The organism is Nocardia sp. JMUB6875, from assembly GCF_041154655.1.
In the GTDB taxonomy this organism is placed as follows: Bacteria; Actinomycetota; Actinomycetes; order Mycobacteriales; family Mycobacteriaceae; genus Nocardia.
This window is the reverse complement of sequence record NZ_BAAFGR010000003.1, coordinates 57672-112992: the sequence shown is the minus strand read 5'-3', so window position 1 is coordinate 112992 and position 55321 is coordinate 57672. Positions and strand designations below refer to the sequence as shown.

At 67.7% G+C, this 55321-nt stretch carries 60 protein-coding genes, 1 tRNA gene and 1 riboswitch (2 of these 62 only partly in view); of the genes, 30 read left to right on the top strand and 31 right to left on the bottom strand.

Annotation, left to right across the window (positions count from 1 at the left end; translation table 11 throughout):
* The 7 genes from ACAM49_RS01755 to ACAM49_RS01725 all read right to left on the bottom strand — a co-directional run.
* Positions 1–1346 carry the 5' portion of a flavin monoamine oxidase family protein gene (locus ACAM49_RS01755; RefSeq protein ID WP_369633669.1) on the bottom strand. 22 nt of this gene lie to the left of the window's left edge, so only the first 1346 of its 1368 coding nucleotides appear in the window; the start codon lies at positions 1344–1346; its stop codon lies beyond the left edge, outside the window.
* Complete coding sequence (locus tag ACAM49_RS01750) at positions 1343–2275, bottom strand: carbohydrate kinase family protein (RefSeq protein ID WP_369633668.1); 933 nt, start codon at positions 2273–2275, stop codon at positions 1343–1345. The genes ACAM49_RS01755 and ACAM49_RS01750 overlap by 4 nt, the downstream gene beginning before the upstream one ends.
* The gene (locus tag ACAM49_RS01745; RefSeq protein WP_369633667.1) at positions 2275–2946 is read right to left on the bottom strand and encodes a class II aldolase/adducin family protein; all 672 of its coding nucleotides are present in this window, start codon (positions 2944–2946) and stop codon (positions 2275–2277) included. The genes ACAM49_RS01750 and ACAM49_RS01745 overlap by 1 nt, the downstream gene beginning before the upstream one ends.
* 4 nt (positions 2947–2950) lie before the next feature.
* Complete coding sequence (locus ACAM49_RS01740) at positions 2951–4150, bottom strand: sugar MFS transporter (RefSeq protein WP_369633666.1); 1200 nt, start codon at positions 4148–4150, stop codon at positions 2951–2953.
* Between the two features lie 26 nt (positions 4151–4176).
* Complete coding sequence (locus tag ACAM49_RS01735) at positions 4177–4665, bottom strand: hypothetical protein (RefSeq protein WP_369633665.1); 489 nt, start codon at positions 4663–4665, stop codon at positions 4177–4179.
* 139 nt (positions 4666–4804) lie between these two features.
* Positions 4805–5821, bottom strand: coding sequence for an AraC family transcriptional regulator (locus ACAM49_RS01730; protein WP_369633664.1), 1017 nt, complete (start codon positions 5819–5821; stop codon positions 4805–4807).
* 98 nt (positions 5822–5919) lie between these two features.
* Positions 5920–7338 carry a serine/threonine-protein kinase gene (locus tag ACAM49_RS01725; protein ID WP_369633663.1) on the bottom strand — a complete coding sequence of 473 codons (1419 nt, stop codon included), beginning with the start codon at positions 7336–7338 and terminating at the stop codon, positions 5920–5922.
* A 224-nt stretch (positions 7339–7562) separates the two neighbouring features.
* Between ACAM49_RS01725 and ACAM49_RS01720 the strand changes: the two genes are divergently transcribed.
* Positions 7563–8834 carry an MFS transporter gene (locus ACAM49_RS01720; RefSeq protein ID WP_369633662.1) on the top strand — a complete coding sequence of 424 codons (1272 nt, stop codon included), beginning with the start codon at positions 7563–7565 and terminating at the stop codon, positions 8832–8834.
* Between the two features lie 9 nt (positions 8835–8843).
* On the opposite strand, the gene ACAM49_RS01715 is transcribed toward ACAM49_RS01720, so the two are convergent.
* Entirely contained in the window at positions 8844–9962 is a 1119-nt protein-coding gene (locus tag ACAM49_RS01715) for a HoxN/HupN/NixA family nickel/cobalt transporter (RefSeq protein WP_369633661.1), read from the bottom strand.
* A 58-nt stretch (positions 9963–10020) separates the two neighbouring features.
* Positions 10021–10091, bottom strand: a riboswitch (cobalamin riboswitch).
* A 40-nt stretch (positions 10092–10131) separates the two neighbouring features.
* Positions 10132–10482: a DoxX family protein gene (locus ACAM49_RS01710; RefSeq protein ID WP_369633660.1), complete on the bottom strand. Its 351-nt coding sequence runs from the start codon at positions 10480–10482 to the stop codon at positions 10132–10134.
* A 61-nt stretch (positions 10483–10543) separates the two neighbouring features.
* Between ACAM49_RS01710 and ACAM49_RS01705 the strand changes: the two genes are divergently transcribed.
* Entirely contained in the window at positions 10544–11452 is a 909-nt protein-coding gene (locus ACAM49_RS01705; RefSeq protein ID WP_369633659.1) for a LysR family transcriptional regulator, read from the top strand.
* Position 11453: 1 nt separating this feature from the next.
* Here the strand turns inward: ACAM49_RS01705 and ACAM49_RS01700 are convergent, their stop codons facing one another.
* The 4 genes from ACAM49_RS01700 to ACAM49_RS01685 form a co-directional block, all read right to left on the bottom strand.
* Positions 11454–12380 carry an SGNH/GDSL hydrolase family protein gene (locus tag ACAM49_RS01700; RefSeq protein WP_369633658.1) on the bottom strand — a complete coding sequence of 309 codons (927 nt, stop codon included), beginning with the start codon at positions 12378–12380 and terminating at the stop codon, positions 11454–11456.
* A gap of 51 nt (positions 12381–12431) precedes the next feature.
* Positions 12432–12818 carry an avidin/streptavidin family protein gene (locus tag ACAM49_RS01695; RefSeq protein WP_369633657.1) on the bottom strand — a complete coding sequence of 129 codons (387 nt, stop codon included), beginning with the start codon at positions 12816–12818 and terminating at the stop codon, positions 12432–12434.
* 27 nt (positions 12819–12845) lie between these two features.
* The gene (locus tag ACAM49_RS01690) at positions 12846–13676 is read right to left on the bottom strand and encodes an acyl-CoA thioesterase domain-containing protein (RefSeq protein ID WP_369633656.1); all 831 of its coding nucleotides are present in this window, start codon (positions 13674–13676) and stop codon (positions 12846–12848) included.
* 76 nt (positions 13677–13752) lie between these two features.
* Positions 13753–14811 carry an AraC family transcriptional regulator gene (locus ACAM49_RS01685; protein ID WP_369633655.1) on the bottom strand — a complete coding sequence of 353 codons (1059 nt, stop codon included), beginning with the start codon at positions 14809–14811 and terminating at the stop codon, positions 13753–13755.
* Positions 14812–15008: 197 nt separating this feature from the next.
* On the opposite strand from ACAM49_RS01685, the gene ACAM49_RS01680 reads away from it, so the two are divergent.
* Positions 15009–15530, top strand: a complete 522-nt coding sequence (locus ACAM49_RS01680; RefSeq protein ID WP_369633654.1) for a hypothetical protein — start codon at positions 15009–15011, stop codon at positions 15528–15530.
* Between the two features lie 45 nt (positions 15531–15575).
* Here ACAM49_RS01680 and ACAM49_RS01675 read toward each other — a convergent pair whose 3' ends face one another.
* Positions 15576–15950, bottom strand: coding sequence for a cupin domain-containing protein (locus ACAM49_RS01675; protein WP_369633653.1), 375 nt, complete (start codon positions 15948–15950; stop codon positions 15576–15578).
* 78 nt (positions 15951–16028) lie between these two features.
* Here ACAM49_RS01675 and ACAM49_RS01670 point away from each other — a divergent pair, with 78 nt between their 5' ends.
* Both ACAM49_RS01670 and ACAM49_RS01665 read left to right on the top strand, forming a co-directional pair.
* Positions 16029–16475, top strand: a complete 447-nt coding sequence (locus ACAM49_RS01670; protein WP_369633652.1) for a MarR family winged helix-turn-helix transcriptional regulator — start codon at positions 16029–16031, stop codon at positions 16473–16475.
* A 13-nt stretch (positions 16476–16488) separates the two neighbouring features.
* The gene (locus ACAM49_RS01665; protein WP_369633651.1) at positions 16489–17286 is read left to right on the top strand and encodes an SMP-30/gluconolactonase/LRE family protein; all 798 of its coding nucleotides are present in this window, start codon (positions 16489–16491) and stop codon (positions 17284–17286) included.
* Between the two features lie 15 nt (positions 17287–17301).
* Here the strand turns inward: ACAM49_RS01665 and ACAM49_RS01660 are convergent, their stop codons facing one another.
* Positions 17302–18159 carry a GNAT family N-acetyltransferase gene (locus ACAM49_RS01660; RefSeq protein ID WP_369633650.1) on the bottom strand — a complete coding sequence of 286 codons (858 nt, stop codon included), beginning with the start codon at positions 18157–18159 and terminating at the stop codon, positions 17302–17304.
* Between the two features lie 27 nt (positions 18160–18186).
* Positions 18187–18576, bottom strand: coding sequence for a VOC family protein (locus tag ACAM49_RS01655; protein ID WP_040805667.1), 390 nt, complete (start codon positions 18574–18576; stop codon positions 18187–18189).
* A gap of 131 nt (positions 18577–18707) precedes the next feature.
* Here ACAM49_RS01655 and ACAM49_RS01650 point away from each other — a divergent pair, with 131 nt between their 5' ends.
* Both ACAM49_RS01650 and ACAM49_RS01645 read left to right on the top strand, forming a co-directional pair.
* Complete coding sequence (locus tag ACAM49_RS01650; protein WP_369633649.1) at positions 18708–19022, top strand: hypothetical protein; 315 nt, start codon at positions 18708–18710, stop codon at positions 19020–19022.
* 52 nt (positions 19023–19074) lie between these two features.
* Complete coding sequence (locus ACAM49_RS01645) at positions 19075–20127, top strand: crotonase/enoyl-CoA hydratase family protein (RefSeq protein ID WP_369633648.1); 1053 nt, start codon at positions 19075–19077, stop codon at positions 20125–20127.
* Positions 20128–20143: 16 nt separating this feature from the next.
* Here ACAM49_RS01645 and ACAM49_RS01640 read toward each other — a convergent pair whose 3' ends face one another.
* Positions 20144–20608 (bottom strand): MarR family winged helix-turn-helix transcriptional regulator, encoded by a 465-nt coding sequence (locus ACAM49_RS01640; protein WP_369633647.1) that lies wholly within the window; start codon positions 20606–20608, stop codon positions 20144–20146.
* 387 nt (positions 20609–20995) lie between these two features.
* On the opposite strand from ACAM49_RS01640, the gene ACAM49_RS01635 reads away from it, so the two are divergent.
* A complete protein-coding gene (locus ACAM49_RS01635; RefSeq protein ID WP_040805701.1) occupies positions 20996–21301 on the top strand; it encodes an excalibur calcium-binding domain-containing protein in 306 nt (101 codons plus the stop codon).
* Positions 21302–21365: 64 nt separating this feature from the next.
* On the opposite strand, the gene ACAM49_RS01630 is transcribed toward ACAM49_RS01635, so the two are convergent.
* Positions 21366–21590, bottom strand: coding sequence for a DUF3618 domain-containing protein (locus ACAM49_RS01630; RefSeq protein ID WP_369633646.1), 225 nt, complete (start codon positions 21588–21590; stop codon positions 21366–21368).
* A gap of 159 nt (positions 21591–21749) precedes the next feature.
* Here ACAM49_RS01630 and bcp point away from each other — a divergent pair, with 159 nt between their 5' ends.
* Positions 21750–22223: a thioredoxin-dependent thiol peroxidase gene (gene bcp / locus ACAM49_RS01625; RefSeq protein WP_369633645.1), complete on the top strand. Its 474-nt coding sequence runs from the start codon at positions 21750–21752 to the stop codon at positions 22221–22223.
* 76 nt (positions 22224–22299) lie between these two features.
* On the opposite strand, the gene ACAM49_RS01620 is transcribed toward bcp, so the two are convergent.
* Positions 22300–23592 carry a hypothetical protein gene (locus ACAM49_RS01620; protein ID WP_369633644.1) on the bottom strand — a complete coding sequence of 431 codons (1293 nt, stop codon included), beginning with the start codon at positions 23590–23592 and terminating at the stop codon, positions 22300–22302.
* A gap of 293 nt (positions 23593–23885) precedes the next feature.
* On the opposite strand from ACAM49_RS01620, the gene ACAM49_RS01615 reads away from it, so the two are divergent.
* Positions 23886–24524 carry a TetR/AcrR family transcriptional regulator gene (locus tag ACAM49_RS01615; protein WP_245568517.1) on the top strand — a complete coding sequence of 213 codons (639 nt, stop codon included), beginning with the start codon at positions 23886–23888 and terminating at the stop codon, positions 24522–24524.
* Here ACAM49_RS01615 and ACAM49_RS01610 read toward each other — a convergent pair whose 3' ends face one another.
* Positions 24525–24947 (bottom strand): holo-ACP synthase, encoded by a 423-nt coding sequence (locus ACAM49_RS01610; protein WP_369633643.1) that lies wholly within the window; start codon positions 24945–24947, stop codon positions 24525–24527.
* Between the two features lie 131 nt (positions 24948–25078).
* Positions 25079–34426 carry a fatty acid synthase subunit beta domain-containing protein gene (locus tag ACAM49_RS01605; RefSeq protein ID WP_369633642.1) on the bottom strand — a complete coding sequence of 3116 codons (9348 nt, stop codon included), beginning with the start codon at positions 34424–34426 and terminating at the stop codon, positions 25079–25081.
* Positions 34427–34815: 389 nt separating this feature from the next.
* On the opposite strand from ACAM49_RS01605, the gene ACAM49_RS01600 reads away from it, so the two are divergent.
* From ACAM49_RS01600 to ACAM49_RS01590, 3 genes are all read left to right on the top strand, one after another.
* Positions 34816–34897 (top strand) — tRNA-Leu (locus tag ACAM49_RS01600).
* Between the two features lie 519 nt (positions 34898–35416).
* A complete protein-coding gene (locus tag ACAM49_RS01595; protein ID WP_369633641.1) occupies positions 35417–35698 on the top strand; it encodes a hypothetical protein in 282 nt (93 codons plus the stop codon).
* 48 nt (positions 35699–35746) lie between these two features.
* Complete coding sequence (locus ACAM49_RS01590) at positions 35747–36784, top strand: putative zinc-binding metallopeptidase (protein WP_369633640.1); 1038 nt, start codon at positions 35747–35749, stop codon at positions 36782–36784.
* On the opposite strand, the gene ACAM49_RS01585 is transcribed toward ACAM49_RS01590, so the two are convergent.
* Complete coding sequence (locus ACAM49_RS01585; protein ID WP_369633639.1) at positions 36729–38408, bottom strand: phospholipase D family protein; 1680 nt, start codon at positions 38406–38408, stop codon at positions 36729–36731. The two genes, ACAM49_RS01590 and ACAM49_RS01585, sit on opposite strands and share 56 nt — an antisense overlap.
* Positions 38409–38657: 249 nt before the next feature.
* The gene (locus ACAM49_RS01580; protein WP_369633638.1) at positions 38658–38972 is read right to left on the bottom strand and encodes a hypothetical protein; all 315 of its coding nucleotides are present in this window, start codon (positions 38970–38972) and stop codon (positions 38658–38660) included.
* Positions 38973–39188: 216 nt separating this feature from the next.
* Here ACAM49_RS01580 and ACAM49_RS01575 point away from each other — a divergent pair, with 216 nt between their 5' ends.
* The 6 genes from ACAM49_RS01575 (at position 39189) to ACAM49_RS01550 (ending at position 41630) form a co-directional block, all read left to right on the top strand.
* Positions 39189–39575, top strand: a complete 387-nt coding sequence (locus ACAM49_RS01575) for a hypothetical protein (RefSeq protein WP_369633637.1) — start codon at positions 39189–39191, stop codon at positions 39573–39575.
* A 69-nt stretch (positions 39576–39644) separates the two neighbouring features.
* Positions 39645–39800: a DUF6131 family protein gene (locus tag ACAM49_RS01570; RefSeq protein ID WP_369633636.1), complete on the top strand. Its 156-nt coding sequence runs from the start codon at positions 39645–39647 to the stop codon at positions 39798–39800.
* A 79-nt stretch (positions 39801–39879) separates the two neighbouring features.
* Positions 39880–40083 carry a hypothetical protein gene (locus ACAM49_RS01565; protein ID WP_369633635.1) on the top strand — a complete coding sequence of 68 codons (204 nt, stop codon included), beginning with the start codon at positions 39880–39882 and terminating at the stop codon, positions 40081–40083.
* 42 nt (positions 40084–40125) lie between these two features.
* On the top strand, positions 40126–40344 hold the full coding sequence (locus ACAM49_RS01560) for a hypothetical protein (RefSeq protein WP_369633634.1): 219 nt from the start codon (positions 40126–40128) through the stop codon (positions 40342–40344).
* A 114-nt stretch (positions 40345–40458) separates the two neighbouring features.
* Positions 40459–40668, top strand: coding sequence for a hypothetical protein (locus ACAM49_RS01555; protein ID WP_369633676.1), 210 nt, complete (start codon positions 40459–40461; stop codon positions 40666–40668).
* A gap of 188 nt (positions 40669–40856) precedes the next feature.
* Positions 40857–41630 (top strand): DUF1206 domain-containing protein, encoded by a 774-nt coding sequence (locus tag ACAM49_RS01550; RefSeq protein WP_369633675.1) that lies wholly within the window; start codon positions 40857–40859, stop codon positions 41628–41630.
* An 18-nt stretch (positions 41631–41648) separates the two neighbouring features.
* On the opposite strand, the gene ACAM49_RS01545 is transcribed toward ACAM49_RS01550, so the two are convergent.
* The 3 genes from ACAM49_RS01545 to ACAM49_RS01535 all read right to left on the bottom strand — a co-directional run bounded on the left by ACAM49_RS01545 (position 41649) and on the right by ACAM49_RS01535 (position 43424).
* A complete protein-coding gene (locus ACAM49_RS01545) occupies positions 41649–42095 on the bottom strand; it encodes a hypothetical protein (RefSeq protein ID WP_369633633.1) in 447 nt (148 codons plus the stop codon).
* A 194-nt stretch (positions 42096–42289) separates the two neighbouring features.
* Positions 42290–42700 carry a lipopolysaccharide assembly LapA domain-containing protein gene (locus ACAM49_RS01540; protein WP_369633632.1) on the bottom strand — a complete coding sequence of 137 codons (411 nt, stop codon included), beginning with the start codon at positions 42698–42700 and terminating at the stop codon, positions 42290–42292.
* Positions 42701–42860: 160 nt separating this feature from the next.
* Positions 42861–43424 carry a hypothetical protein gene (locus tag ACAM49_RS01535; RefSeq protein WP_369633631.1) on the bottom strand — a complete coding sequence of 188 codons (564 nt, stop codon included), beginning with the start codon at positions 43422–43424 and terminating at the stop codon, positions 42861–42863.
* 114 nt (positions 43425–43538) lie between these two features.
* On the opposite strand from ACAM49_RS01535, the gene ACAM49_RS01530 reads away from it, so the two are divergent.
* Complete coding sequence (locus ACAM49_RS01530) at positions 43539–43730, top strand: heavy-metal-associated domain-containing protein (protein WP_369633630.1); 192 nt, start codon at positions 43539–43541, stop codon at positions 43728–43730.
* A 237-nt stretch (positions 43731–43967) separates the two neighbouring features.
* Here the strand turns inward: ACAM49_RS01530 and ACAM49_RS01525 are convergent, their stop codons facing one another.
* Positions 43968–44327, bottom strand: coding sequence for a chemotaxis protein CheB (locus ACAM49_RS01525; RefSeq protein ID WP_369633674.1), 360 nt, complete (start codon positions 44325–44327; stop codon positions 43968–43970).
* A gap of 255 nt (positions 44328–44582) precedes the next feature.
* Between ACAM49_RS01525 and ACAM49_RS01520 the strand changes: the two genes are divergently transcribed.
* Positions 44583–44879 (top strand): hypothetical protein, encoded by a 297-nt coding sequence (locus ACAM49_RS01520; protein WP_369633629.1) that lies wholly within the window; start codon positions 44583–44585, stop codon positions 44877–44879.
* 90 nt (positions 44880–44969) lie between these two features.
* Positions 44970–46175, top strand: a complete 1206-nt coding sequence (locus ACAM49_RS01515; RefSeq protein ID WP_369633628.1) for an AI-2E family transporter — start codon at positions 44970–44972, stop codon at positions 46173–46175.
* A 4-nt stretch (positions 46176–46179) separates the two neighbouring features.
* Here ACAM49_RS01515 and ACAM49_RS01510 read toward each other — a convergent pair whose 3' ends face one another.
* The 3 genes from ACAM49_RS01510 to ACAM49_RS01500 all read right to left on the bottom strand — a co-directional run bounded on the left by ACAM49_RS01510 (position 46180) and on the right by ACAM49_RS01500 (position 48731).
* Positions 46180–46782, bottom strand: coding sequence for a DUF899 family protein (locus tag ACAM49_RS01510; RefSeq protein ID WP_369633627.1), 603 nt, complete (start codon positions 46780–46782; stop codon positions 46180–46182).
* A gap of 177 nt (positions 46783–46959) precedes the next feature.
* Positions 46960–47154, bottom strand: coding sequence for a hypothetical protein (locus ACAM49_RS01505; RefSeq protein ID WP_369633677.1), 195 nt, complete (start codon positions 47152–47154; stop codon positions 46960–46962).
* 764 nt (positions 47155–47918) lie between these two features.
* Positions 47919–48731, bottom strand: coding sequence for an RNA polymerase sigma factor SigF (locus ACAM49_RS01500; protein WP_369633626.1), 813 nt, complete (start codon positions 48729–48731; stop codon positions 47919–47921).
* 317 nt (positions 48732–49048) lie between these two features.
* On the opposite strand from ACAM49_RS01500, the gene ACAM49_RS01495 reads away from it, so the two are divergent.
* The 3 genes from ACAM49_RS01495 (at position 49049) to ACAM49_RS01485 (ending at position 50513) form a co-directional block, all read left to right on the top strand.
* On the top strand, positions 49049–49714 hold the full coding sequence (locus ACAM49_RS01495; protein WP_369633625.1) for a DUF998 domain-containing protein: 666 nt from the start codon (positions 49049–49051) through the stop codon (positions 49712–49714).
* A gap of 104 nt (positions 49715–49818) precedes the next feature.
* On the top strand, positions 49819–50115 hold the full coding sequence (locus ACAM49_RS01490) for a hypothetical protein (RefSeq protein ID WP_369633624.1): 297 nt from the start codon (positions 49819–49821) through the stop codon (positions 50113–50115).
* 32 nt (positions 50116–50147) lie between these two features.
* Positions 50148–50513: a class I SAM-dependent methyltransferase gene (locus tag ACAM49_RS01485; RefSeq protein WP_369633623.1), complete on the top strand. Its 366-nt coding sequence runs from the start codon at positions 50148–50150 to the stop codon at positions 50511–50513.
* Positions 50514–50713: 200 nt separating this feature from the next.
* On the opposite strand, the gene ACAM49_RS01480 is transcribed toward ACAM49_RS01485, so the two are convergent.
* Positions 50714–51391 (bottom strand): hypothetical protein, encoded by a 678-nt coding sequence (locus ACAM49_RS01480; protein WP_369633622.1) that lies wholly within the window; start codon positions 51389–51391, stop codon positions 50714–50716.
* Positions 51392–51924: 533 nt separating this feature from the next.
* Here ACAM49_RS01480 and ACAM49_RS01475 point away from each other — a divergent pair.
* The 5 genes from ACAM49_RS01475 to ACAM49_RS01455 all read left to right on the top strand — a co-directional run.
* Positions 51925–52098 (top strand): CsbD family protein, encoded by a 174-nt coding sequence (locus ACAM49_RS01475; RefSeq protein WP_369633621.1) that lies wholly within the window; start codon positions 51925–51927, stop codon positions 52096–52098.
* Positions 52099–52194: 96 nt separating this feature from the next.
* Positions 52195–52905 (top strand): TetR/AcrR family transcriptional regulator C-terminal domain-containing protein, encoded by a 711-nt coding sequence (locus tag ACAM49_RS01470; RefSeq protein ID WP_369633620.1) that lies wholly within the window; start codon positions 52195–52197, stop codon positions 52903–52905.
* A gap of 33 nt (positions 52906–52938) precedes the next feature.
* Complete coding sequence (locus ACAM49_RS01465) at positions 52939–53400, top strand: DUF5994 family protein (RefSeq protein WP_369633619.1); 462 nt, start codon at positions 52939–52941, stop codon at positions 53398–53400.
* Between the two features lie 643 nt (positions 53401–54043).
* Positions 54044–54571 (top strand): UPF0158 family protein, encoded by a 528-nt coding sequence (locus ACAM49_RS01460; protein ID WP_369633618.1) that lies wholly within the window; start codon positions 54044–54046, stop codon positions 54569–54571.
* Between the two features lie 71 nt (positions 54572–54642).
* Positions 54643–55321: the 5' end (the start) of a plasmid pRiA4b ORF-3 family protein gene (locus ACAM49_RS01455; protein WP_369633617.1), read on the top strand. 776 nt of this gene lie beyond the right edge of the window; only the first 679 of its 1455 coding nucleotides appear in the window; the start codon lies at positions 54643–54645; its stop codon lies off the right edge, out of view.

The window sequence follows — 55321 nt, the reverse complement described above, 5'->3', positions numbered from 1 at the left end:
CGGGCGGTGTCGCGGCCGGAGCGGACCGCGCCGTCCATGAAGCCGTTCCAGTGGTCGGCGTGCTCGGCGCCCGCCCAGTGCACCAGGCCGAAGGGGGTGTCACGCCAGGAGCCGAGGGTGGACAGGACGCCGGGGCCCGGGACCGAGGTGGGGCCGCCCCGGGTCCATTCCTCTGCGGTCCAATCCATTTCGAAATAGTCGAGCGGGCGCAGCGCGTCCTTGCCGACGACCTTCGCGAACTGGCGCAGCACCGCGCCGCGGCGCTCCCGGGGCGGGCGGTGCGCCCACTTGCGCCACTCCGCGCCGCCGACAAAACCCATCAGGACACCGGGGCCGCCGTCGGGCGGGGTGTTGTCGAACATGGAGCAGACGGGGGAATCGGCGCGGAAGACGCCCTGGCCGTTGAGTCCGTCGGCGCGCCAGAACGGTTCCTTGTACACCGCTTCGCATTTCATCAAGGTGCCGAAGGCCAGGCGGGAGAACAGGGCATCCTGCTGCGGCGGCAGGAGTGGACGCCAGGCGATGCGGGCGGCGAGGGCGGGCGGGATGGCCACGATCACCCGGGACGCCCGGTAAATGCCGGAATCGGCGATCACCATCACTCCGTTGGCGTCCTGCTCGATCATTCGCACCGGGGAATCCAGCACCACCCGACCGTCGAGCTGCTCGGATAGGAGCTCCGAAATGCGTTGGGAGCCACCGACGAATCGGGATTCCTGCGCGCCGCCGGTGACGCCGATGCCGCGGTCGATGGTGCCGGGTGTGGTCTCGTTGCCGAAACCGGCGATGTACCAGAGGCTGAACAGCAGCGAGGCGTCGGCGGCGGACCCGCCGTAGGCCGAACCGAGGAAGACGTTCACCAGATCCAGCGCGCCGTCGGTGAGCGTGGTGCCGCGCAGCCAGCTCTCGAAGGTCATGCCGTCCCACTTGTGGGCGTGGTCGGCGCGCCAGGGCTTGTCGAGCGGGATGGTGCGGGCCAGGGTGTTGATGCGATGCATGGCGACGCCCAGATCCGGCAGCGCCAGCACGTCCGGTGGGATCTCGCCGGTGAATCGACGCGCGGAGTCACCGCGCACGTAGACGCTGGCGCCCTCGTTGTAGGCGGGGAAGGTCCGCACGCCGAGGTCGCGGGCCAGCCCGAGAATCTGATCCTGCGTGGGACCGACGAACTGGCCGCCCGCCTCGACCACCCGGCCGTCGCCGAGGTCGTGGTTCAATGTCCGGCCGCCGACACGCGAACGTGCCTCCAGGACAGTGACATTCAGCCCTGCGGCCACCAGTTCGCGGGCGGCGGTCAGACCCGCCAGCCCCGCGCCGACGACGATGACGTCCGTCTTCTCGCTCACAGCGTGGCGGTCCCTTCCGCGAAGGCGTCGGCGGCGGCCAGATCGAAGTCGCCGTGATCGCTGCCCAGCCCCTGCGCCACGAGTGCCGCTGCCGCGCAACCCAATACGGCGGCGGCACGCAGATCCCGGCCCAGGGCGATACCGCGCAGGAACCCCGCCGAGAACGCGTCACCGCACCCGGTGGTGTCCACGACGTCGGTGGCGAAGGCCGGTACCGCGAACGTCTCGGCGGCGGTGACCACCAGCGCGCCCTCGGCGCCACGCGTGGCCACCACGCAGCCGACGCCGCGGTCCACCAGTTCGCGGCAGCCCTGCTCGAGGGTGTCGGCGCCGGTGCAGCCGAGCACCTGATCGTCGTTGGGCAGCAGGTAATCCAGGTGCGGCAGCGCCGGGGCGATCCAGGCCAGCACGCCCGGATCGCCCGAGGCGAGCAGATCCGCCGACGTGACGACGCCCGCGGCGCGCGCGGGTTCGAGAATCCGCGCCGCGGCCTCCCCGCCGATCAGCTCCGGCCCGCCCAGATGCAGGTGGGTGGCGCGGGCGATCTCCTCGTGCGGGGCGTCGTCCGGCCCGTAGGTCAGGTTGGCCCCGGGCACGTGGAAGGCGGGGCGGCTGCCGTCCGGCCGGATGGGCAGCACCGATGCCGAGGTCTGCACTTCCTTGCGCCGCAACAGCAGCGAGGTGTCGATGCCGCGCGCGTCGAGCATGGCCAGCAGCAGGTCACCGATCGGGTCGGTGCCGATCGCGCCCGCGCAGCGCACGGCCGCACCGAGTTTCGCCAGCGTCAAAGCTGTGCCACCCGCGGTGCCCGCCGGGCTGAACCGGATCTGCTCGACCAGGGTCGCGCCCTGCCCCTCGGGGATCTGTTGCACCGGCCGCACCTGCACGTCGAATACGTGCGCTCCCAGGCAGATAATCGATTGCTCCACTACGTGTCCTGTTCTTCCAAACGATGGGTGGTGCCGTAGCCGCGGCGCAGCGCCGCCTCGATGACGGCCAGCTGCTGCTCCTCGCTCAGCGTGCGCACCGGCCCCGAAACCGTTGCCTTGCGGTAGATCTCGCACAGCCACTCCAGCAGCAGCGTGTTCTCCACCGCGTCGTCCAGGCTGGAGCCGAGGGCAACCGCACCGTGGTTGGCCATCAGCGCGGCCCGCTTGCCGTCCAGCGCGGCGAGCACGTGCGCGGCCAGTTCGGGGGTGCCGAAGGTGGCGAACGGCGCCACCCGGATCACGCCGCCGAGCAGCAACTGCTGATAGTGCAGGCACGGGATCTCATCCACGACCAGCGACAGCGCGGTGGACTCGACCGCGTGGGTGTGCACCACCGCGGCGGCATCGAAGCGCGCGTACACGCCCAGATGCAGTTCCAGCTCCGAGGTGGGCGCGAGCTCACCGGCGACCACCCGTCCGGCCGGATCCACGACGGTGACGTGCTCGGGTCCGGCCTCGGCGAGCCGGACCCCGGTCGCGGTCACCGCCACGTGCTCACCCACCGCGAGGCTCACATTGCCCGCCGTGCCGATCAGCAGCCCGGCCGCGGCCAGCTTCCGGGCCGCCGCGGCCACCGCCTCGCGCGCCTCGTCGAATTCCTTGTGCGACATCGGATCACCGCGCCCTTTCCGGTCGGCCGCCGACCGCGGCCGGGCGGCGGATCGCGTTCTCGTCTCCGTCATCATGGCGCAGCCGCCGCAGCGCGGGCGCCGCGACGAGCAGCACCACGGCCGGGATAGCGAACGCGTAGCCGAGCGCCGGACCGGCCGCGACCAATCCGAGCGCCACCGCACCCGCGACGGCTCCGGCGTAGTTGAACAGGTTGACCCGGGCGATCACCTCGTCACTCCGGTCGGGTCGCAACTCCCCCGCCGCACCGAACGCGATCGGCACCAGGATCCCGGTGCACACACCGGCGGCGGCGAACCCGGCGACCGCTCCGATCAATGTCGGAACGGCCGCGACGACACCGCATCCCGCCACCCCGATAGCCGTGGCCGCGGTGGCCAGCCGCGGGCGGCCGAAGCGCCGCACCGCCGGATCGACGGCGAGCCGGGCCAGGAACACCGCCGCCTGATAGGCGGCATACCCCAGCGGCGCGGCCGCGCTCGCGACCCGCAGACCATCGGCGAGATACACCGTGCCCCAGGCGGAAACCGCCGAATCGACGGTGAACGCCGCCAGCACCAGCAACCCGACAAACCAGATTCCGCTGCGCGGCAATGGATCTCGCCGCGCGGCGTCGTCATGGGGCCGATGCGCGGCCCGCGCCCGATCGAACACGCGGACACCGGCGCATGCGACGGCCAGCTGCACGGTCGCGGTCAGCAGCAGCGGCAGCCGCGACGAGGTGGTCGCGAGGCAGGCCGACACCAGCAACGCCCCACCCACCGCCGCGGCGGTATAGGAGGCGTACAACCGCCCGAACAGGGAAGTGCCGCTGCGCTTCTGCGCGAGCACGCCCTGCATATTGGACGCGGCGTCGACCATGCCCAGCCCGATTCCGTAGGCGGCCAGGGCGAGGACGAAGACGCCGAAGTCGGTGAGCCACGCGATCGCGCCCAGCGCGACGGCTTCCAGCACGAACCCCGAGCACAGCGCCTGCCGGCTGCCCCAGCGCACCGCCACCAGGTCGGCCAGCGCCGACCCCGCGGCCGCCGCGACGCACACACCCAGCAGCAACAGCGACACCGTCGCCTCGCTGATCCGCAGCCGCGTCTCGAGCTGCGGCAGCACGGTGACCAGCGTCGCGTACCCGAGCCCCTGAGCGCCGTAAGCGCCTGCCAGCCCGATGAATTCGGCGCGGTTGTTCACGTGACTCCCGATTTCGATCGCTCAGGTCAGGGCATGGCGGGCAGCGGCGCGCTGATCTCGCCCGCCGCGTGCAGGGTGGCGTAGGCCTGTCCGAGCGCGGCCAGCCCGGCCGGAACACCGACGATGACACCGCCGAGGATCGGGCCGACCGCCGCGCCGATCCCCAGCCCGGGGATGCAGCCGCCGATCATGCCGACGACGGCCCCGATCGCGCAGCCCGCGACCAGTCCGACCACACCGCCGGCCATGGTGCCCACGGTGGCGGCCAGCATGAATTCGTTCCCGGCCTGGTTCAGCGCATTGTTGATATCGGTCTGGGCGTCGATGGGCGTCGCGGTCGGGATCGGCGAAACCGCGTCGGCCACAGGCAGAACGAGGGCGGCGGGCGCGGCCGGGGCGGGGGCCGGATCGGCGGCCGCGGGCGCGGCATTGGCCGTCGCGGCCTCCGCGCCGAGCGTGATCAGGGCCGCGGTGGCGACCGCCAGGGTCATCCGGGTACGTGCAGTGTTCCGCATGGTGGATCCTTCGCGATTCTTCGCCGCCTGGCAGGGTGACCAGCGGCTGGCCAGAAATCTAAGGCCGGGTGAACGCGGTCACATCCGCCGGCCGCACGCTGACCGCGCATGCCCCGCACTGGCCGGAAATCCCCCCTCGCTAGCCCGCCAGCCGTTCGGCGCTGGGCGGGTGTCCCGTCCAGCGGATGTAGGCGCGCCGGAAATCCCGGATATCGCTGTAGCCGACCTCGCGCGCGACGAGCGCGACCGGCAGCGTCGATTCCCGCAGCAGCAGGATCGCGTGCCGCTGCCGCACCCGATCCCGGATCGTGCTGAAACTCTGCTCGGCCACGGCCAATTGACGCCGCAGGGTGCGTTCGGACATGTGGAGATGAGCGGCGACATCGGCCGCCGACAGCGGACGGCGCAGATCCTGTTCGAGCACGGCCTCGACCGCGGCCACGACATCGGACTCCCGGCGATCCGCGCCCAGCAGTCGGCGGCACGCGTCGACGGCGAGCGCCCGGGTGGGTTCGTGATGGGTCGGGAAGGCGATATCGAGCACGCTCGCGGGGAAGAAGGCGCGGTCGGCGTCGGCGGAGAATTCCACCCGGCAGCGCAGGAACCGCGCGTACTCGGCGGCGTAGGACGGGGGCGGGTAGGTCAGCTCCACCCGGGACGGCGACCAGTTCGGACCGGCGACCGTGCGCGCGAAAACCATGACGGTGGACAGGGCCTCCTCGATGAGGAACCGGCGCAGCTCGGGCTCGGGCCGCCGCTCCCGGAAGCGCAATGCGACCTCGTCGCCGAAGTATTCGAGATCCACGTCGACGAGGCTGCCCGAGGCCAGATGCAGATCCAGCGCCACCGACACCGCGTCGCCCAGCGTGGCGCAGGAGCGCATGGCGACCCCGAGCATCCCCATCGACAGCAGCATGTCCCGGCCGCCGACCAGCATGCCGAGGGGCTTCCCGGGCAGCTCCCGCACGGCCCGCCGCAGCACGGTCGCGGCCTGGCGGAACGACACCTTGCCCGGGTCGGGGGCCAGCATGTGCGCGGCCTCGAGCCCGGTGCCGACGAACCACGCGTCGACCCCGGCCCCTTCCCGCCGGCCGATCTCCACGATCCCGCTCAGGACGGTGGGCGGGATGATCGGCATATCGATACGGGCGTTCACGGGATCCGATCCCCGCGCGCCCTCAAGCTGGTCACGTGACCAATACTAGGCGGTGCCGGGGCTGGCCTGCCGGTTTCCGGCAGAAATCTCGCGAAGGTCTAGCGCGGGGACAGGCCTTCGAGGGCCGCCTTGGCGGGGGCATAGCCGGCGCGGGCGGATCTGCTGTAGACGCGCTTCGCGGCTTCCGTGCGCCCCAGGGATTTCCACTGATCGCCCAGCGCCTTCAGGGCGACCATGTCACCGTCCCGTTCCACCTCGCGGTAGAGGCGTTCGGCCTTGTCGTCCTCACCCCGGGCCTCGTGAACCGTTGCCAGGTGGACCTTTCCGAGAACGTGGCCATGGTCGACGTAGCGGCGGTACCAGTAGGCGGCCTGGTCGAGATCGCCCGCCTTCATACACATGTGCCCCAGAGTGAGCATCGAGAGCGTCTCACCGCTCTCGGCAGCCTGCCGATACCAGCGTTCGGCCTCGGTACGGGCGCCCCGGTTTTCGAGCAGTCGCGCCAGGAAGGACATGGACAGGGCGTCCTCCATCGCGGCGGCCTTGCGGAGTAGTCGTTCGGCCTCGCCGATATCACCGCGCTTCTGGTGATCGCGGGCGCGGGCCAGCAGCTGGCCGACCTCGCGACGCTTCCGGCCGGACACCGATGGTCGCGAATTCCCGGCGGGTGCTTGCGATTTCGATGCCAACGCCGGTGTCGTCCGGGCCGTGAGCAGTGCCATCGCCTCCGGAATGGAGGGCCGTCGCTCCGGCTGTTTGTCCATCAATTCGGTGATGAGCCGCCCGAGTTGCCCGGCGTGCGCGGGCGGGCGGGCCGCACCGAACAGCACCGCCTTCATGGTTCCGTGAATGGTGTCGCGGCGGAACGGCGAGAAGCCCTCTACCGCGTGATAGAGCGTGACGCCGAGGGAGTACATGTCCCCGGCCGGTGTGTCGTCGCCGTCGATGCGTTCGGGCGCCATGTATTCGAACGAGCCGATCAGCGTCTCCTTGGCGGTCAGCGTGTGATCGGAATGATGGCGGGCGGTGCCGAAATCGGTGAGCAGGACCTCGCCGTCGGGGGCGAGCAGGATATTGCCCGGCTTGACATCGCGGTGGACCACACCGGCCTCGTGGGCGGCCCGCAGCGCAAGCAACATCGCGGCGGCGATGGTCGTGGCCTCCGCGGCGGGCACCGGTCCGTCGCTGTCGATTCGCTGCTTCAGGGATCGGCCCGGCACCAGGCGCATGACGATCCAGGGCGTCACGCCGTCGGTGACGACATCGAGGACGCTGACGATGTTCGGATGGTCGCGCAGCCGGGTGGCATTGCGCGCCTCGCGTTCCGCTCGCGCGACCCGCTCGGCGTGCTCGGCGCCCGATTCGACCTGCGGGAGCAGCACTTCCTTCACCGCGACATCGACCCGCGACCGCTCGTCGCGCGCCTTCCAGACGGTCCCGAACCCGCCGGTACCCAGCTTCTCGATCAACCGGTACCGCCCGGCGAGCACCCATCCCGGTCGTCCCAGCGCCGACATGAAGGCCCCCAGCAGTTCTGTGCCCCAGCAACATTCGGAACCCCTCAACCGTACTCGAAGCCCATCGTGGCGCGCATCACGGGGCGACCCGTTGCATATACCCCCTAGGGGTATTAAATTTCTGCGGGTAGACGGAAACCGGACCGGAGAGGAGTGGGCGATGTGCGAATGCCGATGTCCGACCAGCAGCCGACCGACCCACCTACTTCGAGGAAGTGATTCCGATGGTTCCCGCCCCTACTCCCAACTCGCTCTTCCGTAATCGCGACTATCTGCGGCTGTTCGCCGCCCAGGTATCGGGTTTGTTCGGCACCGGCCTGACCACCGTCGCGCTGGGGTTGCTCGCCTACGACCTGGCCGGTGGTGGCGCGGCCGCGGTGCTCGGAACCGCGCTCACCATCAAGATGCTGGTCTATGTGACGGTCGCGCCGGTGGTGGCGGCGTACGCCGGGCGGCTGCCGCGGCGGACATTCCTGACCTCATTGCATCTGGTGCGCGGCGCGGTGGTGCTGGCGCTGCCGTTCATCGATCAGATCTGGCAGATCTACGTGCTGATCGCGGTGCTCCAGACCGCTTCCGCCGCATACACACCCACGTATCAGGCCGTGATCCCCGACATCCTCCCGGACGAGAAGCAGTACACCCGCGCACTGTCGGCCGCGCAGCTGGCGGCGACCATGGAGACGCTGCTGAGCCCGATGCTGGCGGCCGCGGCGCTGACGGTGATGAGCTTCCACTGGCTGTTCGTCGGGACCGCGATCGGCTTCGGGGTGTCGGCCCTGCTGGTCGTCGCCACCCGGATTCCGAACGCGAATGTCGCACAGGGTGACTCGTTCCGGGAGCGGATCACGGTGGGCGTGCGCATCTTCGCCGCCACGCCCCGGCTGCGCGGGTTGCTCGGGCTGAATCTGGTGGTCGCGGCCGCCGGGTCGGTGGTCATGGTGAATACCGTCAACTACGTGCGGGACACCCTCGGCGGGAACCAGTCGGGCGTGGCAATGCTGCTGGCCGCCAATGGCTTCGGCACCATGCTGGTGGCGCTGACCCTCCCCCGGGTGCTCGATCGCGCCGGCGCCCGCCCGGTGATGCTGGCCGGTGCGGCGACCCTGCTGAGCGGCTTGGGCGCGGCAATCGCACTGTCGCTGGCGGATTCGGGTGACTGGCGGTGGAGTGCGGCCATCGCGGTGTGGGCGCTCACCGGCGCGGGCACCGCCGCCATCCTGACGCCCACCGGGCAGGTGCTGCGGCAGTCGTCGCAACCGGCTGAGCGGCCCGCCCTCTTCGCGGCCCAGTTCTCGCTCTCGCACCTGGCCTGGCTGGTGACCTACCCGATCACCGGATGGCTCACCACCACAGCCGGTTTCACCACCACCTGGGTGGTCCTGGCCGGGTTCGCGGCGATCGGCATCACGGTGGCGGTGCGGGTGTGGCCGCGGCGCGAACCGGCGACGGTCACCCCGCTGCCCGCCGCCCGCGGCCTGGCCGCCGCGGCATGAGAAATCGAATCAGTCGGAAGGCGCTGAAGCCCAGCGCTTTTCGACGTTCGCCCAGCGCCAGTAGGCGACGGCGATGATCCAGGCCAGCACGAACAGGCCGACGATGCCGAATCCCACATTGTTCAAATCGATCCCGGCGATCCAGTCGGTGACCGGATTGACGAAGTCGGCGTCGTCGTGCAGCACGGTGATCAATTCGATCGAGCCGACCACCAGCGCCACCGCGATCGACAGCGCCGTGATGGTGAGGTTGTAGTAGATCTTGCGGATCGGCTCGGAGAAGGCCCAGTCGTAGGCGACGTTCATGAACAGCCCGTCGAGGGTGTCCATCAGGCTCATGCCCGCCGCGAACAGCAAGGGCAGCACCACGATCGCGTACCAGGGCAGTCCGGCGGCCGCGCCGGAACCGGCCAGGGCGAGCAGGGCCACCTCGGTGGCGGTGTCGAAGCCCAGACCGAACAGGATGCCCACCGGGTAGACCTGCGCCGGGCGGCGGACCGCCCGCATCACCGGGCCGAGCATCCGGGCCAGCACGCCGCGGGCCTGCAGCGCGGCCTCGAGTTCCGCGGCGTCGAACTCGCCGCGCCGGCTCCGCTGGAACACCCGCCAGATCCCGATCAGCGCAACCACATTGATCAGGCCGATCAGATACAGGAACGATCCGGAGGCGACCGTGGACACCGTGCCCAGGGTCTTGCGGGCCGTCGAATCGTCGTCGAACAGCACGCCGACCACGCGGGCCCCCGCCACCACCAGCGCCGCCAGCACGAAGACGATGGTCGCGTGCCCCATGGCGAACCAGAAGCCGACGGACTTGGGCCGCTGCCCGTCGGTCATCAGCTTGCGGGTGGTGTTGTCGATGGCCGCGATGTGGTCGGCGTCGAAGGCGTGGCGCAGGCCGAACGCGTAGGCGGTGAAACCCAGTCCGACGCCGAACACCTGGGAGCCGAGCTGATAGCTGTGCGGCGCGACCGCCCCGAACAGCAGCCCGAAGGCCACGATGTGGATCAGCGCGACCACACCGAGCAGCACCCCGGCCTCGATCCAGTCCCGGCGCGTCCAGTCGTGCAGGACATGCCGCAGCCGGCGGGACGGTACGGCGGAGGCCGGACGGGGATCGATCGACATGCTCGCGAGACCTTCTCGGGGAACCCGCGTCCCCGCGCGTAGGAATGCGACGAGGCAGGGTCTGACTCCCGACCGCCGTGGCGGACCGAATACAGTGGCGCGACCGTCCCGGAATCACACCGGGTTCCCGACATCGTCACAAGATGTTCGCCCGACTATACAGAGCCCGCTACCGCACCACCGCCAGCGCCAGCGCGCCCACGGCGACGGCGAAGTACGCGCCGGGAAAGGCGATGTTGCGGAAGACGCGCTCGCGGACGTGGACGATCAGGGCGAGAGCGAAGTAGAGGGTCAGGCCCAGCGCGGCGGCGATGCCGAGCGGCCGCCAGCCCGCCAGGCCCGCCACCAGACCGAGCGCGGCCGCGCCCTTGAGGATTCCGGCGAGCGGGACCAGGGAGTGCGGGAACCGTACAGCGGCGGAATTGGCGAGCACGAAATCGGCGCGGGCGAGATCGGCGACGGCCATCGCGCCGTTCATGACGATCGCGATCACGGTGACGGCCAGGTAGGTGATGAACATGTATTCGACCCTGGTTCAGCGGAGTTCGCACGTCCAATACCTGCATCTATAACCTGATGGCATGGATGTGGACACGCGGTTGCTGCGGTACTTCGCCGCGGTGGCGGAGGAGGGCAATCTCAGCCGCGCCGCCGCGCGCCTGTTCGTCTCGCAACCCGCGCTGACCAAGCAGATCAAGCAGCTCGAGGCCCAGCTCGGGGTCGAACTGTTCACCCGCTCCAAAGCCGGTATGGCACTGACCGATCCGGGCCGGGCACTGGCCGAGCGGGTGCCGGGCGTGCTGGGCAGCTGGGACGCGGCGCTGACCGAGACCCGGGGCGCGGCGAGCCGGGCGGCGCGGGTGCTGCGGGTCGGGTACGTGGCCAGCGCGGCCAATGAGGCCACCCAGCTCATCATCGCGGAGTTCGCGCGGCGTCGGCCGCAGTGGCGGGTGGAGATGCGGCAGGCCGCGGAATGGTCGGATCCGACCGCGGGGCTGGTCGCGGGCGAGGTCGATATCGCCCTGCTGCGCTTGCCCTTTCCCGGCCAGGAGCGGTTGCGGGTGGAGTGGCTGCTGACCGAGCCGCGCTGCGTCGCGCTGCCCGCCGCGCACCCGCTGGCCGACCGCGAGATGATCGCGTTCCGCGAGCTGTGGGACGAGCCGTTCATCGCGGCCCCGCCGGAAACCGGTGCGTGGCGCGACTTCTGGCTGGCCGCCGACGAACGCGAGGGGCATCCGGTGCGGATCGGCGCGGTCACCGACCGCACCGACGACTGGCTGATCGCCATCGCCAACGGCTACGGGATCGCGCTCGCGCCGGAATCCTCGGCGCGCTTCTTCGCCAAGCCCGGCATCGTGTACCGCCCGGTCAGCGGGGTCAGCCCGACCCGGGTCGGCGTCGTCTGGCGGCCCGCCGCGGACACCGACCCGGTGGTTCAGGACTTCGTGCACAGCTGCCTCGAACACCGCGAGGCCGCCGAGCCGAGCTGAATCAGAGCGTGGCGATCATCTGCTTGGCGGTCGCGGCGTGGCTGTACTGGTTCGGATGGAATTGCGCGCCTTCGCCATTGTCGACGGAGGTGCCGTTGACCCAGCGGTCCGGAATCGCCTCGCACGCGTCGTGGCCGTTGGACAGCTCATAGGTGCTGAAGTACTCGGTGCCGCTCTGCGACTTCAGCATGGTGTTGAGCCCGCCGACGACGGTGTCCCGCGCCCAGTCGACATCGCCGGGCAGCACCGGCTGGCGGCCCGCGCACAGCGCCGCGTTGTCGGGCAGGATGTGCGGGTAGCCGACCAGCACGATGCGGGCGTGCGGGGCGCGAGTCCGGATGTCGGACACCAGTTTCGCGACCTTCGCCGACACCTGGGAGAACCGGTTCGGCATATCGGCGTCGTACTTGTTCTTGCAGCCCAGCAGCAGTTCCGCACTGCCGCTGGTGCTTCCGGTGCCCAGCGCCTGCAGCGCCGCACTGCCCGTGCCCGATCCGGTGCCCAGCGTCCCCGCCGTCACGCAGTCCTTCACGATCGCCCCGAAGCCGATGTCATTGCCGCCGACGCCGAGGGTGACCAGCGCCGTGTCGGCGGTGACGGCCGAGAGCTGCCCGCTGGTCACCGTATCGGTGGTCGCCCCGCCGCAGGTCACGTCGGTCAGGCTGTAACCGCGCGCGGCCGCGAACAGGTGGGCGTAGTTGCGATCGGACCGCGAGCAGGTCTTGTCGAGAATGTTGGAGATCCCGACACCGGCCGCGTACGAATCCCCCAGCGCCACATACTTGCCGCTGTCGGCGCTCGCGGCGGGCAGGCCGACGAGCGTTGCGGCGGCGGCGATCGCGATTATGGAAAGGCAGTGCTTCAGTTTCACGATATGGGTGTCCTCGTCGAGCGCTGGGGCGAATCGCCACAGACGGTACGAGATCACCTACTGCCCGGTAGGCGAAGATGCCGAATCGTGATATTGCGACCGCGGCGGTCACTCCGCCCTGGTGAAGGTGTCGCTGTTGGTGAGCACCGCGTGCGCCCAGGGCAGCGTCAGCAGTTCCGGCTCGGCGCCGGGACGCGGGGGTTTGATCGCCTGATCCGAGACGACATGCCAGGCGGCATGCAGGTCGCCGTCCCGGAGCAGGCCGGTGAAGGAGCAGACACTCGGAATGGAACCCGGTGCGACGAACGAGAATTGGGCGCACGGGCCGGTGTGCAGGCCGATGATCGGAACCTCGTTGCCCGCGAAGGAGCTGTCGGACAACGCGGTTTCGAACGTTCCGGTCAGCCGGCCGCCGGTGTCGTCGGTGATGGTGAGGCGGGAACCGTACTCGTTCCGCCACAGACCCTTCCAATCGATCTTCGATGCGGTATCCATGGTTCCCGCATACCCATTTCGCGCGGGTCAGTGCGCGCTGGGCTCCGAAAAGCCTCGGGAGGCGGCGAATTCCGCCATGTCCACGCGGCGGATCGAATTGGACAGGGCGCTGATGGTGCTGGTGCCCAGCGGGCCGCCGCGGTCGTAGAGGACGGCCGTGGCCACGGCGATGCCGTTGGCGGCGATCCGGTCCTGGGCGACGATGCCGAGTTCGCGGGTCTCGGGCAGGCGCGAAAGGGTCAGGCTGACATCGGAATTGATGTAGTTGATCCCCGTGGTGCCCCAGTTGCTGACCAGATTGGTGACGTCACTGACGAACGCGACGCATTCGAAGGGGGTGATGGCCAGGCCCTCGATCAAGGTCGGCATGTTGTGCCAGGCCGCTTTCCGGTACGGGTTGACGCCGGAGGCGAAATCGTGGGTCCAGTCGTCGGTGCCGGACTTGAACAGCGGCGGGTTGCCGTACGGCCCATCCAGCGACCGCTCGGGAATGGGCAGGTACCGGTCGGGCTGCCAGATCTCGCCCGCGGGCTCCTCGGTGGCGGCCAGGTAGTGCACGCTGGCGCGGGCCCGAACCTCGCCCTGCTGCACGATCGAGGCATCGGCCACGCGAATGCGATTGCCGTCCCGGATGACCGAACTCCGCAGCTCGATCGGCTCGTTGAGGACCGGCCGGAACATGTCCGCGCTGAACCGAGCCGGGATGAACCCGCTCCCGGGACTGTGGGTCTCGAGCTGGTGCGCCAGCAGGCCGCACACGGCCGTACCCGCCAATTGCCCCGTGGACCAGGCACTGACGGCCATCGGCGACGCGATGTAGCGGCCGTTCTCCTCGGTGAAGAACGCGAACGCGACCATGCTGCCTCCCCTAGCGGTTGATCTTCCTACCAAATTAGAACACGTGCCAGAAACCGGCGGGGAAGTCGGACCGGGCTCAGGCGTGCCGGTGGCGGTATTCCTGTGGGGTGCGGCCGGTCCAGCGACGGAAGGCGCGGATGAAGGAGGCGGCGTCGGCGTAGCCGAGCCGGGCAGCCAGTTGGTCGCAGGACAGATCGGTGTGGGTGAGCAGTTCCTCGGCGAGCAGGCGGCGGACCTCGTCCTGCAGGGCGCGGAAGGTGGTGCCCTCCTCGGCGAGGCGACGGGTGAGGGTGCGGGGGCTCAGACACAGTTCCGCGGCCACCGCGGTGTGGCCGGGCAGGGCGACGGGGTTGCGGGCCAGCAGGTTTCGGACCGCCCCGGCGGTTCCGGTGCGGGCTCGGCGGCGGTCCAGCAGATCGCGGCAGAGCTGTTCGCAGCCGGCGCGGGTCCAATCGTCGGCCTGCGGCAGCGGGAAATCCAGGAAGGCGGAGGCGAAGTGGATCGCGTCCTCACCGGCGTCGAAAAGCGGTTCCACACCGAAGATTTCGCGGTAGCGGGAGGTATCGCCGGGTGCCGAGTGCCGGAAGGTGACCCGGGTCGCGGGGACTCCGGCGGAGAACAGTTCACGGCCGATGGTCTGAATGCCGGACAGGATGCGCTCGGCCAGAAAGGGCCGCACGTCCATGGGCACCTCGGCGCCGTCGAAGACCAGCTTGCTCTGCTCCGCCCCCTCGACGAAGGTGAGCCGACCGAAGACGAAGGCCAGATCCAGGTAGCGCAACGCGACCTCGATGACCTGACGCAGGGTGCCGCTCGACAGCAGCGCCAGACCCCACGGCCCGTACAGCGCGATGTGATAGTTCCGGCCCGCCTCCGCGCCCAGACCGGGCTCGGCGCCGAAGCGCGCGAGCAGGTTCCGGATCACGGTGACCTCCTGGCGAGCGGTGACCGTCGCATCGGTATCGCGCACCGCCTCGGCGGTGAGGGCGCTGCCCGCCAGCGCCCGCGCCGCGGACATGCCGCGCTCCTCGGCCAGCCGCACGAGTACATGCACGCTGGCGGTGCCGCGCACCAGGTCCCAGTCGAACATGTGCACATCGTGCTCGACCGGACCGGCCGGGACAATCACCGCCACGGCCTGTCCCGGGCGGCCAAGAAATGTGCAGCTTCCGCCACCGGATCCGAAGACTCAGCCGTCCCGCGCCGACCGGCCACGGCCGTGGCCCCGATCACAGTACTGACGATGCGAATTCGCTATTACTCTCGCTTTGCGCGCATGGCTCGGATAGCCGAAAGACCCCATCCCGTGAACCTCACGAAAGGTGGCTCGTCATGATCACTTCCGGAAAGGCCGCGCTCGCGACCGCCACGCTCACCTTCGCCGCACTCGCCGCACCGCTCGCCCTGGCCGCACCGGCCCAGGCGGACCCGCTGTCCGGCACGTGCAGTGGCGGGCAGATCTCGTTCAATACCAATCCCATCGGCCTGTCCACGTCGCCGGTCAAGGCCGCGGTCACCGGCAACCTGTCCGGCTGCCAGGGCACGCCCTCCTCGGCAGGCACCGTGAAGGCCGATTTCGCCGGCACCGGTAGCTGTTTCGACGTGAACGGCACCGTCGACGGCGTCATTGCCTGGGCCGACGGACAGCGGAGTACCTTCTCCGGCCCGTACGACGTGCCCGGCGGTGCGGGCGCGCCGAAGACCAACACCGTCGCCATCACCGGCGGACCCGGTGCGGGACAACAGCTCACGGTCTCCCAGGCCGCGCTCAACGGCGCATCCCTGGTCGGCCCGTGCCTGAGCGACAGCGCAGACAACGCGTCGGTCGCCATTACCAGCGCGCAATTCGGCTGAGCGTCGGGCCGATTCGGCCGAACATCGGGCAACCGGGCACGGTCGTCAGTTCACCCAGGGCGGGCTGATGACCGTGCCGTCGGGGAGTTCACCGCTGAAACCGACCGGGGCGTTGACGAGAACCTCGGCCGGGCCATCGGACGGATTGTCGAGGCGGATGACCGATCCGGCCGGGGCGAGGGCCGCGTCGCCGGGCGACAGCTCGGCCGATTCGCCATCGATGGTCATGGTGATGCCGCCCGCGAGGACGACGAAGGCCTCCTCGCGCAGCACCCGGTGCGCGACACCGTCGGTGCGGGGCGAGACCTCGAGCCGCCACAGGCACAGTTCCTTGCTGCCGGTGCTGGGACGGACCAGGGGGAAGAAGCGGGAGCCGTGCATTTCGTGGGGTTGGACGTCGGCGGCGTGGATGACGGGCATTGCGATCTCCTTAGTCAAGCTGCTTGACCAATATGGTCAAGCTTGTTGACCAATCTGTCAAGTGCCAAGATTCCAGGCATGCCCGGATACGCACAGGACCTGCCGATGCTGCTGCTCGCGGCCGCCGCGGAGGTGACCGACGCCATCCACGACGGCTGTGTGGCGGCCGGATTCACCGATATCCGCCCCAGCCACGGCTTCGCCTTCGTGCGCATGGCGCCCAACGGCGCGACGGTCGGCGAGATCGCCGAGCATCTGGGCGTGACCAAGCAGGCCGCCAGCCAGCTGGTCGAGGAGCTGGTCAAAAAGGGCTACGCGCAACGCAATCCGCATCCCGGGGACGCCCGGGCCAAAATCGTCACCCTCACCGATCGCGGCTGGGCCTGCACCCGTGCCGCCGACGCCGCGGCAGCACACTTCACCCAGCGGTGGGGCGCTACGCTCGGACCCGGGGCGACCTTCGAATTGCGCAACGCTCTCGCGCGCGTGGTCACCCCCGGCCGGGTGCGGCCGTCATCCTGGTAGCGGAGGGGGACCTATGCTCACCGAGTTGTACTCCACACCCGGGCTGCTCGAAGCGCCGCTGGTGGAAGCCGATGGCGGTGTTGCCTTCTCGAATGTGACCGGTGGCGGTGTGTTCCGATTCCGGGACGGCACAACCGAATCCGTCGTCGCTTCCCGGCGCGGGATCGGCGGCTTGGCGGCCCATGCCGACGGCGGGTTGATCATGACCGGACGCGACCTGGCGTACACGGGTCCGGCCGGGCAGCGCACGGTCCTGACGGTCGAGGGCGCCACCGGGCTCAACGACATCACCACCGGACCCGACGGGTCGCTGTACGTGGGCGTCCTGCGGCACCGACCCCAGCAGGGCGAAACCGCCGGGCCCAGTGAAGTCCTGAGGATCGATCCCACCGGAACCGTCAGCGAGGCCGCCAACGGCATCGCCTGGCCCAATGGGCTCGGCTTCTCCCCCGACGACACGACGCTCTACGTCAGCGAATACGCGCGAGCCCGAGTACTGGCGATACGCGACGGGGAGACAAGGGTTTTCGCCACCGCGCCGCGCGGCGAGTGCGACGGTCTCGCGGTCGATGCCGAGGGCGGAGTCTGGGTCGCACTCGGAAGCGGCGGGGCCATCGCACGATTCGGCCCCGACGGCGCGCTCGACACCCTGCTCGAAATCCCGGACGGCGGGTTCGTCTCCTCCCTCGCCTTCGATGACACCACCCTGTACATCACCACGATCGGCCGCCTGCTGCGAACGACCACGAAAATCTCCGGTCTTCCCTTGCCCGCCAGCACAATCCCCGCCGGATCGCCCTTGCGGTGGTGACGTGGGCCGGTCGGCTCAACCGAGTTCGAGCGTCGTCACCCCGAAGATCCGGTCGGCGCGATATTCCCGGACCGGGCCGGTGTACATGCGGGCCGTTTCGAAGCTGGGCTTCAGGCCCGCCTCCTCCATCAGCCGCACCGCCGCCTCGTTGTTCAGCGGAACATCCACTGCCAGCGGCATTCCCGCCGCATGCGCCGCGAGTGCGGCCAGGAGTTGGCGTCCGTCGGCGGGGGTGTCGGCGAACAAAGGGCCGACGCGCAGCGAATCGCGGGCCGGGCGCAGGGTGGTGTAGCCGGTGACGGTGCCGTCGACGATGCGGGCGAAGGTTCGGTGGCCGGGTTCGTTCAGCCAGGCGGTGAGGAAGTCCGGGCGGTCGGCCGGGTGGCAGGCGGAGTCGTAGGGGTGCAGGACGGCGAAATCCGTTGGCGAGAGGGCGGTTACGGTGTTATCCGGGAGCGGAAGCCGCGGTACACCGGTGAATCGCGCACTGTTGTAGGCGAGTTCGAAACCGCTGCGCCGATAGTTGTCCTGCTGGTCCGGCACCCCGTCGAGCCCGACCACCCGGTCCCCGGCATGCTTCATCCCGGCTTCCCACGTGGCCAGCCCGAATCCGCGCCCGCGCAGGTCCTTTCGCACGAGATAGAAACCCAGGAAGGCGAATTCGTCGCCGTAGTTGACCACCGACACCGCGGTGGCGGGCTCCCCGTTGACCCGCCCGAGGAAGAACCCGTCGGGATCCTGCGCGAAGAACGCGGTGACGTCCCGCGCCCCCGGATTCCACCCCTCGGCGGCGGCCCACCCCACCACGGTGGCCCATTCCGCCGGTGTGGCGCGGGCAATGACCAGATCATCGATACGCACGGCATCCGGCATGCAGCCACGGTAGCCGCAAAAGCTCTGCTATTCCCGCAGATTCAGGCAGATGGGGTGACCCTCGGGGTCGAGCACGATGCCCCACGGCAACTGATTGTCCCAATCGGGATTGAGGCCGGGCTGAAACTCGGGGATGGTCGCACCCAGGGAGACGGCAAGATCGGTGGCCTGATCGATATCGGCGACATTCAGGTCCACATGCACCCGCTTGGGCTGCGCCGGATTATCGGGCCAGGGCGCAGCGGTATGCCCCTCTACGAACCCGAAGCACATGACCGACTTCCCATCGGTGATCAGCGCATATCCATCCTCGGCGTGCATGATTCGCCAATCCAGCAGAGCGCTGTAGAACTCGGCCAGCCGCAACGGATCGGCGGAGTCGATGGTGACGCAACTGAGCGCGATCGGCGCGGTCACGGCGCATCCTTTCAATTGGGCAGAGTCTTTCGATCGGGGTGGAACGACCATCGAACTGCCCGGAAACCATAACCCGGCACTCGGGTAGGGTCGGGCAAAGACATTGCCGACTACCTGCGGGTTGGGAGTTCATGGCCGACTACGCGCACTCCGATCATGCGAGCCGCAGCCGGGAAGAGAAGGCCCGGCGGCTGGCGGCGTACGCATGGGCGCGCGGGATCAGTGGCGATGAACTGCTCGAGCTGCCCGCTGCCCAGCGGCGGAAGCTGGCGCGGGCGGCGGAGACGAACCCGCCCAGCACCGAGGAGACCTGGCAGGTCGTGGCGCGGTTGCTGAGCGACAAGGACGCGTGGGCGGCACGGCATCCCGAGCATCCGGCGGCCCGGCGTGAGGCGCTGGACGAGAAGATCCTGTGGGTGAAGCCGCCGGTCAAACCGTGGGAGTAGCCGACCGCGCGGACTCTTGACAGCAAGAAATGAACGGGGGTTCACTGCTTGGGTGTCCCCCGATTACGAGAACCACTCCGGAACGCGCCCGGCCGCCTGGCGCGACGATCTGACCGGCGGTGACGACTCGCTGTTCGCGGGCCGTCCGGAACCGGTGAACGAATACACCGCGCGCACACTGACCTACGAGGTGACCGGGCGGATCGCGCGCATCACCTTCAATCGGCCCGAGCGCGGAAATGCCATCACCGTCGACACCCCGGTCGAACTGGCGGCGGCCGTCGAGCGGGCGGATCTGGATCCGCGGGTGCACGTCATCGTGGTGAGCGGGCGCGGCAAGGGGTTCTGCGGCGGGTACGACTTGTCGGTCTTCGCCGAGGGTGCGGATTCCTGGGCGGGCGGCTCACAGTCCGCCGAGGGCACTGCGATCTCCACCGAGGGCACGGTGCTCGATCCGGCCGTCCAGGCGCGCAACCACAATCCCTGGGGCACTTGGGATCCCATGGTCGACTACGCCATGATGTCGCGCTTCAACCGCGGTTTCGCCAGCCTGCTGCACGCCAACAAGCCGACCGTGGCCAAGGTGCACGGCTTCGCCATCGCGGGCGGCACCGATATCGCGCTGTTCGCCGACCAGATCATCTGCGCCGCCGACGCCCGTTTCGGCTACCCGCCCACCCGCACCTGGGGCATTCCGGCCGCGGGCATGTGGGCGCACCGCGTCGGCGACCAGCGCGCCAAACGACTGCTGTTCACCGGCGACAGCCTCAGCGGCAAGCAGGCCGAGGAATGGGGACTGGCCATCGAGGCCCCCGCACCCGAGGATCTGGACGCCCGCACCGAGGAACTGCTGGAACGCATCTCGCGCGTCCCGATCAACCAGCTGGTCATGGCCAAGCTGGCCCTCAACAGCGCGTTGCTCAACCAGGGCGTCCTCAACTCCGGCATGATCAGCACCGTCTTCGACGGCATCTCCCGCCACACCCGCGAGGGCTACGCCTTCCAGTTGCGCTCGGCCACCGCCGGTTTCCGCGAGGCGGTCCGCGAACGCGACGAACCCTTCGGGGACTGGAAGCGCGCGCAGTTCGACCGGCCCAAGGACTAGCCGACCGGCGCGAGAATCAGCCGATGCCCTCCACGTCGGTGCGCTCGACCTCCGTGACGACGCGGTCGGCGAGGGAGCGGAGGGCGGCGGCTTCGGCGGGGGTCATGTCGTCGATGAAGAGGCGGCGGACCAGTTCGACATGGTTGGGGGCCGCGGCCTCGAGGGCGGCGCGACCGGCATCGGTCAGCCGCACCTCGCGGCCGCGGGCGTCATCGACGGCCTGGCAGCGATCGACCAGGCCGCGCGCGGCCATTCGCGAAAGGTGTTTGGACAGGCGGCTCTTGTCCCAGCAGATCTCCGCGCCCAATTCCTTGGCGCGCATCTGACCATCGGCCGCCGACAGCGCCACCAGGACCTCGAAGTCGGACATCGACAGCCCGTCCTTGGCCAATCCGCCGGCCATCGCGGATTCCAGCCGCTGCCGCATGCGGATGAAGGACTGCCAGGTCGTCTGTTCCTCGTCGGTCAGCCAGCGCGTCATGGCATCCATAGTATCGACGGTTAGTTGACACGGACACCATGAGATATCACAGGAACCTCATGGCGAATCGGGGCGGTCCTCGGAGTGCACACTGTCGTACAGTGTTGACGGTTCGATTTGCGTAGTTCTGGCGGAAATCATCAATGCCGGAAGGCATTTCCACACAGGACGAATGAGACATATTCCGGCAGTGGAGGTTCCGGCATTCGGGGCAAATCCCCTAATCCACCTGGATGGATAGCCCATCCGGTTGACAATGCAACGTTGCGCCAGAACACTCGACGCCGAGCCCGGACCGGTCACCGCGCCGTGACCGCTGCGGCGGCGGTGGCAATCCGCGCCGAACCGGGCCAGTTACGACCCTATTGCGCCGACATTGAGGAATACATGAACGTTCGCCGGCTTCTCGTCACCGCCAGCGTCGCGGGCCTGACGACCATCGCAGCCCAGACCGCCGTCGCCTACGCCGACGTCCCCACCGGTTCCTCGGGCACCGGTTCGTCCGCCATCGACACCGGCTCCGCCGCGACCGGTTCCGCCGGGCTGACCCAGACCGGCTCCGCCGGTGGGCCGGTCTACCAGAACTGCGACCAGGCTCGCGCCGCCGGCGTGGCTCCGCTCTTCCGCGGGCAGCCGGGCTACAGCCCGCACCTCGACCCGGATGGGACGGGCATGGCTTGCCCGACCGTCTAGATCCCGAAGCCAAATGTGGCCCGGTCCTTTCGGACCGGGCCACATGGCGTTCAAGCGCTTCGGCTCAGCGACGCACGATCTTCAGGACCACCAGGCCCACGATGAGGGCGCCCGCGCCGATGAGGCTGTACTTGATCTTGGGCTCGTTGACCTTCGCCACGAACGACTGCTTGGCGTTGTCGGCCAGCCGCTGGGGGTCGGCGCGGACCGCGAGTTCGTCGAGGGTGCTTGCGAGCCGGTTGCGGGCGGCCTCGATCTCGCGCTCGATCGCCTCGGTGTCTCTCGCCACGTCACACTCCTGTCTGGATAGCCGCGCTGGGCGGCGTTGTCGTCTCGGGGCCGGTCGCACGGCGACTCCCGCATCGAGACGACGCGGAGAGCGGGCGAGCCGACCTGCTCAGGAGTGTATCGCCAACACCGGCTCGAGCCCGTCGACTAGCGTGGCGGCATGACCGAGAATCACCGACTCAGTCCCGGCGACACCGCCCCCGACTTCACCTTGCCCGACGCCGACGGCAAGGACGTCTCGCTGTCGGACTACCGCGGCCGCAAGGTGATCGTCTACTTCTACCCGGCCGCCAGCACCCCCGGCTGCACCAAGCAGGCCTGCGATTTCCGCGACAACCTGGCCGAACTCGAGGGCGCGGGCATCGAGGTCGTGGGCATCTCCCCCGACAAGCCCGCCAAGCTCGCCAAGTTCCGGGACAACGAGAAGCTGACCTTCCCGCTGCTGTCCGACCCGGACAAGGAAGTGCTGACCGCGTACGGCGCCTTCGGCGAGAAGATGATGTACGGCAAGAAGGTCACCGGCGTCATCCGCTCCACCTTCCTGGTCGACGAGAACGGCAAGATCGAGGTCGCCCAGTACAACGTGAAGGCCACCGGCCACGTGGCGAAGCTGCGCCGCGACCTGTCGGTCTGAGTTCGGAAACGCGGAATCCCGGCCCTTTCGGGGCCGGGATTCCGGCAAGTTGTTCGGGACGACCGCTCGCGAAGCCTTACACCTTCGGCATCATCTGCGCGGCCCACTGGAGCATCATGCGCCAGTGGTTGTCCCACCAATTGGCGAATTCGGGGCTGCCTAACGGGGGCGGTGCGAGTTCGCCCGGGAACAGGCCGCCTTCGGAGGGTGACCCGACCGCGTGGGTGGGGGCCGGGATGATTGACTCCGGATTCGAGGCGACCTCCGGCTCGGGCTGAGCCTTGATGAGCGGACGCGGATGCCCGCCGGACTTCTCCGAATGCGGTCCCCAGTTGAGGGTGGCCGGGTCGATGGTCACCATATCGCCGGGCAGCAACTCGGGGGCCGGCTGCTGTTCGGAATTCGGGGCGACCGCGTCGGTCGGAGTGACCATGCCGGGCGTCCCGTCCAGCATGCCCCCGGCCGAACCGGTATCGGGCGCGGGCGCCGACGGATCCCCGACCTGGTGCTCGCCCGCGTTGTGCGCGTCGGCGGACACCCGCGAGTCGATGAGCATGGGCTGCGGCACCTTCTTCGAATCACTGCCCGCCGCATAGACTCCGCCCGCCACCAGGCCGCCCGCCAGCACACTGGCCGCCGCGAACAGCGCCGCGGTGCCGCGCGCCCGGCGAATCCGCTCGGCCGCCTCCCCCGCGAACTCGGCCTCCGGCAGCGCCGCCAGCGCCGCGCCGATGGCGGGTGCGACGGCGGCGACCCCGCACGGAATGACGGGCGCGCCGAACCCGGACTCCAGCGCCGCCACCACCGCGGGTTCGGTTGCGGCCGAACCGATCAGCACCACCGCGTCCGGCTTCACCCCGGCCGCGTCGAACTGGTCCCACGCCGCCGTGACGGCGGTGCGCATGCTCTCCTCGCCGGCCGCGCCGCCGCTCAGCGTCACCGCGGCCAGCACCCGCCCGCGATCCGGCGAGATGAGCGAGAACGCCTGGAACCCGGGCACCACCTCGCAGATGGCCAGATCCTCGAATTCGTCCACCCAGGTCATGGCCCGCGCCACCGCGAGGTGCGCGGCCTTGGCCGACACCAGCGAGGAGTCGTGCCACGGCCCCGCGGCCAGCTTGGTCACGATGGCCCGCCGCTCGGCCGCATCGCGATAGGCGACGGCCGCACCGAGAATCTCCCGATCCGCGCCGATCCGGTCGGCGACGTCCTCCATCACCGCCTCCACCGCGACGGCCAAGTCGGCCTTCGTATCTCCGGTGATCGGCAGGACACGCTCGAGCACCACGCGCTCGGTCAGTTTGTCTCCGTCATCGGCCAGAGCCACCGCGCGGACGGTGCCGCGTTCGGTGGCGACGCCGATGGTCACCGCGGAACGAATAGGGGCAGAAGCAACCACAATCAGCCTTCCAACGTCGTCATCCTGGCTATGAATACGAGGGCGAAGAATTCCCGAGACCCCGCAGCTGAGACGCAGCTGCGATGGGTGTTCGGCGCCGAAGGCGGCTCGGATGGGTGAGATCGGATGACACACGAAGTACCGCAGCGTGTCATGCGCGTGTCGCTACCCGTAGGCTGTTCAGCGTGGAAGCACGCACGGGAGCCAGGTCGACGCGACGACCGGACCCTGCGTTGGAGCTGCAGGACGACCCACAGGAGCTGATGCCCCGTCGCCGCCCGACGCAGGAACGATCAAAACGCAAGTTCGACGCCCTGTTGCAGGCTTCCCGGGAATTACTCGTCGAGGTCGGGTTCGAATCGTTCACCTGCGAAGAGGTCGCGGCCCGCGCCGAGGTGCCGATCGGCACCCTCTACCAGTTCTTCGCCAACAAGTACGTCATCGTCTGCGAGCTGAATCGCCAAGACCTGGTGGCGGTTTCGCAGGAGCTGGCCGATTTCCACGGCGAGATCCCGTCCATGGACTGGCTGCGGCACATGACCCAGCTGGTGGATCACCTGGCGGATCTGTGGATGACCGACCCGTCGCGCCGCGAGGTGTGGCTGGCTATGCAGTCCACCCCCTCGACTCGGGCGACCGGCGCCATCCACGAGAAGGAATTCGCCGAGGCGGTCGCGCAGATGCTGCGCCCGCTCATGCCGCGCACCCCCCGCGGCCGCCGCTCGATGATGGCGCAGGTGCTGGTGCACGTCGTGTATTCGATGCTGAATTTCTCGGTGCAGGACGGCCTCGCGCACGAGGACGCGGTCGCCGAGCTCAAGCGCCTCATGGTGGCGTATCTGCTGATCGCGGAAAAGGAATCGCGCTCCGGCGGGCAGCGCACGACCTTCGATCCGGAGTAGCTAGTCGCGGATCAGGTCCGCTAGTTCGCCCGGATCCTCCAGCACCACCATCGCGGCCGCCGTATCGCCATCGTGGGTGAGCGACAGGTGAACTCGCACCCTGGGCAGGAATTCCGCTGCCAGCCCGTGCAATTTGATGCTGGGCCGTCCCCAGGCGTCATTGACGACCTCGATCAACGGGTACGGGTTGTCCCCGATCTGCGGGCTGCGTGCGAAGCGAGATGACGCCCACGCCTTGATGACCGCCTCCTTCGCCGCCCAGCGGATGGCGTAGCTGCGCGCCGGATCGGTGCCCTTGCTCTGGCAGTAACGCCGCTCTCCGGCGGTGAAACTCTCCCGGAGCATGGTGGTTCCGGTGCGTTCCATTTGCTCGGCGAACTCGGAGATGGTGACCAAGTCCAGGCCGATACCCAGGATCGTCACAGTGTGGGACTCCTAGTCTGGTCGTTGACATGGAACGGCGGACTCGCGCCGTGCACTCATCTAGAGATACAGGGCGCGAGCCCGCCGTGTCAGACCTACCGGGGGCTACTTACCGGTAAGCCGGTCTTCTTCTACTGGCAGGCCGGGCCTTTCGGCACCGCCACGTAGACCGCGTCCGAACCCAGCCGCGCCTGCTGCGAGAGCAGCACGTCGGCCTCGAGCTGACGCGACTGCTTGGCCGGGGTGCCGTCGCCGCCGAGGCGGCGGTCGGCGGGCCGCTCGTACAGCGGGGCCCCGCCGCACATGGCCTCGGCGAAGCGCTGGCGGCCGTTGAGCTGACGCTCCTGCGCCTTGCGCTGGTACGCCTCGCGCTGCTCCGCGTCGGCGATGGCCTCGACGAAGGCCTGCGGGTGCACGATGGCGACCAGGCCGGACACGTGGCCGAAGCCGAGCGAGGTGACCAGACCGGCCTTGAGCGGGAAGCGATCTCCCACGGTCAGCGCCTCGCGCAGCCACACCAGGTGCGGGTACTGGGCCATCTTCTCGTCCACGCAGTCCAGGCTGCGGTTGGGCGGGATGACGCCCTGCTCGAGCACCTGGCACAGGCCGATCATCTGGAAGGCCGCCGCGCCGCCCTTCGCGTGACCGGTGAGGGTCTTCTGCGAAATCACGAACAGCGGAGCACCTTCCGAGCGGCCGATGGAGGTGGCCAGCCGCTCGTGCAGCTCGGACTCGTTGGGATCGTTTGCGGCGGTGGAGGTGTCGTGCTTGGACACCACCGCGATCTCGTCCGGGCTGACGCCGAGCTTGCCGAGTTCCTTGGCCAGCTTGGACTCCGGGCCACCGCGGCCCGCGCCCAGCGCACCCAGGCCGGGGGCCGGGATGGAGGTGTGCACGCCGTCGGCGAAGGACTGCGCGAAGGCGACGACGCCCAGCACCGGCAGACCCATTTCGAGGGCCACCGTGCCGCGGGCCAGCAATACCGTTCCGCCGCCCATGGATTCGACGAAGCCGCCGCGGCGACGGTCGTTGGCACGGGAGAAGTACCGGTCGCTGATGCCCTTGGCGGACATGGCCGCCGAATCCGCGGTGGCCGACATGTCACCGAAGCCCACGATGCCCTCGATGCCGAGATCGTCGTAGCCGCCGGCGACCACCAGGTCGGCCTTGCCCAGCTTGATCTTGTCCACGCCCTCCTCGACGGAGACCGCCGCGGTCGCGCAGGCCGCGACCGGGTGGATCATGCCGCCGTAGGAGCCGACGTAGCTCTGAACCACATGGGCGAGAGCGACGTTGGGCAGCGCCTCCTGCAGGATGTCGTTGGCGCGCGGCTCACCGAGCAGGTTGTCGATGTAGAGCGAGCGCATCGAGGACATGCCGCCCATGCCGGTGCCCTGGGTGTTGGCGACCATGGCCGGGTGCACCCAGCTCATGAGTTCGGCCGGGCTGAAGCCGGAGCTCAGGAACGCGTCCACGGTGCAGACGATGTTCCACAGCGCCACCCGGTCGATGGAGCTCGCCATATCGGCGGAGATGCCCCACTTGGTGGGATCCCAGCCGGTGGGGATCTGACCGCCGACGGTGCGCGACAGCTTGGCCTTGCGCGGCACCCGAATCTCGGTGCCCGCCTTGCGGATCACCTGCCAGTCGCCGGTGCCCTCGATCGGGGTGACGACCGTCTGCTCCGGGTTGGCGGAGTAGAAGGCGCGCGCCTCGGCCTCGCTGTTGACCACGAAGGTGAGGTCCTTGTCCAGGAACACCGAGGTGAGCAGCGGGGCGGTGTTGTCGATCATGGCCCCGTCGTCGCCGTAGCGGCGCACGCCGCAGCGCTCCACCACGGTGTCGTGGTAGCGGTCCGCGATCTCGGATTCCTCGACGTACTCACCGGATTCGGTGTCGTACCAGCCCGGCTTGGGATCGTTCTCCCAGGTGACCAGGCCGGTGGTCCAGGCCAGCTCGAGCACGCCCGCGGCGGAGAGCTGATCGGAGACCTCGATCTCGAAGCGGGTGCGCGCCGAACCGTAGGGGCCGAGCTCGCCCGCGCCGACGATGACGACCATGTCGTCGAGATCGGCGGTGACCGAACCCCATTCGGGGGTGGGCAGCTTGGAGGACAGGGTCGGCGGAGCCGGGAGCGCCGAAATGGTCGCGCCGTCAGTGCCTTCCGACTCCTCGGCCGCGGCCGCCTCGGCCTGCTCGCGGGCTTCGCGGGCCAGCTCGGGCAGATCCAGCTTCGCCCCGGCGAGACCGCCGGTGAGGTCGATCTGCTGCGGTCCGGCCGCGGTCACCACGCGGGCCCGCGAGGTGCACCACTTGAGCAGCTCGTCGGCCATCTGCAGGGTGGACCAGGTGTGAACGCCGGCCTTCTCGACGGCCTCGACCAGCGGGTCGTTGCCGCCCATGAGGCCGGTGCCGCGCACCCAGCCGATCAGTGCGTGCACCAGGGTGACCCGCTCCGACCAGGACTTCTCCGCGCGCCACTTGGCGACGATGGCATCCAGGGCGGCCTTGGACTCGCCGTAGGCGCCGTCACCGCCGAACATGCCGCGGTTGGGCGAACCCGGCAGCACCACATGCAGTTTCGCGTCCACATCGTGGTCCGCGCCGATCTTGGACAGGCCGCCGATGAGGCGCTCCACCGACCACAGCAGCACGCGCATTTCCATCTCCGCGCGGGCGCCCGCGTCGGACATGTCACCGGCCACGCGCGGGGCGGCGAACGGCAGCAGCAGCGTCGGGGTCATCGCCTCCTTGACGAGAACCTTTGCGCCACCGGCATTGTCGACCTGCTCGGTGCCGACCCACTCGATGAGGGCGTCGATATCGCTGTAGGAGGCCATGTTCGCCGGAACCACCCACAGGGCGGCGCCGTGGCGGGCGTTGTCGCGGTAGAGCTGCTTGTAGAAGCCCAGGCGATCATCGTCCAGCTTGGAGGTGGTGACGACCACGGTCGCACCGCCCGCGAGCAGTCGGCCGGTGGCCGCCGCCGCGATGGAACCCTTGCTGGCGCCGGTGATCACGGCGATGTCGGAGGACCAGACACCGGCCTCCTCGGTCGACAGCGCGGCCTCGGCGATCGCGCCGTAGACACCGGCCAGCACCGAGCGGGCCTCCTTCTTGGCCCGGTTGCGCCACCAGTTGGCCTGCGCCGCAACGGCTTCACCGGCGCCGTAGTAGCCGTCCACCTCGGGCTCGGCCGGCAGCGCGGCGTCGTCGCCGAACCACAGGCGGGCCAGATCCTCACGGGCGCTGGCCCACCGGTCGTCGATGAGCACGGCCTTCTTGGCGTCGAACGCGGGCGCGACCAGTCGCGGCCAGTCCGAACCCAATTCGGCCGAGACCAGATCCACCAGGGTGTCGGTGGTGGCCTCCGGCGCGGACGCCTGCTCGGCGTGGCCGAGGGATTCCAGGATCACCCGGGCGGCCTGCGCCAGCACGCCGTCGCGGCCGGTGATCTGCTCGGTGAACTCGCCCAGCGCGGCGGCGTCGACGGTCGCGCCACCCGCACCGCCACCGGCGGACGGCATGGAGACCGCGATCCCGCGGCGCGCGGCCACGGCCTGCACGGCGGCGTCGATGGCGGCGTCCACGGACGCGGCGTCCGAAAGTCCGCCGGAGACCAGGCCGCCCAGGTCGCCACCGCGCACGGACGCGCCCTCACGGGTGCCCAGCGAGACCTCGGCGGTGACGTGGCTGGCCCAGCCGTCGCCCAGGCCCCAGGTCTTCTTGACCCGGTCGGCGATGGCGGCGGGCCGCTTGCCGGAGGGGCCGAAGACCTTGCGCAGGTGATCGCCGATGGCATCGGAGAGCACCGAGCCGAACGGCTTGTAGGTGCGGGCCAGGCGGTCGACGGTGTTGGACAGCGCGCCCATGTCGGCGTCGGCGGCACCGTCGATGGCGCCGAGCGAGAGCTCCGCGCCGAGGTCGACGAGCAGCTGGTTGCGCCGCGAGGAGACGCCGTCGCACAGGCCCTCGATGGTGTCCACCGGGCCGATCTGGTCCATGCGCAGCTTGGTCCACAGCGCGATGAGCACGCGGGTGGCGTCGGCGGCGGAGAACGCGATGTCGTCCGGGGTGGGGCCGCCGGTCGGCACGGCCACGGGGGCCGGGGCGGCGGCAGCGGCCGGAGCCGGTGCGGCAGCGGCGGTCTCGGCGGCCGGGGTCTCCTCGACCTCCTCCACCGGAGCCGGATCGGTATCGGTCGAGTAGACGATGCCGCGCTCGCGCTCGATGTTGAGCACCTCGACGACCGCGCTGCCGAACTGCGGCAGCTTCAGCGTGTTGGACGCCAGGTTCGCGACGGTCGGCGTTGCGGCCAAACCGATTTCGACGAACCGCTCGACACCCAGGCCACCGTGCTCGGCATCGGTGAACAGCAGATCCTGGGTCTCGATCCAGCGCACCGGGCTGGCGAACTGCCAGGCCAGCAGCTCGACCAGGACCACGCGGCACAGCTCGACCTGCTTGGCGGACCACTCGTCCCAGTTGGCCAGCACCTCGGCCAGCGGCTCGGACGGCACCAGATCCGCGATCTCCTGGATGTAGTCGCGCTCCAGGTTGAACAGGCGCGGCACCAGGTTCGGGATGTAGCGGCCGATGAGCAGGCTCGGGTCCAGATCCTGCGGCAGCAGATCCAGCAGCTTCTGCCGGAACTCGGGCACACCGGCGCGCAGCACGGTGGAGTGGAACGGCACGTCGATGCCCGGGATGAGCACGAACGCGCGCTTGCCGCCGGTCTCGGCGCGCAGCCGCTCGATCTCGGCTTCCAGTGCCTCGCAACCCTTCACGGTGCCGGCGATGGCGTACTGCGAGCCGCGCAGGTTGAGGTTGACGACCTCGAGGAATTCCCCGGCCGCGTCGCCGATGCCCTTGACCCAGTCGATGACCTGGTCGTCGGCGATGCCGATCTGCGAGGGGCGGATGGCGCACATGCGGTAGTCGCTGCGGCCCTGGGCGTCCCGGGGCACCAGCTCGTGCATGGCCGAGCCGCGCTGGAACACGACCTCCAGCACCGCGTTCAGCGGCAGCACGCCCGCCGCGGCCGAGAGCGCGTTGTACTCACCGACCGAGTGGCCCGCGAGCATCGCGCCCTCGATGAACGCACCGGCCTCGCGCAGCTCCGCGACCTGGGCGACACCGAGGGTCGCCATGGCGACCTGGGTGAACTGGGTCAGGTGCAGCACGCCCTGCGGGTGGCGGTACTCGACGCCGCGCGCCTTGAGGTAGGTCGGGTTGTCGCGCACCACAGCGAGAATCGAGAACCCGAGGGCCTCGCGGGTGTGCTTGTCGGCGCGATCCCAGATGTCCTTGGCGGCCTTGGAGCGGGTGCGGGCCTCCAGGCCCATCCCCTTGGCCTGAATGCCCTGACCCGGGAAGGCGTAGACCGTCTTCGGCGGCGCGATGCGGCCGGTGGCGGTCATCACCAGGTTGCCCTCGATGCGGCAGGAGACCTCGACGATCTCCGAACCGTGATCCACCGCAACGCGTTCCACGCGCACGTCGACCTGCGAGCCGAGGCGGACCATGCCCAGAAAGCGGGTGGTCCAGGCGGTGATGGTGCGCGGCGGTACCTTGTCGCCGGAGTCGATCGCGGACACCGCGTGCTGCGCGGCGGCCGAGAGCCACATGCCGTGCACGATCGGGGAACCCAGACCGGCCAGCTTGGCGGCGTTGTCGGAGGTGTGGATCGGGTTGAAGTCACCCGAGACCTGAGCGAACGCGCCCATGGCGCGCGGGGCGGCCAGGGTGACGTCGCGGCGGCGGCGACGCGGGGTGTCGGCGGCGTCCGCGGACAGCGATCCGGCGGCGCGCGGCGGGTCGACCAGCTCGGCGGCGCCGGTGCGGCCGCGAATGGCGAAGCGCTCGGTCAGCGTCGCGACGGTCGGCATGGACATGCCGGTCTCCGGCTTGTCGAGCATGCCGGACACCCGGACGCGGACCTCGACCACGCGGCCCAGATCGGTGTCGAGGGTCTCGGCGGCCTCCGCCCGCACCGCGAGCACGCTTGCGGCGGAAGGCAGTTCGCCGTTCAGCTGGATCTGGTGATCGAGGTGGACCAGGTCCAGCATGCCCTCGATGACGCTCTGGCCCGCGGCGGTGCGGGTCGCGCCGAGCACCGCGAACACGGCGGGCCAGCAGGCGCCCACCAGCACGTCGGGAACGGTGCGGCCGATGGTGGACAGCGAGTCCGGCAGGCCGGAGCCGGTGACACCGGCGTGGTCGGCGATCAGGTCCGGGGTCCAGGCCACGTTGAAGTGGGCGACCTTCGCGCCGTCGACCGTCTTGACCTCGGGCAGCGACTGGCCCGCGGCGACCGCGAGCAGCGCCGACATGGCGGTCTCGGCGTCTTCCTCCGTAATGACCGGCGCGCCACCGTTGTACACGGAGACCGGCACGGTGATGCGGATCTTGACGGCGTCCTTGCCGAGCAGCGGCACCGCCAATTCCACGTAGGCGGAATCGGTTTCGGGCCCCTCGGTGGCGGACAGGGTCGCGCCGGTGCGCGGGTGCTTGGCGCCCTTGCCGTTCATCTCCCACTCGTCCAGGTTGCCCAGGCGGTGGATGGGGTTGACGGTGGTGCGCCCGGCCCACTGCACATCCGGTGCGGCCAGCACGATGTCGAGCAGGCCGTTGGCGACCTCGGCGCGGCGGCGGCCGTCCACGGCGGCCGGGACGATGCCCGCGCGCACCAGGGAGAAGGCGGTGTTCTGTTCGAAGCGATCCAGCAGCTCGCCGACCGGCTCGTCCACGCGGGTGATGCCCGCGACGGCGACGGTGCCCGGAATGATGCAGACCTGATCGGCGGTGTAGCGCGGATCGTGGGCCTGCCACAGGGAATCCGAACGCCACCAGCGGCGTACGTCCTGATCGACGACCGGCACGAAGTTGACCGGCTTGCCCGGGGTCTTGCACAGGCTCACGAAGAACGGCACGTCGGCCGGGTGCAGGACGGTCTCGGCGGCGACCGGGTACTGCTCCTTCAGCGTGCAGATCGCCTGCACGGGAGCCTCGAACGCGGTGTCGTCGGCGAAAAGCGTTGCGATCTCACCGCGGTCGGCCGGGTTGAGGCGGGATTCGGTGCGGCGCACCATTTCCGCGAACCGGTCGCGCCAGGTGATGTCCAGCCACACCGAGCGGGTGGCGTCGGCGATGGCGTCGGAGAAGTCGCCACCGCAGTCGAAGTCCTTGCGGCGGTCCAGGCCCACGGCCAGCTCGACGTAGCGCTCCAGCCACTCCAGGTAGGTCATGGCGGCGACATCGCCGAAGTACGGCTTGGCGGTGCCGTTGAGGGCCTCGATGATCTCCTCGCGGCGCGCGGCCACGGCCTCGGCGTCACCGGCGACCTCGTCCAGCAGGCGGCCGGTGCGGGAGGCGGCGTTGTCGATCTCGTGGATGTCCGCGCCCAGCTGCGAACGGCCGGAAGCCATTCCGCCGCTGGCGGTGCCCGCGCCGACCCAGTCGGGGGTGCCGGGGGTGTCGACCAGCAGCTGCTTGACCTCGGGCGCGGTGGTGGCCTCGAGGGTCGCCATGGCGGCTGTGCCGACCAGCACACCGTCCAGCGGCATGGCCGGGTAGCCGTGCTGCTGCGACCATTCGCCGGTCAGGTATTCGGTGGCGCGCTCGGGTGTGCCGATGCCGCCGCCGACGCAGACCACCACGTTGTCGCGGCCGCGCAGCTCGGCGTAGGTCTCGAGCAGCAGGTCGTCGAGGTCTTCCCAGGAGTGGTGACCGCCGGCCTTGCCGCCCTCGATGTGCATGATCACCGGGTAGCCGGGGACCGAGTCGGCGATGCGCAGCACGGCGCGGATCTGCGCCACGGTGCCGGGCTTGAACGCGACGTGGGTGATGCCGACCTCGGACAGCTCCTCGATGAGGGCGACGGCCTCTTCGAGTTCCGGGATGCCGGCGGTGACGATGACGCCGTCCAGGGGCGCACCCGCGGTGCGGGCCTTCTGCACGATGCGCTTGCCGCCCAGCTGCAGCTTCCACAGGTACGGGTCCAGGAACAGCGAGTTGAACTGCACCGCGCGACCGGGCTGCAGCAGGCTCTTCAGCTCCTCGACGCGGTCGGCGAAGATCTGCTCGGTGACCTGGCCGCCACCGGCCAGCTCGGCCCAGTGGCCCGCATTGGCCGCGGCGGCAACGATTTTCGCGTCGACCGTGGTGGGGGTCATGCCCGCCAGCAGGATCGGCGAACGGCCGGTCAGCTTGGTGAACGCGGTCTCGACCACGACGCGGCCGTTGGGCAGGCGAATCGGCTTGGGCGCGAACTCGCTCCAGGCCGGGGCGACCTCGGGGGCCGCGCCCGGGGTGAACAGGCTGCGCTGACCCGGGCGGGTGGAGGCGGCGAGCACACCGACCCCGGTGCCCTTGAGCGAGCCGGAGGTGAGGCGGGACAGCAGGTCGCCGGGACCGAGGTCCAGGATCCACTGCGCGCCTCGGCCGACGGTCTCGTCGACGATGCCGACCCAGTCGATCGGGTCGACGAGCACTTCCTGCGCGAGGTTCGCGGCCAGTTCGGCGTCCAGGCCGCACTGCTGGGCCCAACCCTTGACCAACTCGACGGTCTCCGCGAGCGCCGGGTGGTGGAAGGCCACCTCGACCGGGATGTCCTCGAAGACCGGAGCGAACACCGAACCGCCGCGCTTCTTGGCGTCGCGCTCCTTGGCCTGCTCGGCGTGGATCTCGTCGGCGCGCTGGCGCACCCGGTCCAGCTGGGCGACCGGGCCGCTCAGCACGGCGCGGCGGCGGCCGTTGACGATGGAGAGCACGGCCGCTTTCTCCGGGGCGACGCCGGTCATGACCTCGGCGACAACGGCTTTCAGCGCCTGGGGGTCGACATTGGAGACCGCGACCATGGGCGACCGGTCGCCGACCGGCATGAGGCCGCGGCGACGCGCGACCAGACCGGCCGCGGCACCGATCAATTGGGCCACCGCCAGCAGTTCGGCATCGCGCTGCCCGTGCGCCTCGGCGGCGGTGGCGGCGATGCGGCCCTGCGAGTGACCGATGACGGCCGCGGGCGCGTGCGCGACGATGTCCAGGCCCTGCAGCCGCAGCGCGCGCAGCGCGGCGATCTGGGTCAGGAACACACCGGGCATGGAGACGGAGGCGGAGCGCAACACCTGCGCTGACGGCGCTCCCGACACCTCCCCCTGCTCCGGATCGGCGATCTCCTCTTCCAGCATCCAGGCGACCGGGTCGAACCCGACCGGCCGAACGACCAGCAGCTGGGAGGCGACCGGCTCCAGCTTGGCGGCCGCCTCGTTGACCAGCGCGGTCAGCTCGGGCTCGAGCGCGGAGTCGCGCCCGATCTCCTCGAGTTCACTGAGCCACTGGGCGCCCTGTCCACCGAATGCGAGCGCGTACGGAGCGCCGCCCAGCAACCGGTCCAACAGGCTTGACCTGACCCCACTCTCCCGTGACTTCCCCGCCGCCCTGGCCTTAGATCCGGTCCCGGTGCTCTCGTTGATCGTCAAGACGTTCGACTTCCTTCTCCTGGCGGCCAGCCTCCACAGGACTGGGCCGCGCTCACGGTGCGCAGGTATCCCCTCGGCCCGCAGGCCCTGGTAGACGCCAAGGATTGCAGAAAATCATGAGGATCTCCTCATGTTTGGTCACCACCCCATGAACTACCCCCGGGTATTTCCGTACGTCCGTACCAGAATGATCCGAAACATGACCCTCCCTCATGTTTGAACCCACTGGTGAGGCTGGTTACACCCACGTAGGAAATATGAGGGCCCCTCACATTGCCCTTTATCAAATCGTTATAATCCCAGCTAGGGTTACCGACCAGTACGCGACACCCTCCCGGTGCTTCGCGATCCCCGTTAGACCCGGTAAAGTTTGGACGGTCGTACCGTTAGCGCGAGTGGCGAAATTGGCATACGCGCCAGATTTAGGTTCTGGTGTCCTCGGACGTGCGGGTTCAAGTCCCGCCTCGCGCACTACAAAGTTTGATACAAACTTTCCGTCCCCCCACCCTCCCCGAATCGGACAGTGGGGCAACGCGTTTCACATCCGAGCTACCGACTGGCAGCCTTGTCGCGCACGTGTTCCAGCAACCGCTAGAACACGCATCCCGGCCATATCCGCCAATAAACCGCTCCCGCGTGTTCAAGTGCCACTTGAACACACGGGACCGAGGCGCAGGTCGGCTGGTTGGCGCAAATCCGCGTCGCAGCGTAGCGGGACACGGCTGGCGACAAGTGGCGGCCAGATGTGCAGCCAGAAGTCGACCATGTGCGCAGCTGGATTGCGGCCAGATGTTCAGCAAGGTAGCGGCCAAGTGCGCAGCATCGTGGATATTAAGGTGATGTCGAGCACCCCGAGATCCGGACTGGTCGGTCGTGCATCGGATCGCGGTCACAATCCTGGCGATAATGCGTAGACATACACCGTTGACATCGGGGCGGCGTGGGCGTGTACTGGGTTTTCCAGCACTATGAACCACTTCGAGGTCCGTCATGGTCGTAGTCATCGGCGCGATCGTCGTGATCGCTGCTGTCATCGCGGGGCTCGCGGCGATGATTTCCACGGGCGGTGATCCACAGTCTTTGACCGGCGATTTCGTCATCGCCGGCTACCACGTCAGCGACAATGCCAGCCTGCTGTTGCTCTGGGGCTTGGCCGTCGGTCTCATCGGACTGATTGTGCTGGGGCTGCTGCTGATCCGCGTCACGCGCGCCGACCGCCGCGAGCTCTTGGCCGCGCACAGCGGAGGGACGTCCACGAAGACCGAGACGTAGAAGGTATCGGAGGCCCTTCGTCGGGACTCGGTACGGGAAGGAGTTCCCTTGCGGGACTTCATGTGCGGCAAGTGCGGGCAGCGGTTGTCGTTCGAGAATTCGGTGTGCCTGAGTTGCGGCGGAGCGCTGGGGTTTCATCTGCCGAGCCGCACGCTGCTGGTCCTCGACGAGCGCGACACCGTCACCGTCGAGGGGCTGCGGTGGCAGCGATGCGGCAATCTGCGGGCCGCAGAATGTAATTGGCTGACCAACGCCACGGACGGATCCGGCGGTGCGCTGTGTCGTTCCTGTCGGCTGACCCGAACCCGGCCCGCCGACCTCGATTCCGAGGCGATGACCCACTTCGCCGAGGCGGAGATGAGCAAGCGGCGGGTCATCCTGGAGCTGGACGAGCTCGGATTGCCGATCGTCGGTCGAGACGAGAATCCCGGGCGCGGCCTGGCTTTCGACCTGTTGTCCAGCGCCGATGAGGAGGTGATGACCGGCCACGAGGACGGGCTGATCACGCTGGACCTCGCCGAGAGCGATGACGTGCACCGCGAGCAACTGCGTGTGTCGATGGCCGAGCCGTACCGCACCCTCGTGGGTCACTTCCGCCACGAGCTCGGCCACTACTACCAGCAGGTGCTGGTGGACGACGGCGCGCGAGCGGCGAGGTTCGAAGCACTGTTCGGCAATGCGGAGCAGGACTACGAGGCCGCGCTGGATCGGAATTACCGGGTCGGCCCGCCACCGGAGTGGCCGGACCACTTCGTCTCCTCCTACGCCGCAATGCATCCCGTCGAGGATTGGGCCGAGACCTTCGCGCACTACCTCCACATCCGCGAAACCATCGACACCGCAGCGGCTTTCACGATCGCCCCGGCAGGCACCCGATTGGACGCGCCGCTGCCCGGCAATACCGGGTTCGATCGGCTCATCGACTGCTGGCTGCCCTTGTCGTGGGCGCTGAACCAGATCAATCGATCGATGGGGCACCGCGATCTCTATCCCTTCGTGTTGGCGCCGGCGGTGCTGGACAAGATGCGATTCATCCACGAACTGATCGACCTCTCGAAAGCCTCGAACCGGCGTCAGCCGGTGTGAGCGGAGGGCCGGTTCGAGGACGTCGGAAGCGATGTCGGCGACGTAGGGATCGCGGCCGCCCATCCGGGTCGTAAAGCATCCGGTAAAGCGGTGTTGCCCAGGCGAGGGTTGCGCTATCGAGTCGAGGTGCATGGTGGGGGCGCAGGCGGCCGGGTGGGCGGGGGCCACGTTTTCCGTCGGCGTACCAGCGGTCCAGCGTCGCGGCGCTGTCGTGGAAGGCGGCGAAGGCGGTGCGGGGATCGATGAGGTCGGAGTCGTCGCCGGGTCGGCGGTCGAGGTGTTCGCGGGCCAGGGCGAGTCGGAGCTCGCGGGCGAAGACACCGGGTTCGTCGCCGAATCGGTTCAGCGAGACGGGCATACGCGGATCGGCCGTTTCGTCCATGATCGCGCAGGACAGCTCGGAGTCGTGGGTCCAGGATCTGAGGTTCAGGTTGTCCGACCCGACCGAGGCCCAGACGTTGTCGACCACAGAGACCTTGGCATGGACATAAACCGGTATGCCCGATCGGTTTTCGATGCCGTAGACGGCTACGCGGTCACCACCGGCGGCGCGGAGGTGATCGAGTGCGCGTTGCTGGCCGACCAGGTTCGGCGGAAGCGACAGCCGACCGTCCGCATCGGGGTGATGAGGCAGTATCGCGATGAGGCGCAGTCCGGGCCTCGCGCGCAGTGCCGCGGCGAAACAGGCGGCGACCTCCGCGGACCAAAAGTACTGATCCTCCAAATAGATCAGCGTGTGGGCACGTGCAAGGACCTTCTCGTAGGCGCGGGCGATGCTGCGCTCGCCCTCGGGAGCGAAAGGATACCCGGCGCGACGATGCGGATAGGTCCGCAGCACCTGCACGGTATGGGAACCCCACGGCAGCGGATCGGGCAGCTGAGCGGGCAATAACCCGGGCGAGGTGTCCTCGCGGCGGATGGCGTCGATGCAGCGGTTGAAGGGGTTGCGGCTCAACGGTGCTGGGTCCTGCCACCGTTCGCGGAAGACTGTTTCGATGTCGCCGACCGCGGGCCCGCGGATCGCCAGTTGGATGTCGTGCCAGGGCGGTCGCGGGCCGTAGACCGCTGCGATCGGCTGCGGCTGATCGTCGCCACGGTGACCGCTGTCGTCACGTCGGCTGTGGCACAGGTCGATTCCGCCGACGAAGGCGACATCGAGTTGTGGGCGGCCGGGATGGCGGAGCACAACGAACTTCTGATGGTGTGACCCGCCCAGGCGCACTCGCATGTCGCGCAGGCATTCGCCACCGGCTGCCCCGATGTCCTCACCGAGGTGACGGTTCTCCTGCTCACTGAATGTGAAAGCGTCCAGATGCGACCGCCAGACCAGTCCCTTCACCACCACGCCGCGAGTTACGGCCTCGCACAGCAGAACCGAGATCTCGTCGCCCGCGGCGTTCATCGCCTGGTCCGGATCGCCACGCCAGTCGGTGAACAGCAACAGGTCCCCCGCCCGCATCGAGCGCACACAGCGCAGGAGCTCGGCGAAGTACGACACCCCGTGCACGAGGGGCCGGACGTCGTTGCCCACCGTCCAGGCGAAGCCGTCTCGATGACGGCGATCCAGCCGGGTCGCGCGATTGTCGCGCTCCTCGGCACTGATCAGCCAGTCGGCCACACTCATCGCGGTCCTCCGGTACGCCGATAGCCGCAAGTCACACTGCCCCAGGGTGTTGGAATCCATCGCGGGAACGCGTTCCGAAGCGGCTCGAACACGTTGACGGGCCCGGTGACGGCCATCCAGGTCGGCAGCGGACAGAAGATGAGCCGCTCAGTGCTACCGACCTGTAGGCCGATCGTCAGCAGGATCGTGCCGGTGAGTCCGGCCACGCGTACACCGCCGACCACAATCCGGTATCCGATACGTTTCGCGTCAGCTGGTGTGGGCGGACAGCGTGTGGGTTTCGACGGTGAGGTTGCCACTCTCGTTGAGCGACGCCATGTAGGTCACGCGTTGCTGAGCGGGGTCGTCGAGCTGGTCCTGGTCGTGCACGGTCAGACAGGTCATGGCACCGAAATTCACCAGTAGGTACCGGTTTTCGACCGCACCTGACTCGTTGGTGAGTGCGATGGTGAAGATCTGCCCGCGTGCGACCCAGGCGCGGGCGGCGGCGGCCACGGCCTCCGATTCGGCGGCGGGGAACTGCAGGCGGAAGGGCAGGCTTGGCGAGTCCAGATAAGTGCTCATGGTGAGTTCACGTCGGATCTGTGGTTAGCCGGAAAAATCACTGTAGTTCTCTAGTATAGCTCTACGATGTTGACACCGGGTGTATGTCGGCGTGTACTTGAAGCAATAGATAGATCCGAGGATCGCCATGATCGTCATCATCGGGCTGGTCATTCGCTCGCCGCCGTACTCATCGGCGTCGCGGGAGTTGTCGCCAACAGCGGCGGCAACCACGCCTTGACCGACCACTTCGCCGTCTTCGGCTACCACGTCACCGGCTCCACCGGCGGGCTGTTCCTGCACGGGATCGTGGTCGGCGGCATCGGACTGGCCGGACTGGGCATGCTCCTGGTCGGCGCCCGCCATACCGCTCGCCGCGGGATCAGTGCACGCCGCGAGCTCGAGGCTGCCCGCCTAGACCCTGCGCTCAACTCCCGCCTCCCCGAGCGACCACAGCCGACCACCAACCGGCCCGCCGACGACACCGGCAGCCCAGCCGACACACCCGGCAACGACGCCGGGCCGGGAGCGGACGGTCGGCCCACGACCCGCGGCCCGTCATCTGGCGACGTGCCGGCCGATCGCGTGCCGATCGGCCTCCCGCGCGACGATCGACGTCGATAGCCGCGCCACCATCGGCAATCAGCCCATCCCGCGTGACACCTCACGCATGACAGAAATCAGTTGCTACCCATGATCATTGTCGGAGTCATCCTCCTCATCGCCGGATTCCTGCTGGGCATCCCGCTCCTCACCACGGTCGGAATCATCGTGCTGATCCTCGGCGCGGTACTGATGCTCGCGGGCCGAGCCGGGCACGCCGTCGGCGGCCGCCGCCACTACTACTGACCGACCCCCGGCGGCGCCGATCACCGTCGGCGTCGCCGGGATTCTCCCTCCACCACAACCAGATTCGAAGGATGACACGATGCGTCGTCTACTCCCGGCGCTGTTGCTCGTGTGGTTGATCATCGGCGTGATCGCCGCCGGTCAACGCGGCTACTTCACCGACCGCGAACAGAACTGCGCCAGCGCGGGAACCATCTTCGTGACCGCCATTGCCGGACCGCTGAACTACCTCGGCATGAACCCCAAGGTCAACAGCTGCCATACACCCCAACCCAGCCCCTGACCGGACCTCGCGGGCAGGGCAGCACACAAGCCAGGAGTCTCGATGATCATCTTCATCGCCTTGCTCGCCGGAATCGTCATCGGCGCAATCGGAATGGCCGTACTCGACCGCGTCGGACCCGTCATCCGGCAACCCGCCCTATCGCGTGCTCTCGGTCGACGACGGCCCGAGGACACCGCGGCGGCCCGCGACCTCGACGAGCATGCCGGCGGTTCCAGGCACATCCGCACCAACCCGAGCTGGCGAGACCGACTCGAGTAGCGGATGCCGAAACCCCCATCGGCAGTGAGCTACTCGATTCAACGGAGACAGGAAATGAACGCATACGAAGACCGAAACGGCTACCTCCGAATCCGCGGCGGCAGCCGGTCCGGAATGGCCGGCGTCTTCACGGTTCTGCTGTTCGCGTGGTTGCTCATCGGCGTAATCGCCGGCGGGCAACGCCACTACTACCAGAACCTGCCCGACAACTGCGCCAGCACCGGAACGATCGCGGTGACCATCATCGCCGGCCCGCTGAACTACCTCGGCATGCACCCCTCGATCGCCAACTGCGACGTCAATATCCCACAACCCAGCCCGTGAACCGCCGTGCCACAGAGCGGGAGAGGCGCCGACCGATGAGCTTCACACGAAACAGAGGCGGATACCGACGCCGTAACCGCTACGCCCCGGATGCCACCCGCAGGCGACGGTCACGATGGAGTGGACAGTCGAAATGGACTCGCCGCCACCATGATTCGAACACACGCAGAACGGGTGGATCGGGCGGGCTGGAGACTCTGGCGCGGGTAGGTTTCATCGCACGGGGAATCGCCTACATCGTGATCGGCGTCCTCGGGATCATGCTGGCCTTCGGCATAGCCCGCCACGAGCCCGAACGCGCCGGAGCGTTGGAAGCGATCGCCACCAAACCGCTGGGCTACCTGCTGCTGTGGATCGTGGTCATCGGCTTCGCCGGGCTCGCCCTGTGGCGCCTGACCCAGGCCGCCGCGCGACTGCACCGGTCGAACGGGCATCGCCTCTACGCCTTGGCCGCCGGAATCGGCTACACCATCGTCTTTTTCAGCACCCTCATGTTCGTGATCCGCGGTCGCACTCCCGACTCCAGCGACGCCGCCGCCCATGACCTGACTGCCCGGATACTGAGCTGGGACGGTGGCCGGGTGGTCCTCGTACTGATCGGCCTCGCCATCGTCGCCGTCGGTATCTCGCTGGCGTTGCGCGGTCTGCGGATCGAGTTCACCGAGAACCTGCGCATGGGCTGGATGACACGATCCGCCCAGGATCTGGTGGTGTGGCTCGGCCGCATCGGCTACGTCGCCCGGGGTGTGGTCGTCGCCGCTATCGGCATCGCCGCCCTGGTGGCCGCTCTCACCTACGATGCGGCCAATGCCAAGGGTGTCGACGGAGTGCTGCGCGAGTTCGCCCAGACAGCCTTCGGGCCTTGGCTTCTCATCCTGATCGCCCTGGGACTGATCGCCTTCGGCGTCTTCTCGTTCCTCGAGGCACGCTGGCGCCGAACCTACGGCGGCATCCCCGTCTGATCAGGCGGCCCCGAATCCTCAACCGACCGTGACGATCTCGTCGACGGTCGCGAGCACCGGCTGATGTCGAGGCCACCGCAGACCTCGAACCTCCGCGCCGTCCGCGATGAAGCGTTCCCAGTCCAACCGGTCGGCCAACTCGTCGTAGTAGAGCTTCGCCACGACTCGCGACGCCTCGCCGTGCCGGTATTGCTCCGCACCCTCGTCGGCGTCGGCGGCGTGACCGAGATCGATAACGAACGGATGCGTGCGCCCATCGGCATCGATCTGCCCGACCTCGCCTCCCGCGATCGTTCCACTGTCCGCGCCCGGTCCAGCGAATCCGGCGGCAACCGGAATCGGAACAAACGCCACCAGCAGACGGGCAGGTGTCCCGGGTGGACAACGATAGGTGCCGGTTATACGCACCAGATAGGGGGTGACCAATTTCGCCTGCGAGTCGACGGTGACCCTCGCCGGGCTCACGACACCTGGGTGAGAACCGCGAAGATCCTCGGACATGGAATCCCCTCGAATGTACGGGATTTGATTCGACCACCGTGCGCTCGGGATGTTTCGGATAGCCGTATCGACGCGGTCCAGGTCAGGCCCGGCGCACAATCAAGCGTACCCTTCCACTCATCACTGAATATCGTTGTCGGACACTGCAATACAAACAATCACGTCCCAGACGTGTTCGTATGACCGATGGGTGGACTCGGGTGGAGTTTGCGGGGGCGGGTCAGGCGGGTCAGTTTCTGACGGAGCTGAATGATCCTGACTCCTCCGGCCACGGCCATGACCAGTAGTCCTGCGACCGCGGCAACCAGGATCGAGACCCCGACCGGCAGCACGAAATGCCATCCCAGAAATCCCAGCCGAACACTGGTCGTGTTCTGGACCACGAATACCAGCAGCACCACCAGGAAAACGCCACCAACACTCAAACTCACCCATACGCTGCCGGCCCTGGTCCGATCGATCCGGGTCGGCGACCGCTGAGGCTGTGGCTCGACCTGAGGTGACGGCGCAACCGGAATGTTGTCGGGCCCATTTTGCGCGAACGGCTCGTTATCGTCTGCCGACTTCACGATGACCTCCTCGTGTTCCCGGCGCCTATCCCTCCAGTGTGGCGCTTCCCCGGAGCCTGGGCTTGGCTTCAGCCCACAGCAATTTGTTGAACAAGGAGAACTGCGCAATGCTCGAGCGCTGCGTGATTCGGAAGATCGTAGGTCCGATCGGGTTCGATGCTCATGACAGTGCGTCCTTTTTCTGGTCGGGAATGTCACCGTCGAGCAGGTCCTGGAACAACTTCCGGTAGTGCACGATCGCCGCGCGCATCTCTTCGGTGGATACCTCGGCACCTTTGGTACGCGTCGCGACGTAGTGGGCAGCGCGATAGTGGTCGAGTGCCGCCGCGTGTTCGATGGATAGATCGGCGAGCTGCTGGTCGTAGCTCTCGGTGGGGTAGCCCCGATCGGCCATGATCGTGGTCACCAGCCGATCGGCCGCTGACATGGCATCGACTGGATTGTCGACGAATTCTTCTTGCACTCCGGCCCATTGGACGCGGTAGCGCTGCTTCTGCTCCGTGGACAGATCGCGCAGATCGAGCTCCGCATGCCGGTGCTCACGCGTGATCAGTTCACGTTCTCCGGACCGGCGGTGGTCCGCCTTGTTGATGGCCCGGTCGTATTCGGGCCCGAACCTGTCACGCAGCCGTCGGCTGCGCAACTTGGGCCGCAACACCAGCACGGCAGCCACGACCAAAATCACCACCGCCACAACAACAATCACCAAGCCTGCAGTGGACACCGGGTCCCCCTTCGACGAGCCAGTCCTGTCACACCGGTAATGCCTCGTCGTGAGGTGTCGAAACCGGGGTCAGGACGGCGGTTTCAACTACGTTCGACGGGTCAATCGCCGAACATGACGTACACCATCACCTTGCCCAATATCACGCGCGACGCCGCCTCCGCGGTCGAACAACGACTTCGCGGTCGCGACGGCATCGAGGACGTGAACATGAACCTGTCATCCGAAACCATCACTGTGAGAGCCACTCTCACCTACAGCGAAGTGCTGGATCTGATCCGGCAGGCCGGCGTGGCCGCGAATTGAACCCGAGCCGCAGACCAGTGCCCAAGGAAGCCCGCTGATGTCGAGAGCAGATCACCGAGGCCATCAAGGCTCGCGTGCGCGGCTTGGCCTCCCGTAGCCGAGGCTCCATACGACAGGACTTCCGCGGTGCCCGATACTGACACCCTGACCCTTACGGCACGTCGCCCTTCTGGACGAGTCTGCGGATCGCCGGGCCGATCTGCGCAATCGGTAGAACCAAGTCGACAGCTCCTGTGGCTACCGCCGCTCGGGGCATGCCGGCGAATTTCTCGCGGTCCCGGGATCCTGCGCGATGATGATGCCGCCGCGCGCGCTCACCGCGTCCACTCCCTTAGCGCCGTCGCTACCGGTGCCGGTCAGCACACAGACGATCGCTCGCGGACCGTAAACCTCGGCGACCGGTTCGAACAGCAGATCGGCTGACGGGCGCACGAAGCGCACACGCTCGCTGGCCGACAGTCTGAGGTGGCCCCTTGGTCCGATGAGGATGTGCCGGTCGGGTGGTGCCAGGTAAACGGTGCCCGCCTCGACGTGATCGTCGTTCTCAGCCAACTTGACAGCCAGACCTGTGGCGCGGGCGAGGATCTGGTCGAGGATCGTCGGATGACGCCAGTCGAGGAGGCGAGGGCAACAACGGCATACCGCTCCGATGACTGCTCTGGCCTCACACGTCGAGCTTATTCACCCGGAGCGGTCCGTTCGATGTGGGATGCACCCCGTTCCCGCACGGCTGGAAGTCGCGATCGCCCTACGGACCCAGCGAAGAATAAGCAGGCGTAGACCTACACCGTTGACATGGAGTTGGCGGAAGCGTGTACTGAAGTCAGCAATCTGCACCACTAGAGGTTCTTCATGATCACCGTTGTAGGTCTATTGGTCCTTGCCGCCGCCGTCATCGCGGGGCTTGCGGCAGTCTTCTCCACCGACGGTGACCCGCACGCATTGACCGGCGACTTCACCGTCGCGCGCTATCACGTCGCCGACAATGCCAGCCTGTTGTTGCTATGGGGCGCGATTGTCGGCCTCCTCACGCTGGTTGTGCTGGGGCGGCTGGTGATCGATGCCAAGCGGGCCAAGCATCGCGACGCGGAGCAGGCACACGGCCCGACCGCATCATCGATCTCACCGAGGGCAGCGGCATCGAAATGAACCAAGCCAAAAGCATTTTCGAAGATCACCGGTAGATTCCATCGCCCCGTCCGCATCGTGTGGTCCGGATCGTCACAACGGAGGCACACCATGATTGGGGACCGTGCACACGAACCGATCGACCGGCATGCGGTCGACGCGGCGGAGGCCGGCCACAGTGGCGCGGTCGCGCAACCGCACACCGCGGACGAGGGCGGGCAGATGATCGCCGCGGAGGCCGCGGCGGCGCGGGCCAGCACGCTGGAGAATCCGCTCGGTAAGCCGGGGGCGCGTTTCGATCGGCGCTCGCCGTTCATGATCGGCATGGCCGGTGCGGCCGGGGTGGCGGTGACGTTCGGCGCGATTCAGGCGGTGCTCGCGGTCGGGCAGGTGCTGGTGCTGATCACCATCGCGTTGTTTCTGGCGATCGGCCTGGAACCCGCTGTGTCGTGGCTGGTTCGGCCGTGGTTTCCGCGATGGGCCGCGGTGACGGCCGTGGCCGTGGTGGCCATGGGCCTGTTCGCCGGGTTTCTCGCGGCCGCGATCCCCCCGCTGGTGACACAGGGTGGTGCCCTGGTCCACAACGCTCCGGACTACGTCAGCCACCTTTCGCAGCGATATCCGCTCATCGGCATGCTCAACACCCGGTTCCATCTGCAGGACCGGCTCCAACAGGGCCTCGGATCCGATCCCGCGGGCCTGATCGGTGGTGTCCTGGGCGCAGGTCGCCTGGTGTTCAGCATTGTCAGCGACACGGTGATAGTCGCGGTACTGACCTGCTATTTCATGGCCAACTTCCCGCAGGTCCGGACCTATTTCTATCGGCTGTTCCCGCGCTCGCGGCGGCCGCGCGCGATCCTGATCGGCGATGAGATCTTCGTCAAAGTGGGCGGCTACATCCTGGGGAACCTGGTCATCTCCGTCATCACCGCGGTCCTGACCTTCGTCTGGCTGTCGATCTTCGGTGTGCCCTACCCGCTGCTGCTCGCCGTTCTGGTCGCCATCCTGGACCTGCTCCCCGTGGTGGGCTCCAGCATCGCCGGGATCATCGTCGCGCTGGTCGCGCTGACCGTGTCCCTGCCGATCACCGTCGCCACGGTCAGCTTCTTCATCGCGTTGCGCTTGGTCGAGGACTACCTGCTCGTACCCCGCATCATCGGCCGAACCGTGCAGGTTCCCGCGATAGTGACCGTCGTATCGGTCCTGATCGGCGCCGCGCTGCTCGGCATTGTCGGAGCGCTGCTCGCCATCCCGGTCGCCGCCGCGCTATTGCTGATAATCCGCGAAACGGTGCTGCCCTCCCTGGACGAACGATAGGCACTTACCCGCCGCGCGCGGTCAAGTCGAGCCAATAGCACCAATTACCAAGCGTTTCGGAGCGGAGAGCGAACATGGAGTAGCCATGGAACAGGCGAGCGCCCTCACGATGGAAGACACTCGGGCCCGATGCCATACTGCCGCGGTAGCTGTCGTCGCGCGCGGTGTGGAAGTCGTAGTTGAAGTCGCTGCTGAAGCAGGAATACCAGGGAAACCCCCAGCCTCGGCGCTCCTTGTACTTCTCGATAGCCGCCAGCGGCGCATGCGAGACCGCGACGAACGAGGTCTCACGGCCCCGTAAACGCGTGAGCAGATCGGCGGAAACCTCTTCGGCCGCAGCGCGGCAGCTCGTGCACTCCGGCTCGCCGTCCGGACCGAGCAGGAAGTGGCAGACCAGGAGGCGGCGCATGCCGAGGAACAGATCCGACAAGGTCGACCTGCCATCCGGTCCCTCGAACTCATATCCCTTGTCCAGCTTGATCATCGGCAGCCGCTGCCGCCGTGTCCCGACCGCGAGCCGGGCGCGAACGGCGGCTCTGTCCTGGGCCAGCACTTCCTCGCGGCCGACGAGCCATTCGCCGCGGGAAGCAACCTGCGGCAGGCTCATCGCGTCATCGGTCAGGGGTCGTTGTGAGGTCGAGGGCAGGGTCGCGTCAATTGTTCGCGGTGAACTCATCAGGGCGTTCCAGATGTGTCGGGATTGTGTGAATGGCGAGGCTGCGCCGGGCCCGTGTGGACTCGAGCGGTATGAGTCGCGGGCACGGACGCGCACACCGTCTCGGAATTACGTGCTGGGTTGCGGCACATCGACGTGGCATTCAGCGATCTTCGGGTTCATGCCGAGATAGTTGAGCGGCCCGGCGGCGACGGCGCCGATGATCAGCCACACGAACAGCAGCAGTGTGAGGATCCCGGCTATACCCGTGGTCGAGCGACTACCGCCGCGCATCCTCCGGCCCTCGTTCGCGTATGTTCTCATTTTCTAGCTCCGAAAGTTCAATGATGTAGTGCTGGTGCGGATTTCAAGCGAGCACCAGTCCAATGATGAGAACGACGACTCCGACAATGATCATGATGTGAAACCTAATTTTCGGAATACGTGACATGTCACGCGGCGATGGACGGAAGGGCCGATGGGAGCGCGGTTATCGACGTTGATCGCCACGTGGGTGCGATCGAACTGTTGGCCCACGCCGCATCCGCGGTTCGAGGGCAGGTTCGTCGGTCCCCTGCCCGGCGCCAGTGCCGGGTTCATCGTCCGCCGCATCGGCGCGCCGCTGGTGCAGTTGAAGTAGGTGGGACGGGTTGTGGTGTGCGCTCATCGTCGAAGCCTGTGCGCGGTCTGTCGCTTCTATCAGTAGACGCCACCCGAAGAGTGGTTGTCAACACCGTAGACCTACAGCATATTGCCGCACCGTAGCCTCGCCGATTCCATGTGCAGCCGAATGCCGAAATCAGCTGCGCAGGCGGTGAATCCGGCCGCCGCAGTGATCCGTGTCCCACTCGGATTCCGGAGACCACCCCCTGTTTCGCGTGGACGGTTCGGGCTATTCACGGTGAGGGACCGGCCCGGATTCAACCGAGCCGGGCAAGGCCAACCTCAAAGACTCGGGCGAGAAGGTCGAGGACGCCTTCCGCAAGTGATCTGACGGCACTGGCATCGGTTCGAGCGGGTAGCCACCTGCGGGCGGTCACCCGCTCGGAACATGTACGGCCCAAAGGCTGTCACCTGGGGTTGGTTGTTCAGTCGCGTAATGCCTGTTCGTGCAACGCGTTCAGCGTTCGGGACAGGATACGTGAGACCTGCATCTGCGAGACGCCGACAGATTCGGCGATCCGGACCTGCGACTGGGAGTCGAAGAACCGCATGCTCAGCACTTGGCGGTCGCGCTCGGGCAACGCCTCGATCAATGGCTTGACCGCCATGCGGTCCTCCACCGTGCCGAACTCCGATTGCTCTGCCCCGAGCAGGTCCAGCATCGCCGTCGACTCGTAGTCGTCGCTGGTGAAACACGCCTCGATCGAGAGGCTCCGGTAACCGTTGCCGGCGATGAGGGCCTGGGTGACCTCGACCGGATCGACATCGAGTTCCGCGGCGATCTCACCGGCCGTCGGCATCCGACCCAAGCGCTGAAACAGCACTTCGATCGCGGAACCCATACCGAGCTGAATTTCCTTGAGCCGCCGCGGCACTCGCACCGCCCAGGTGTAGTCACGGAAATGGCGGCGCACCTCGCCCATGATCGTCGGTATCGCGAAGGACAGGAACGGTGTGCCGTATTGCGGGTCGAAGCGGTCGATCGCGAGCATCATTCCCACTCGGGCGGTCTGCAGCAGATCCTCGAAGTTCTCACCCCGACCGACGTACTTACGCGCGATGTTCTCGGCCAGCGGCAGGCATCGGGTGATCAGCTCGTCGCGCAAGGGTTTTCGGCGCGGATCCACGGCATCCAGCACCGCGAGCCGGGCGAGCAACGGTTCGAGATTGTCGTAGCTGTCGGTGCCACGCGAACGGGGCGCCCTGACGGGCGAGGGACGTGTCGACCGATTGTTCATCGGTGCCTCGGATCCAGAAGAGATCGATGGCGGCCGACCAGCCCGGACATCGCAGTGCCGTACGGGATCTGGGCACATCGATCAAGTTGACGACGATCCCGAGCCTCTTCGCCCGGATGGTTGTGCTCTTCAGTAGACGCCATTCCGCGCCTGACGTCAACACCGTAGGTCTACACTAATTACAAGTGGCCCATCCGACCATCCCGGCAACGAGTACGAAGCCGCATCCTGTGCACACGATCAACCACACCGCCGAACGAACCGAGCAGCGATCGGACCCGGCGCAACACCACATCGCCACTCCCACAACAGCATTTGTGGACAGCAATCTTCGACATCTCGCCGCCGGAGGCGCATGGACCCTGGTATTCGCCTATCTGGTCGCCGAACTCCTCACGGCCACCGCGTGGAGGACCGGTTACAGCTTCCGCCACGACACGATCAGCGACCTCGGCATCACCACCTGCACACCGAACCTCTGCTCGCCACTGCACCTGCTCATGAACGCGACCTTCGTCGCGCTCGGCCTGCTGACCATCCTCGGAGCCCTCGGATTCCGCGACTTCCTTCCCCGCGGCACCCGCGGGTGGTCGGTCCTCGCACTCGCCGTGATCATCGGGCTCAGCACCGCCGCCACCGGCGTCTTCCCCTCCAACGACGGCATCGTCGTGCACGGGCTGGCTGTCTTGCCTGCCCTCGTGTCCCGGCATATCGTGCTGATTCTGCTGGCCGTCTGGCTGTGGAAACAACGCCGCCTCGCCGCGGTGTGGTCGGCATTGTGCGCATCGACCGGGATCACCGGCACGGTCCTGCTGACCATCGGACTGCAGGTCGGAATCACCGAACGCCTGGTGTTCTATCCACTGCCGACCTGGATGGCAGTCACTGGGGCGGCGATCGTGATCTCGCCCGTTCGACGGTCACTGCGGCACCGAAACCAAATACCCGCCAATCCGTTTGCCAATGTAGATCTGCATTGTTGAGACCAGGTTCGAGACGGCGTGTACTTGAAGGATCAGCGGATCGACGCCCGGACGCTGCGTGTACCGGGCCCGAGCCGCCGAACTTGTGCGAGGAGGACTGTCAAATGCACACCACCGCACCACGATCCGACCGCGGCTTCACGACAACGTCGGACGGGCGGGCCAGATTGGCAATCTTCGATCGCTTCGCCACGGCCATCGCGATCATCACCTTCCGCCACGTCGCGATGCTGCCGAACACTCAATCCCACGCAGACAAGGCCGTGCAGCAGAAACTCAACGCCATCGCCCACGCCCTCGCCGACTTCATGGGCGTACTCAGCACCGATCACCCCGAACTGAACCGGCACCGCGAGGAGCTCACCGCCGCTGTCAGCCTGGAAAAACAAGAATCGTCCTAACCATCAGCGCCGACACTCTATGCCGCACAACGATGCTCGACGCACGGACACCGCTGCCGGTGGCGGACGAGTCCGTGGATGCGGTATTCGCGCACATGCTGCTGTGTATGGCGTTGTCCACCAGCGAAATCCATGCGCTGGTCAACGAGATCCGTCGCGTCCTACGTCCGGGCAGCACCTTCGTCTACACCGTGCGCCATACCGGCGATCCACACTACGGAGTCGGAATCGCCCACGGGGACGACATTTTCGAGCACCACGGCTGTGCGGTGCACTTCTTCTATCGCCATCTCGTCGTCCAGCTCGCCGAGGGCTGGCGCTTACGCGACATCCGATCGTTCGACGAAGGCGAGCTGCCGCGCCGCATGTGGCGAATCACTCAGACCCTGACCAACTGAGACGAGTATCGGGGATAGCGAGATAGCGTTTCGTTCTCCGTGATGGCGGCAGCGCGGTCGGGCGATCCGCACAACGGGGTGGCCGTCGCGCGGATAGATCGATCGCCGCCGGGTATACGCCCGAAGAGAAACGCATCGAGTCGGCCGTGATCCAGTCCACCGGTGCGCCACCGGTCGAGATGGAGTTGCCCATGTCCGCATCAGGAGCAGTCCCGATGGAAGACCCGGAACCGAGCGCCGTCTCGCCCGTCGAGTTCGCCGATGCGCTCCTGCGAGCGGCCGCGAGCCCAGAGCGAATCGGTGCCATCCTCACCCGAATCCTGCAGGACCACAGCGATGTCGGACCGATCACCATCGGCCCGGGCGGACTCCTGTCCGCACAGATCGTGACGCGAACCGATCTCGCGAGAATCGACCCACACGAAACCGATCACTGCCAATTCGGTGTGCGCGTCCCGATGCTGCTGTGGCTCGACATCCGCCTCGGCGAGCTCACCGCACGCCTCATCGCCGCGGTCCACGTCAGCACTCGGATCACACTGGTACCCGATCGGCCCTGCGTCCTGGTCGTCCAGCACCAACCTATCCGGGCCGTCGATGTCGTCGTCAAGGCGGAAGGCCGAAATACGCTGGGCTGGATAATGACTCGGTTCGGCCTGCTCGGCATGTTCCTTGCCGCACAGGTTGCCGCCCAGGCGAATACTCTGCTCAGCCGACCGGATCTGGTCGAGTCCTCTCGCATCGACGTACTCGGCCTGATCGATCGCGCTTGGAACGCCGCACACGTCCTCGATGTCCCCTCCGGAGCCGCTTTCCACGCGTCGTAGCTCGGGCTTTCTGCCTCGAACAGGCCGTGTTGCTCTGATGCCGCCAATCACGGATAGCGTCGCGAATGCTGTCGAAGACCGCCAATGGCGGTACCGCGAGGAGATCGAATTCCGGGTGCTCTACGCCCATTTCATGGAGGACAGCCAATGCATGCTCGGCCGCCTGTTCTTCATGGAGCCGACTGACTGAGACATCAGCAGGTCGATCACATCGGTGCCGTTAGCCATGGACGGCCTCCCCCGGGATCACCGGGATCGGACCTGATTCGTACCTCCGGCGAGAAGATCCAGCCAACGCGACCAGCCATCGGCAGGTGCCCACTCACCCGGCGTCCAGCCCGCACCGACCCGCCGACCCAGACCAACGGCCAACAGCGCCGGTGGCTGACATAGATACTATCGGTTGGCCGCGCTCGGGAGGCAGTAAAACTATTGCGGGGCAAACGGTCTCATCGAGCACGGCTTGGCGAGTCCGGATACGTGCTCATGCTCGATCGATGTATACCTACACTGTTGACAGCCTCTCGTGTGCGGCGTTCACTGGAGGTACGTCCACGTCTCGGTGGACACCAAGGAAGGCCGCGATGAGTCTCAGCGAACGACTGTCACACCAAACCCAAGCCACCATGGGCGCCGTCAAGCGAATGCTCGGCCGCGCCACCGGAAACCCGCGCATGCACCGCGAGGGGCGGAGCGACCAAATCGCCGGGAACATCAAGAAGGCAGGCGACAGTCTCGGCGACGCCTTCAAGCGCTGACCCCACCGCGGCGCATGCCGCGCGATGGCCTGAAGGGTTCCGGCGTCGACCAAGAAAGGACGGTTGGCGTTCAGAACTCATACCAAGAGGTGCCGAATGAACGGAACGCGCGATGGGCCTCCGGGCGAGGGTCCGCGAACCCGCAACAGCCTGCTCACCCGGGCGGCGGTCCTGGCGGCCGCGCTCGAGATCATCGACGAGGACGGTGTCGATCGGCTGTCCATGCGCCGCCTCGGCGAGGTGCTCGGCCGCGATCCGATGGCGCTCTACCGGCATGCCACCAACAAGGCCGCGGTGCTCGACGGCGTCACCGAAATCGTGCTGGACCAGCTCACCGTCGACACCTCCGATCCGGACTGGCGCCACCAACTGCGACTGATCGCGCGCGACTTCCGCCGCCTCGCCGTCGACCACCCGAATGTGGTTCCGCTGCTGGTCACCCATCCCTTGGCCACCCCGCTCGGACTACGCCCGGTCGGCACTCTGCGGCCTCTGGAACACATCCTGAGCCTGCTCACGAAAGCCGACTTCACCGGAGCCGACGCCCTGCGCACCTATCGCGCCCTGTTCGGATTCCTCTACGGCCACGTTCTGACCGAACTGCAGGAAATAGTCGAACGGCCCGAGGAGTCAACCGATTTGCTGCGACTGGGCCTGTACCGCTTACCGATCGGCGAGTTTCCCTTGCTCCGCAGTCTCGCGTCGGACTTGGCCGCCTACGACGGTGTCGACGAGCTCGAACGTGGCCTCGACATCTTGCTCACCGGTCTCACCACCGCAATGCCACCGCCCCGAAAGAACCCCTGACATCGTCCGGAACCCCAGAGAGGGGTGTCGATAGTGACGTCACAACCAAACGAAACCAACCCGAGTCGGCAGGCGTCGGCGCCCGCCCACCGGCTGCGGCTCGATCTCGACGTCGATAGCACCGGATCCGTCGACGGATCCTGGCGGCCGCACAGCCGCGACCTCGCCGAGGATCTCCCCGGCCTGCTCGCCATACTGACACCCCGACTCGGCCCTATCCATCGAGTGAACTATCACCTCGACGAATGGGCCACCGCTCCAAGAAAGCTCGACTTCGGTGGACGGCAGGTACGGCTCGACGGCTACCGGCACATGGCCGCCCACACCCTCGAAGTCCTCGGCATCGACTACAGCACCCACCTGACCCTCCGGATCATCACAACACCCACCGACATCGAAATGACCGGCGCACAACAGCGTTGGGATTCCGAAGGCGGGGCCGCAGCGAACTACGAGGCAAGGGTCAACGCCCGGGACCAGGCAACGTTACGGTGAGCCGCATCGCCCTCCGTCCCGGACAGTCGAAACCGACCTAACCCAACAGCCAGAGCGCGCCGAAGATGGCGGCGTCAGAAACCGGAGCGAAGGTCTAGCTGTCCACGCCCGCCCAGCGTCACGCCCGCGCGGCGATAGAAGTTGGACAAGCGGCCTGGAACAGGATCAGAGGTAGAGCCACCGCTGCCTGCCACATGTGCCCACGTTACAGCTCTGGCCAGGGGCGATATTCCAGCCAGCGAACGAATCGAATGCCGGTCCCATCTATAACGAATCGAGTATTCTAGTGCCCATGAACACGAGCCTCAGGCTCGTGAACCGGGTTCATGTGTTCAAGTCCCGCCTCGCGCACAAAAGTTGTTGCACCACAGCATCTTTGGCGTCTCGGTCTGCCAAACACCCTGTATAGCAACGTTTTTGCGCCGAAGTGAGCGCCCGGCATTCGGCGGCTCCACGCACCACCGGTCAGGCAGCCGCATGAACCGTCGGACTACTCCCAGCTAACTCGACGCAATCTTGCCCGACCCGCAGTCGGCTCGCCACAACCGGCACGTTCATTCGGCCGCGCCGAGCAGGCTGGCCCCGACCGCACGCCCGGCTCCGACCCGGCGCACACCGCAGGTGAGTAGCCATACTCACCTGGATGATTCCGGCCCTCGTCCGAATCGGCGAACCCACCGTCGAGGGATATTCTGGCCGGGTGCCGAATCTCGACAAGATGAACCTGGACGAGATCGCGACCGCGCTGGCCGACCAAACCGATTACGAGCACCGCTGGTTGATCGACCCGCGGACCGGCGAGATCGCTTTCTGGACGGCCGACACAGGCATCGACGGCCGAACACCGGTCGATCTCGATGAATTGGATCTTGTTCCCATCGATCCGCTGCCCTCCCGCGTGTGGTACCGCGATATGGCTGATTTCGCCTCGGGGATCAGCGACGAGCAAGCCGGGCGCAGGCTCACCAGGGCCATCGACGGACGCGGCGCGTTCCGGCGGTTCAAGGCCGAACTGCACGACCACCACCCGCAACTGCTGTCCGCATGGCACGTCTTCCACGACACCCGAGCCAAACGCCGCGCCGTGGAATGGCTCGCGGATACCGCACTCGTCGACGACGCAGCCGCCGAACGCTTCCTGGCCGAACATCCAGATCCCGAACTGCCCTGACCACGGTCGCGGGAGACCGGCCGAACTCGGATACTGGACAAGACCGCCGCCCGCCTCGATAGGCTTTCCGAATGCATGGTGACGACCATCTCGGCCGTCGGCCGAATCCGTTCGACCGGTCGTTGTCGCGAAGGCAGCCGCGGCGTGGTGAGGTCCTCACCTACCGGGTCCGCGTCGACCTCGACGATACGAAACCGCCGCTGTGGCGGCGACTGGACCTGTCCTCGGATCTGTTCCTCGACGAACTACACGAAATACTCCAGACCGCATTCGGCTGGACCGACAGCCACCTGCACCAATTCGGCAGCGGGCCAGGCTATTACGACCCACGGACCGAGTACTACCTCTGCCCATACATGGCCGAGGACGACGAGCAACCCGGCGTGCCCGAGGAACAGGTCCGACTCGACGAACTGCTCACCGACACCGGCGACACCCTGTTCTACTGCTACGACTTCGGCGACGACTGGCTGCATACCATCACACTCGAATCGGTGCTGCCGCGTTCACCCGGCGCACCGGCGGCCGCCTGCCTCACCGGGCGGCGCCCGGGACCACCGGAAGACTGCGGCGGCGTCCACGGCTACGAATTGATCGCCGCCGCAACCGAGACCGAACATCCCGAGCATGCCGCCGCCCTTGCCGAATTCCACGACCTATACGGCGACGATGCCGATCCTTCGGCAGACCCGCCCACCCCGTTCGACATCGACGAAATCAACCGGGCACTCGCCAGTTTCGTCCGCCGGT

Excerpts from the sequence above, each read along its gene's own strand:
- ACAM49_RS01490 (WP_369633624.1), top strand. The coding sequence starts at position 49,819 with ATGCACACCACCGCACCACGATCCGACCGCGGCTTCACGACAACGTCG.
- ACAM49_RS01735 (WP_369633665.1), bottom strand. The coding sequence starts at position 4,665 with ATGCGGAACACTGCACGTACCCGGATGACCCTGGCGGTCGCCACCGCG.
- ACAM49_RS01690 (WP_369633656.1), bottom strand. The coding sequence starts at position 13,676 with ATGGTCGCGTTCGCGTTCTTCACCGAGGAGAACGGCCGCTACATCGCG.
- ACAM49_RS01675 (WP_369633653.1), bottom strand. The coding sequence starts at position 15,950 with ATGCCCGTCATCCACGCCGCCGACGTCCAACCCCACGAAATGCACGGC.
- ACAM49_RS01475 (WP_369633621.1), top strand. The coding sequence starts at position 51,925 with ATGAGTCTCAGCGAACGACTGTCACACCAAACCCAAGCCACCATGGGC.
- ACAM49_RS01460 (WP_369633618.1), top strand. The coding sequence starts at position 54,044 with ATGATTCCGGCCCTCGTCCGAATCGGCGAACCCACCGTCGAGGGATAT.
- ACAM49_RS01505 (WP_369633677.1), bottom strand. The coding sequence starts at position 47,154 with ATGAGAACATACGCGAACGAGGGCCGGAGGATGCGCGGCGGTAGTCGC.
- ACAM49_RS01585 (WP_369633639.1), bottom strand. The coding sequence starts at position 38,408 with ATGAGTGTGGCCGACTGGCTGATCAGTGCCGAGGAGCGCGACAATCGC.
- ACAM49_RS01515 (WP_369633628.1), top strand. The coding sequence starts at position 44,970 with ATGATTGGGGACCGTGCACACGAACCGATCGACCGGCATGCGGTCGAC.
- ACAM49_RS01510 (WP_369633627.1), bottom strand. The coding sequence starts at position 46,782 with ATGAGCCTGCCGCAGGTTGCTTCCCGCGGCGAATGGCTCGTCGGCCGC.
- ACAM49_RS01485 (WP_369633623.1), top strand. The coding sequence starts at position 50,148 with ATGCTCGACGCACGGACACCGCTGCCGGTGGCGGACGAGTCCGTGGAT.
- ACAM49_RS01705 (WP_369633659.1), top strand. The coding sequence starts at position 10,544 with ATGGATGTGGACACGCGGTTGCTGCGGTACTTCGCCGCGGTGGCGGAG.
- ACAM49_RS01660 (WP_369633650.1), bottom strand. The coding sequence starts at position 18,159 with ATGCCGGATGCCGTGCGTATCGATGATCTGGTCATTGCCCGCGCCACA.
- ACAM49_RS01520 (WP_369633629.1), top strand. The coding sequence starts at position 44,583 with ATGATCACCGTTGTAGGTCTATTGGTCCTTGCCGCCGCCGTCATCGCG.
- ACAM49_RS01715 (WP_369633661.1), bottom strand. The coding sequence starts at position 9,962 with ATGTCGATCGATCCCCGTCCGGCCTCCGCCGTACCGTCCCGCCGGCTG.
- ACAM49_RS01670 (WP_369633652.1), top strand. The coding sequence starts at position 16,029 with ATGCCCGGATACGCACAGGACCTGCCGATGCTGCTGCTCGCGGCCGCC.
- ACAM49_RS01680 (WP_369633654.1), top strand. The coding sequence starts at position 15,009 with ATGATCACTTCCGGAAAGGCCGCGCTCGCGACCGCCACGCTCACCTTC.
- ACAM49_RS01725 (WP_369633663.1), bottom strand. The coding sequence starts at position 7,338 with ATGTCGGCGCTGGGACGACCGGGATGGGTGCTCGCCGGGCGGTACCGG.
- ACAM49_RS01570 (WP_369633636.1), top strand. The coding sequence starts at position 39,645 with ATGATCATTGTCGGAGTCATCCTCCTCATCGCCGGATTCCTGCTGGGC.
- ACAM49_RS01580 (WP_369633638.1), bottom strand. The coding sequence starts at position 38,972 with ATGAGCACTTATCTGGACTCGCCAAGCCTGCCCTTCCGCCTGCAGTTC.
- ACAM49_RS01560 (WP_369633634.1), top strand. The coding sequence starts at position 40,126 with ATGATCATCTTCATCGCCTTGCTCGCCGGAATCGTCATCGGCGCAATC.
- ACAM49_RS01565 (WP_369633635.1), top strand. The coding sequence starts at position 39,880 with ATGCGTCGTCTACTCCCGGCGCTGTTGCTCGTGTGGTTGATCATCGGC.
- ACAM49_RS01635 (WP_040805701.1), top strand. The coding sequence starts at position 20,996 with ATGAACGTTCGCCGGCTTCTCGTCACCGCCAGCGTCGCGGGCCTGACG.
- ACAM49_RS01720 (WP_369633662.1), top strand. The coding sequence starts at position 7,563 with ATGGTTCCCGCCCCTACTCCCAACTCGCTCTTCCGTAATCGCGACTAT.
- ACAM49_RS01530 (WP_369633630.1), top strand. The coding sequence starts at position 43,539 with ATGACGTACACCATCACCTTGCCCAATATCACGCGCGACGCCGCCTCC.
- ACAM49_RS01695 (WP_369633657.1), bottom strand. The coding sequence starts at position 12,818 with ATGGATACCGCATCGAAGATCGATTGGAAGGGTCTGTGGCGGAACGAG.
- ACAM49_RS01665 (WP_369633651.1), top strand. The coding sequence starts at position 16,489 with ATGCTCACCGAGTTGTACTCCACACCCGGGCTGCTCGAAGCGCCGCTG.
- ACAM49_RS01745 (WP_369633667.1), bottom strand. The coding sequence starts at position 2,946 with ATGTCGCACAAGGAATTCGACGAGGCGCGCGAGGCGGTGGCCGCGGCG.
- ACAM49_RS01555 (WP_369633676.1), top strand. The coding sequence starts at position 40,459 with ATGGCCGGCGTCTTCACGGTTCTGCTGTTCGCGTGGTTGCTCATCGGC.
- ACAM49_RS01640 (WP_369633647.1), bottom strand. The coding sequence starts at position 20,608 with ATGACGCGCTGGCTGACCGACGAGGAACAGACGACCTGGCAGTCCTTC.
- ACAM49_RS01650 (WP_369633649.1), top strand. The coding sequence starts at position 18,708 with ATGGCCGACTACGCGCACTCCGATCATGCGAGCCGCAGCCGGGAAGAG.
- ACAM49_RS01500 (WP_369633626.1), bottom strand. The coding sequence starts at position 48,731 with ATGAACAATCGGTCGACACGTCCCTCGCCCGTCAGGGCGCCCCGTTCG.
- ACAM49_RS01595 (WP_369633641.1), top strand. The coding sequence starts at position 35,417 with ATGGTCGTAGTCATCGGCGCGATCGTCGTGATCGCTGCTGTCATCGCG.
- ACAM49_RS01615 (WP_245568517.1), top strand. The coding sequence starts at position 23,886 with ATGCCCCGTCGCCGCCCGACGCAGGAACGATCAAAACGCAAGTTCGAC.
- ACAM49_RS01470 (WP_369633620.1), top strand. The coding sequence starts at position 52,195 with ATGAACGGAACGCGCGATGGGCCTCCGGGCGAGGGTCCGCGAACCCGC.
- ACAM49_RS01710 (WP_369633660.1), bottom strand. The coding sequence starts at position 10,482 with ATGTTCATCACCTACCTGGCCGTCACCGTGATCGCGATCGTCATGAAC.
- bcp (WP_369633645.1), top strand. The coding sequence starts at position 21,750 with ATGACCGAGAATCACCGACTCAGTCCCGGCGACACCGCCCCCGACTTC.